Origin of the sequence: Bacillus sp. FSL H8-0545 (assembly GCF_038006105.1) — a bacterium.
In the GTDB taxonomy this organism is placed as follows: domain Bacteria; phylum Bacillota; class Bacilli; order Bacillales; family Bacillaceae_G; genus Bacillus_A; species Bacillus_A cereus_U.
In genome coordinates, this window is the sequence record NZ_JBBOUO010000001.1 from 204,424 (window position 1) to 247,500 (window position 43,077).

Below are 43,077 nucleotides of genomic sequence, written 5' to 3' on the forward strand. Positions count from 1 at the left end.
TTTTGAGGTGGGAGTCTTACTGCCCGTTAATGCGGGATAAAGGGGAAAGGGGACACAAAGTTATATAAGCGTAGCGGCGTAAGTGAAAGCAGTAAGAAGAATCGAGCCGCTAGCTAGGCCTAAAAAATCTAATTTGTTAAAAGTTATGTTATTCATTATAAATTCTCCTTACTTGTTTAATGTAGAAGCAACAGCTTTTGCATCGATAAGAGCGGAAAATACCATGCCCATTGTATTTAAGAAATTGTTCGTTTTCATTTTGTTCATCATATAGATCCGCTCCTTTTCAAATGGTTGTTGTTACTTTCTGACTTAATTGTATAAGATAGTGGAGGGAGTCACTATCGAATTAGCTTACAAGAAAATTACACTTTTGTAAGAATTGAAATTTAACTATAAATACTTATTTTTATTACCAACTCCTAAAACTTAGTGTTATAATCGTTATAAGAAAATGATTATACTTCGGATATTCAGAAAGGAACGAAACAAATGTATAAACTAATTACATTTTCGTTGAAATATATATTTAAAACAGCTGGGAAAGTAGAAGTACAAGGGAGAGAGAAATTACCGGAAGGTGGCCCTTACGTTGTTGCATGCACACATACAAGTTTTATGGATGTTTTAATGTTAGCTGCAGGAATGTATCCAACTCAAATTCATTACATGGCAAAAAAAGAATTGTTTGAAGGTAAATTTAAAAATTGGTTTTTTAAAAATGTAAATGCGTTCCCTGTAGACCGTGCGAATCCAGGGCCAAGCACATTGAAAATTCCATCGCGTTTATTAAAAGAGGGAAAAGTAGTAGGGATTTTCCCAAGTGGGACGAGATCATCAGAAGACGTTTCATTAAAAGCTGGGGCTGTTACGATTGCAATGCGTTCTAACGTTCCGTTAGTACCGGCAGCTTATATTGGCCCATCAAGTATAAAAGAATTGATAAAAGGAAAAAAAGCGCAATTAGTTTTTGGAGATCCAATTCAAATTGATGCTGAAGAACAAATAAATCGAAAAACGGCTATGAAAATGATGACAGATGAATTAAATGCAAAGTTTGAAGAACTAAAGGAAGTTTTACAGCCAAATTAAAAGTAAGAAAAGACGACCGGGCATAGACGGTCGTCTTTTCTATTATTATTTATATAAAGGGGAAAGGGGACACAAAGTTATATAAGCGTAGCGGTGTAAATGAAAGCAGTAAGAAGAATCGAGCCGCTAGCTAGGCCTAAAAAATCTAATTTGTTAAAAGTCATGTTATTCATTATAAATTCTCCTTACTTGTTTAATGTAGAAGCAACAGCTTTTGCATCGATAAGAGCGGAAAATACCATGCCCATTGTATTTAAGAAATTGTTCGTTTTCATTTTGTTCATCATATAGATCCGCTCCTTTTCGAATAGTTGTTGCCTTGTTTCTGACTTAATTGTATGAAATATTACGGAGAGTCACTATCGAATTAGCTTACAGGAAAATTACACTTTTGTAAGAAAAACGAATGAAAGTGTAATGATGAGAAGATTTGACATATGTTCATGTGATTTATTAAATTAAAAGTAGAGGTGAGTGTATGGCTAATATTAAAGATATTGCAAAGATGGCTGGGGTTTCAGTTACGACTGTTTCGAGGGTATTAAATGATCATCCATATGTAAGTGAAGAAAAAAGGAAAGTTGTTTTAGAAATAGTTGAGAAATTGAATTACTCACAAAATGCAAATGCTGTTCATTTATCAAAAGGGAAGACGAATATTGTTGGCGTGATTTTACCTTATATTAATCATCCGTCTTTTGATGCGATGGTGGGTGGAATGATGGAAGTTGCGTTAGCTCATAATTATCGAGTGCTTCTTTGTCAAACGAACTACAATAAAAAAGAAGAAATGAAAAGTTTACATATGTTGAAAACAAAGCAACTAGACGGTCTTATCATTTGTTCTCGTGCCAATGAGTGGGAAATTATAGAGCCTTATGCAGCGTATGGGGCGGTTATTGCTTGTGAGGATAATGATATTGAAAGCATATCGAGTGTATATACAGATCATTTTAATGCCTTTCAATTAGGGATGAGTTACCTTATTGAAAAAGGTTATAAGAAGATTGGATATTGTACGGGAAGAAAGTTAGGGCCAAGTAGTAAGAAACGTTTTGATGCTTATAAACAACAGCTGCAATTAATAGATGAAGAAGTGATGGAAGATCGGATTTTCACAGAATGCTTTACATTAGAAGATGGTGTAAGAGTTGCACATCAATTCAAGGAGATGGAGAATCCTCCTGAAGCATTAATAGTGGCAGGGGATGAAGTTGCTATTGGGATCATGACAGAAGTTGAAAAATTAGGTATTAAAGTTCCTGAAGATTTAGCGATTATTGGTTTTGATAATCAACCGATTTCTCAAGTTTTACAACTGACAACCATTGACCAAAATTTAAAGGGAATAGGTAAGACGGCTTTTGAAATGTTTTACAGGCAAGTAAGTGATGAGAGTTCTAAACAAGAAAAGATGGAAATTCCGTATAAACTTGTGGAACGCTCCACGGTTTAGTATTTATCCGTTATGTGTATAATCACATAACGGATTATTTTTTGAAATGTCTTTGACAAGAAACCCGTTTCATACTTTATAAAAGAGTTACACCGGTCTGTAATAATCCATGGATTCTTTTCAAGTGTTAAAACAATGAATAGAATTTGGAGGAATATGCATGAATGAGCTTTTATTAAGTATGAAAAAATATGTAGAGGATGACGAACAAATTTTAGCATTTGTGATAGGAATATTTGAGAAAGATGATTTTACCTTATCATATCGGCATGGGATTTTCGTTGCTACGACTAGACGTCTCTTTTTTTACGGGAAATTTCCGTACTATCCCGCAATATTTAAAGATTACTCATATTTGCATATAGATGACATAGATTTCCGTCCATGTTTCGAGTTTACTTGTAATCATGAAACCGTTAGAGCTAAGTATATTCAGAAGTGAATGTGGAGCAATTTGTTCGTGCAGTTAGAGCAAATATGAATAATTAATCACCCCTTTGTTTAAACATAATATCATGGTCATTATGAGAAAGAATGCGTAATAAAAACCACTTCTAAACCTCTAGGAGATAGTGATACAATGTCAAATGGGGGGAGGGATGAACTATGGTTAATCAACGTATAAAGGAAATCGCATTAATTACAATCGGTTCATTACTATTTGCAATTGGTATTAATTACTTCGCAATTCCAAACCGTTTATCAGAGGGCGGAATCATCGGTTTAACGGTTGTTACTTATTATTTATTTGATTGGTCACCAGGAATTGTGAATTTTGGTTTAAATGCAATTTTATTAGCTGTAGGTTATAAATTTTTTGATAAGAAAACGATGGTTTACACAATTATAGGTATTGTGGAAACATCTTTGTTTTTATACGTTACAGAGCACATTCAGTATCAAGTAAATAGTGATACATTATTAGCGGCTTTATTCGCTGGTGTATTTGTAGGTGTCGGATTAGGATGTATGTTCAAAGCTGGAGGTACATCAGGAGGATCGGCAATTTTAGCGCAGTTAGCAAATCAATATTTAGGTTGGAGCGTCGGAAAAGGCGTACTTATTATTGATATCATTGTAATTGCTGGTTCTGTATTTATAATAGGACAAGAAAAGGCGATGTATACACTTGTAGCTGTATTTGTCGGAGCGAAAGTGATTGATTTCATCGTGGAAGGTATGGATACAAAAACAGCTGTTACGATTATTTCGAATCAACCAGACTTAATTCGAGAGACTATTACGAAAAATATGACACGCGGTGTCACTGTATTAGAAGGACGCGGCGGATATACTGGTAAAAATAAAGAAGTATTGTATGTCGTTATTAATAAACAAGAGCTTGTTAAGTTAAAGCAAGTTATTAGTAGAGTTGATGAAGATGCCTTCGTTGTCATTCACGATGTGCGTGATGTACTTGGTGGTGGCTTTAAAGCAAGCTAAAAGATGAACGAGAAAATTCGTTCATCTTTTTTTTATTCTTACAAAAATGTAAGGGTAATGTAATGGGATTGAATGGTAGATTAAATTCCTGCTCTTTAGAATGGATGTATAAGTATCCTGTAGAGGAGGAAAATCAGTATTATGAAGAAAAAAATGATTACTATTGTGATAGCTATGGTGACGATAGTAGTAGTATTGCTACCTACAAAACTGGGACCGGTTATCGATAAATATAATCCGCTTTATACGACGAAAGAATACTATACAATTGTGGATACGATTGGTCAACATGTCGGTGATGAATGGTATGAATATGAATTTATTGCATTTGATGAACGTGGAAGAGAACAAAAAATAAAGAAAACTGTTAAACATATGTTAAAGAGAGACGAAGCGTTAAAGGTGTTCGCAAAAGGGCGTTACGGTGAGTCAATTGAAGAGATTGAGACTACAAGTATTCCTATAAATGCGAAGAGTAAACTTTTGGTGGTGAGATAGCGAAAATATACCCCCATTTATTTTTTGTCGAAAGGAAAAATACTAGGTGGGGGTATATTTTTAGCTCATAAAAAAACCCCCTAGTTCGTATAAACTAGGGGGTTTTTTATATAAAGGGGAAGGGGACACATTGCAGTAATAAAAATGAAAGTATAAGAAGATTGGGCTACCGGCAATGTAATTTGGTTATGTGAGTATGCTTCTTATTTGGCTTACTTTCTAACCTTATTGTACGAGATATAGGTAAGGGAAACTATCGAATTACATTACACATATCTTACAAACATGTAAGTATCCTGTAATGTAATTCGATAGTTAGAAGATAGTGAATATAATATATTATAACTAGAAAGTCTTACTGTATTACTTTCTGATTCGTAATGTTAATGAAGAACGAAAAACCAACTAACTTTGAATAGCCCTCATCTTAGCTTAAGATGAGGGCTTTTTTTAAACCTTACAATATTGTAAGGTTTACGTAAGTTAATTCGATAGTAATTTTGTCATATTTTTTGCATAATAGATACAAATAGATAAAAAATAATTAGGGATATATTAAGAAGGGAGAAAACTGGGATGCGTAAAGAAGAAGTAGTGAAGTTTCCAATTAAAGATTTCTGTAGCTACTTTACTGTTGCCATAGTATGTATTGGATTATTTGATATAATAACAAATTTAATTGTTAACTAATATAGATGATAAAACAAGAAGGGAGACCCTTTCTTGTTTTTTTTATGGGGGCATAAAGATGAAATGGATTGATAGCCATATACATGTTGATCAATATGAGGATGAAGAGAAAAGTAGATTACTTACAGATGTGGAAAACAGTAAAGAGATACAAGGGCTTATTGCAGTATCTATGAATTATCAAGCATGCCTAGAAACTCTATCTTTAGCAAAGCGATATCCTTTTATACATCCAGCAATAGGTTTTCATCCGGAGCAACCGATTCATAAAGAGGAATATGAGCAAATTTATAAATTAATTGAAGATCATGTAGAGGAAATTGTTGCGATTGGTGAAGTGGGACTCCCATATTATTTAAGGAAAGAAGATGAAAATATTGCTGTCGATCCATACATAGCGGTGTTAAAAGAGTTTGTTGAACTAGCTAGTAAATACGATTTACCAATTATACTGCATGCGGTTTATGAAGATGCTGACACTGTATGTGATTTACTTGAAGAATATAAAGTTTCACGTGCACACTTCCATTGGTTTAAAGGAAGTGAAGAGACAATGAAACGGATGATGAGGAACGGTTATTATATTTCTATCACACCGGATGTTTTACATAAGGAGAAAATTAGAAAAATTGTTTCGTATTATCCTTTAAAATATATGATGGTAGAAACAGATGGGCCATGGGAATTTCAAGATGGTGTTATGACGCACCCTAAAATGATTAAAGATGTATTACAAGAAATTAGTGTAATAAAAAGAATGTCTGTAGAGAAAGTTGCAGAGCAAATATATGAGAATACGGTGCGATTTTATCAAGTTATTGAGTGATAGCAAAAAACACCAAGCATCTCGCTTGGTGTTTTTATTATGACTCTAATTTTTTCGCGCGTCTTAATAATAAAAGAAAGACAATTATAATGAACCCAATTATAAGGAAGAACCCATGTTGTTTTATATAATCAATTATGTCCTTCGCACTTGTTGGCTGTTCAGCATGAATGCCGTCTTTATTAGTAGTAATATGAATATCTTTCATTTTTACTTCATTCGTTTCTTTTTGTAAATCAATCCACTCTATGTTTGGAATACTTTCTAGTTCTTTTAATACTTCTTTTAATGGTTTAACGCCCAAGTAAGGATGATAAAATGCACCGATAATTCCATCGGATAATTTTTCGACAGATAAAGCACGTTCTTTCATTTTTGCTATAGCTTGTGGCTTATCTTCTTCAATAAAGCCAACAGTTTCAGGAATTAATTTCATCCCATGTAAAAATGAAGGTGTACTTATATAAGCCGGTGAGTGCATCGGTTTCCAAGTTTTATCGTTTAGTTGTATTTGTCCTACATAAGTTGAAAAATATTGTGATAGTATTTCATATCCTTTTTGAGACATTGTATAGTGCGGAGCTTCAAAAGCAACTGGATACAATTTAGCTTCTACAAGCTCTGTAATCCCTTTTTCAATATGCTCTTTAATATACTTTTCTTCAAAGGCTTTTCCGTTTTTAACGTATTTATTATAGTCCTCTGTAGATTGGAAATCGTCTTTTGTTTTTGGTTTTTCATGGTTCGGTTGACGAATTGGTTGATCAGTTTTTACATCCCAAAATTCAAAACCTTCGCCAGTTTCACTATCATAAAACTGATGTGTGTAACCATGCATAACGATAGAGCCACCATTATCTTGCATAAAGCGTAAAACATCGATTAATTCAGAGTTATCCTTTAAATGTACTGTTTTTCCTGTGTCTGGATCTTTGTAAACAGGGATAACGGTAATCATATAAGGGAGCTTTTTCTCTTTTAGTAATTCAGCGATTTCTTTTAATTGCTTTACATCTACAGCTGGGTGAACGTCTTCAAGACGTAAATAAGCTGTAGTTTTATTTGTCATAGGCTTTTGTTCGAAGTAAGAAAATAGCATTTCACCGACGTAATGGGACATCCAATCAAAAAGGTTCGGAGTTGCAACATAATAGGATGTTCCTTGCTGAACGATTAACGGATGGTTTCCATCGGCACTCAAGGCGTAAGCAAGAGCTGTTCCTTTTGTTTCAACCTTCTTCATTAAGCGTTCTTCATGTAATTCATTTTTTAACTGGTGAATCGGATATTCTATAGTGTGAGTTCGTATATCGGTTTCTTTCGAGGTAATGAAAGAAAAACGATTAGATAATTGTTCAACATTTTGTCCTAAAACTAATACTGGACCCGAGAAGTTTTCTAGAAATTGTTTTGCTTTAGTAGAAAAATCTTCTTTTTTCTCTCCAATATAAACAATATGTGTATAAGAAGATGAGTTAGTAGTTTCATTCATTTCTTTTAAACTTTTTACTGTTATATTATTTGTAAAGTGTCCTAACTGAGTATTAAGGATTTGTACATTGTTTGTAATTTTGTTGTTTTCTGTACTATACAAAATAAGTACTTTTGGCTTGGATGATGTTTGTGCAGAGATATGTATAGGAAAGAGTAGTAAAATGCTAAAAAAGAGTAGTAGGAATTTTTTCATTTATATATGCTCCTAGTCTATATAGAATTCAATTTACAATTATATACAATAAATGAGTTGTAGTCCATGTAAGTTACATTTTTGTACGTATTTACCAACTGTTTTTTCGCAAAATCGGTCTAAAGCATGATGATAATATGTATAGTTATTTGCTATGATTGAAGGGTAAGAGAATGATAGAGTGTAGGTAATTGTAAAGGGAAGGCTGAAGGGGGACAAATTTCAGCGGAGAAAGAGGTAGAGGTAGTGAAGAAATTCTTTGTAGGATTTTTAGTTGTTCTTGGAGTGTATTTATATTTCCAAGGAAAGTCTGAAGGAATGGGTAAGCTAATGAATGAAACAAGCTATGTTGATTCAGAAGAAGTAAAACAGATGAAACAAATCATTATAGAGGAAGCAAAGAAAGTAAACCTTCCGGAATGGATACCTCTTACAATTGCCGAACATGAAAGTAGGTTAAATCCAAGAAGTGTTGGAGATAACGGAACTTCATTCGGATTGTTTCAATTACACCGCGGTGGTGGGCTTGCGCCAGATCATTTAACTGATGAAGAGCTGAAAGATCCACGTATAAATGCACAAATTGCAATGCCGCATTTAATGAAAGGTTATAAGCGCGGGGTGCAAAAAGGTTTGACTGATTTTGCATTACTGAAATATATAGCGAATACATCTGGATGGCCAGGGAATTTAGGACCAGAGTGGACGGATAACAATATGAAGTATAACATCGGATTAGAGGATGTATACTATCGAAATAAAGGTGTAATAAAAGAGTAGGTTTTCTATACCTACTCTGTTTTTTTATGAATAATTTCATCCTTTTCTCTCGTGAAATACTGCACTAGTTGTATTTTCACATCTTCTAGTTTTGTAGAAACTTGCGGTATTTTATATCCTACGTACAATGGTGAAACGACAAACCTGGGAACAACTTTACAAATGATTTTTCCATTTAGGTGATAGAAGAATAAGTTATAACTACTACACCCTTTGTGGAAATCTGTCAGTATGTAACGTACAGTTTGCTGAATATAATTGGCCATTTCATCTATAAATGCAATATCTTCAATGATGATATTAAATTCAGTAAAGCCGATAATAGGACGCTCTGAAATGTTGAGTTCAATGCGTTCATTTTTTTGAACAATTATCCCTTGGAAATTTGCTTCATCAATATTTTCAAGATAGTCTACATGTTTCATTCCGATAATTTGCATGTGTGCATGGTGCAAACTTCCACCTGAAAATGGACCATGATTTTTGTATAAAATTACAGAGGTAAATTCTTCGTTTTCCTGTAAGTTTAACCAATGGTGAATAGAGAAGCGAATTAGTTTTCTCATATGATCTTCTGTATATGTTGCAATATGTTCTTCGCAATTATCTGTTTCGATTAGCACGGTTTGAAAGGTATCCTTTAATGTAGGGAATTTATTTTTTAACCAAATAATAGAGCCCTCAGTTGCTAAAATATCCGTTAAATTTTCTCTGTCACAAAAAGGACATGTAGTGCTTCTGTTCCGAATACTTTCTGGTTTTTGTTTACCGATATCGTTTAAAAAATATAGTTGTTGTGTATCCATTTGTATATATGCCCCTTTAAAATATATGTGAAAATCCCGCTTAATACATTCGGGAAAAGGAGAAGGAAATCCTTTAAAGGGAATAGGGAAAAATAAAAGACAAGATATCCTCATTGCAATAGGGTACCTTGTCTTTTATTTTTTCTTTAATAGTGTGTATGGATAATATAGAGCATTTTCATTTTGTTTCTTTTTTCTATTTTTTATTGTGTATAAGGAAATTGCTGTACTTGCGATTACAATAATGGCTTTCTTCATATTCATATACCCCTTTTTATTTTTGGTTTAATTCTTGGCTAACTGCTTTTGCATCGACTAAAGCGTGTAAAACCATTTTTACCATGTTCATCATATTCCTTCACTCCTTTTTATAATTCGTTTAGTTCTTTTACAACTGCTTGTCCGTTCACTAATACCTCGAAGATTGCTTTTATGATTTCTTTCATCATGATTGTTTCCTCCTTGTTTTTGTCTCTCTTGTTTATATCTTTATTGTATAGGGAGGCATCTTGTCGTACTATCGCTTTCCATTACGTGAACATAACAGTTTTGTAAGATTTGATGTCACTTATTGAAATGTTTAGTCTATCTTCATTATTTTCAGAAAAATGACTATTCAAACATGAAATGGGAAAGTATAATAAAGAAGTAAGTATTAAATTCCGTACGAAAGGGGTGAATGAGATGAAACGTTCTTTAGCTGCGCGTGCCAAATTTTTAGATTATATCTATTTTTGTCGTGCGATTTTTCATGATGTAGTTGTTAACGGGATACGTATGCCCTTTTTTAACAATTGCATAGTAGCTATTGAACGATAGAAGTCTCTTCACCCATTTTTGATAAACGTGTGAAAAGGGAGCTATTTGGCTTCCTTTTTCTATGCCAAAAACCATGGGGAATGTTTCTTTCCCATGGTTTTTTATATTGAAAGGAGTACGGAAAATGACAATTTGTAGTGTAAATAATGTAAAGAAATCTTTTGGTGGAAACATCATATTTGAAAATATATCGCTTGAAATAAAGAATGGAGAACGTATTGGATTAGTTGGTCGTAACGGTAGTGGGAAGACAACTATCTTTCAGCTTCTAACAGGAATGGAGAGTTTGGATGCAGGAGCCATTCATATGAAGAAAGGTACATGCATCGGTCATGTAGCACAAATTCCAAAATTCAATAATGAAATGAATGTATATGATGTATTAAGCTCCGCTTTTAAAAAGGAAAAAGAGTTGGAGATAGAAATGCATGCTTTAGAAAAAAATATGGCGGAAGAACAGGAATCATCTGCTTTACAAAAATTGATGGAGAGGTACGGAGTAATTCAAGAAAGGTACGCGTTTCTCGGTGGTTATGAGATAGAAGCGAATATTATGAAGGTAGCAAATGGTCTACAGGTGACGGAGCTGTTTCCCCGATCATTTATGGAGTTAAGTGGTGGAGAACAAACAAAAGTAAGCCTTGCGTACATGCTATTGCAGAAACCAGATTTACTTTTATTAGATGAACCAACAAATCATCTGGACTTATTTGCAGTCGAGTGGTTAGAGCAATTTCTAAAAGAGTATACAGGAACAGTTATGGTCATTTCGCATGATCGCTATTTCCTTGATGAAGTTGTAACGAAAATTTTTGATTTAGAAGATGGAGAAATTCACGTATATCATACGAACTATTCACAGTTTGTTGAGGAAAAGGAAGAAAGGTTGCTTCAAGAATTTCAAGCGTATCAAGAACAGCAAAAGAAAATAAAGAAAATGAAAGAAGCAATTAAGCGTCTACGTGAATGGGCAAATCAAGCGAATCCGCCGAATGAAGGATTGCATAAGAGAGCCAGAAATATGGAACGTGCATTAGAGCGCATAGAGAAACTAAAGAGACCCATTTTGGATAGAAAACAGATGGGACTTCAGTTTGAAGGGCAAGAGAGAAGCGGAAAAGATGTTGTTGTAATGAAAGAAGTGAGTAAAGGATTTGCTGAACGATCTTTATTCGAGAAAGCAAATTTGCATATTCGTTTTCAGGAGCGCGCAGCTATCGTTGGACGTAATGGTACAGGAAAGACTACGTTATTAAAACTACTACTAGAAGAAATGCAGCAAGATGCTGGTGAAATTCGGATTGGTAGTAGTGTGAAAATCGGTTATTTATCGCAACATGCGTACGGGAATATGAAGAACAATGTATTGGAAGCTTTCAGAGATTGTGTAGCTGTAACAGAGGGAGAAGCAAGACATATATTAGCGCGATTTTTATTTTATGGTCCAGCTGTTTTTAAGAAAGTAACGCAACTTAGCGGTGGAGAAAAAATGAGGTTAAGACTCGCGCAACTTATGTATCAAGATGTTAACTTTCTCATTTTAGATGAACCGACGAATCATCTTGATATTGAATCAAGGGAAGTTTTAGAGGAAGCCCTTGAACAATATAACGGGACGATTTTAGCTGTTTCACATGATCGTTATTTCTTAAATAAATTGTTTGAAAAGACATATTGGATTGATGAGCACAAATTATTTGAGTTTGCAGGGAACTATGCATGGGCTCGTCAAAAGTGGGAAGAAAGAATTGAGAAACAAGTAGCAAAACAGAAGCAGCAACAGCAAGGGAATAGAGCGTTAGAAGTAATGCCTATAAAAAAGAAGAAGGCTAGGAATTTAGAGGAAGTTGAAAGCGAGTTAATGCATATAGAAGAAGATATATATGCACTTGAATGTAAAATGGAACATGTAGTTGATGTTGAAATGCTTGAACAATTGTATGAAGAAAAAACGAAAAAAGAGTTTTTACGAGCGGAGTTATATAATGAGTTAGAGAATATTGTGGAGTAAAGAGTAGAAAGCTAATTCCTTTCAGTTTTGCTGAAGGGATTAGCTTTCTTTTTTATAATAATATTTTACGTAAAGGATAAAGTGAAACTTTAATCAGTGGGGGGTGTTCATCCCCCACTGATTATTAGTTGAACCAATCGGGCGTTTACGGGCAGTTAATCCCCCATCTAACTTCTTTACTCCAGCCGAATTTTGAGGTGGGAGTTTTACTGCCCGTTAATGCGGGATAAATAAAAAATGTGTTTCACGTGAAACAGTAATTTTGATAAATCTTTGTTACGCAATTTTCATAGGTTGAGAAACATATGAAATGGTAAGAAGGAAAATAAACGTTATTAGAAGTGTTTTTGATAAGAGTAATTACAAAAGTATTGGCTAATTATTTCCCAAGACATAAGTGTGTGTAATAGAGACTTGGGGATTGAAGATAAAAAAGAAAGCAGAGTTACAGCTTTACGCGCTGAACTCTGCTTTCTTTTTGTGTGGTATCTTCCCTCGTTGAAATTATAATAGCGATCCCGAGCATAATAAAAAAAGCTAAAAAGAGGACGAACTTTGGGAAGAAAGGGAATAGTAATAACGCCCCGACTATCATGATTGTTAATAATACATAGTGCAGGACATATTGGAATAGGTTGTCCATATTTTCGCCCCCTTCTTGGTAGTTAATTGTTATTATTCTATGCGGGACTATTAGGTAATAGAAGGTGTTTTTTATTTTTTGAAAGAAATCAATTAGCCAGGATTGACATAACTAGTGAAAAGGAATAATCTTGAAATTAATTCATACTATTTTTATATGAAAAATAAGGATAGTTACAGAAAGGAGCTTTATGTTACTACTCAATTAGAAAATAGGAAAGTAAGGGTGAGAATTATGCGAAAGGTCTTTAAAGGGTTATTTGCTACGTTTCTTAGTACATCGGTTTTATTAGCAGGATGCGCTCAAGAAGAGACAAGTACAAATAAAGCAACAAAGATGCCAAAAGTGAAAGATGAATTTATTAAAGCGAGTGACAAAGTAAAAAGTCCAGCAAAGGCAAAGGAAAGAAAAGATACTTTTGTAATTGGAATGCCGAGCCCTGGCGGGATATTCCTTCCGCATTTCATGGAGAATGGATGGGATGGCAATATAACGCAAGCTATCTTTGCTCCTCTTGTTGGGCTGGATAAGGAAGGAAAACCAATCCCGATTCTAGCGAAGAAGTGGGATATTTCGGAGGATCAGCTTACATATACGTTACATTTGAAAGATGATGTAAAGTTTAGTGATGGTTCGCCGTTAACAGCGGACGATGTAGCATTTACATTAACGTTACTACATGACCAGACATATAGCGGAGCAACTGATATAAGTCAAACAGCAATAAAGGGTGGGCAAGCATATAAAGAAGGAAAGGCTACATCTATTGAGGGGATTCAAGTCATCGATCCGAAAACAATTACGATTACAACTGAAAAGGTAAATGCCCAAACATTATCGTTAATTGGTGGAGAAGTTATATCAAAAGCTTATTACGGTAAAGAATATAAGCAAGGGAATTTAGAGTATTTAAAAGAGTTATATGGAAAACCGATGGGAGCAGGAGCTTATAAACTAGATAAATATATTCCAGGTCAAGAAGTTCGTTTTGTAGCAAATGAAAATTATTTTGAAGGTAAACCGAAAATTGAGCACTTTATTTATAAAATTACAAAAGGTGATACGAGTTTGCAACAATTTCAAGCGGGAGAAGTAGATTATGATGGCTTCACGACAAATGCGGAAACGATTGAGCAATTAAAAGAGCTAGGTTTCGCTAATATTAATGTGTATACAGGAAGTTCTTACGGCTACATTAAAATGAATTATAAGAAGCCATACTTTAAAGATAAACGTGTACGCCAAGCGTTTATTTACGGATTAGAGCGCCAAAAAGTAATTGATACGTATTTCCAAGGTTATGCCTCACTCGTTAATGTACCAATTACACCAGTTTCGTGGGCGTATACAGAAGAAGGAATCAATAAATACGAATATAATTTAGAAAAAGCAAAGAAATTACTTGATGAAGCAGGATGGAAGGCTGGGTCAGATGGTATTCGTGAAAAAGATGGTCAGAAATTGAAGGTAAGTTATTTTGCCTCATCAGCAAGTAAAATCAATGATGTGATGATCCCTGTTATGAAAGAGGATTATAAAAAGATTGGGGTAGATTTCAACCCAGAATACATGGACTTTAATACGATGATTTCCAAGGTAATTAAAGGAGATTATGATTTAGCGATGGTCTCCACACCGATGATTGATGATCCGAGCGGAACAATTGAGGAGTTTGTTTCGACAAGTAAGCGTAATTATGATGGATATCATAATCCGAAAGTAGATGAATTAGCTAAGCAGGCATTAGAAACATTGGATATTGAAAAACGAAAAGAAATCTATAAAAAACTATATCAAGAGTTAAGTGAAGATCCACCTGTTATTTTCTTAAACAATAGTAAAGTCGTTTCTGCTCACAACGCACGAATTCAAGGATTACAAGAAGATAACTATAATGGTATATTGTTAAGTTTACCTAAATTGAATATTGCTCAATAATTTTTGGAGAACTCTCAAAATATTTATATAGAAATAATTGACAAAATATACTGAAAGATATAAGCTAATAACCATAAAGTCTACCGGAAAGGTCGGAATAAGATTGTTACCCCTCAAAAACATCTGTTTTTTTTACGTTGAAAACCGACTTTTCCGATTGGCTATAAAATGTTGCTGTGGGAGGCATACATAAGGCAAGCAGTTCATAAGGTGTAATTATTAAAAAAAAGTTAGGGTGGGGACAATGAAGAAAAAGACAAAAAAATGGGCTGGTTTATTTTCAGTATTACTGAGTAGTTCGTTTGTGTTATCTGCTTGCGGGGGACAGGAGGATACGGCTTCTACAGAACCAGTTAAACAGCAAGATTTAAAAAATATAAAAATCGAAAAGATTGCTGCTACAGATAAGACGAAAGTGCCTGACAAAGCAAAAAGTCGAAAAGACACGTTAGTTGTTGGGATTAGTAAACCAGGTGGTGTCTTTTTACCATACTTCCAGCAAAATGGCTGGGATGGAAATGTAACTTCTGTTATTTTTGCATCTCTTGTATCGACAGATAAACAAGGAAAACCAACTCCAGAATTAGCTGAGAAGTGGGATGTTTCCTCTGATCAGTTAACATATACATTCCATTTACGTAAAGATTTAAAATTTAGTGATGGTTCACCGTTAACAGCGGATGATGTAGCGTTCACATTGACGCTTTTACATGATAAGGCATATGAGGGTGAAATGGATATTTCTCAATATGCTGTTAAAGGCGGAAAAGAATATAAAGAAGGTAAAGCAACTTCTATTGAAGGAATTCAAGTTGTTGATCCACAGACAATTAAAGTTACGACTGAAAAAGTTAATTCCCAGACACTAACTGCTTTAGGTGGCCCAGTGTTATCAAAAGCTTATTATGGAAAAGACTATAAACAAAATACAAGTTTAGATTATTTAAAAGAGTTATATGGAAAACCGATAGCTGCGGGCCCATATAAATTTGAAAAGTATATTCCTGGTCAAGAAGTTCGATTTGTAGCAAATGAAAATTATTATGCAGGTAAACCGAAAATTCCAAACTTCATTTATAAAATTACTGCTGGTGATACGAAGCTTCAATTATTCCAAACAGGTGAGGTTGACTACACTGGCCTAGGTACTGGTGATGAAGTTCTTGAACAAGCGAAAGGTTTACAATTCGCGAATATTCAAATCGAAACAGCAGCATCATTTAGTTATATTTATATGAATAATAATAAGCCGTACTTAAAGGATAAAAAGGTTCGCCAAGCACTTATTTATGGGTTAGATCGCCAAAAGTATGTTGATACAGCATTAAAAGGGTACGGTACAGTAGCTAGTGTACCAATCCATCCAACTTCTTGGGCTTATACGGAAGAAGGAGTTAATAAATATGAATACGATAAAGAAAAAGCGAAAAAATTATTAGATGAAGCAGGGTGGAAAGTTGGTTCGGGTGGAATTCGTGAAAAAGATGGTCAAAAATTAAAGCTTTCTTATTTCGGCCCAAGTTCGGCTAAGGATAGTGATTTATTAATTCCAATTGCGAAAGAGAATTATAAAGAGATAGGTGTAGAATTTAATCCGGAATTTATGGACTTTAATACTATGCTTTCGAAGGTAAACAAAGGTGACTATGATTTAGCTTCTGTTTCTACACCGATTACAACTGATCCGAGCGAGACTGTAGGTGAATATGTATCTGGTGTCAATGAGGCTAGTCTTGGTTATAAGAATACAAAAGTAGATGAGTTAATTAAAAAAGGTATTGAGACAGTTGATATTGAAAAACGTAAACCTATTTATAAAGAATTGTATAAAGAATTAAGTGATGACCCACCAGTCATTCTATTAAACTACCGTAGAACAATCACGGGTTATAACGGGAATATAAAAGGAATTGACCCTGAAAAATACAATAGTATTAGTGCAAACTTACCAGTATTATCATTTGAAAAATAACGATAAGAATGTATAAGTAGAAGGCATTTTTTCATCCGGCAATTAATAGTGCCGCTTTGAAAAAATGTTCTTCTATTTTAAGCATAAGATTGGAGAGAAAAAGGGTGAAAACATATATCATTCGTAGGTTGTTACAAATGATTCCTACATTGTTGGGTGCGTCAGTTATTATCTTTTTTTTGTTCGCGCTTCTTCCAGGTGACTATATTGATTCAAATCCAAAGATTACACCACAAAGAGCTGCGGAGCTTAGAGAGCTATATGGTTTAAATAAACCAATTGTTGAGCGATATTTCCACTGGCTAGGTAATGCATTGCAGGGGGATTTTGGTTTTTCTCTTCAATATCAAGAACCTGTAACATCATTGTTAAATAAATTCATATGGAATTCATTTATTGTTGCGGTTATTGCATTGTTCTTTATTTGGCTAATTGCACTTATTATCGGTGTATTTTCAGCAACAAAGCAACATTCCTTATTCGATAAGCTTGTAACAATTGGTGTTTTTGCAGCGATGTCATTTCCTTCATTCTTTATCGGTTTGTTTTTAATTAAAGTGTTCGCGGTTGATTTAAAGTTATTACCGATAGGCGGGATGATTGATGTTGGCAGTAATTCGACTGGACTTGCTTACGTAATAGAGGTTTCAAAGCATATGGTTTTACCGGTGTTTATTTTAACTCTCCTTGGAGTAGGCTCATTAACTCGCTATTTTAGAACGAGTATGTTAGAAGTTGTACGGCAAGATTATATTCGAACGGCTAGAGCAAAAGGTTTAAAGGAGAAGACTGTTATTTATAAACATGCATTAAAAAATGCAATTTTACCGGCTATTACATTGCTTGCATTTGAGTTACCAGGATTGTTTTCAGGGGCAATTATTATTGAACAAATTTTCAACTGGCCAGGTATCGGCAATATTCAATTAGAAGCGCTTAATTTCCGTGATTATACAGTATTAATGGCATTTACGATGTTTCTTTCTTGTTTAACAATTGTTTCAAACTTTTTAGCGGATGTTGTATATGCAGTTGTTGATCCACGTATTCGGTTGAAGTAAGGGGGGAAAGAGATGGAAACTGTTACAGCAATTACAGAGAAAAAAGCAAAAAAGAAAAGACGGAATGAATCATCACCGTGGAGGCAAGCTTTTAAAAGGATAAAGAAAAATAAGATGGCACTTATAGGGTTTTATGCATTAGTTTTTATGTTTTTATTTTGTTTTATCGGTCCATTCTTTTCACCGTATGCATCCGGAAAAATACAAGTTGCGCTAATTAACAAACCACCTAGTTTTTCTCATTGGCTTGGTACAGATCAATTAGGAAGGGATATTTTAACAAGGCTTATGCAAGCGGGGCGGATTTCATTAACAATTGGCTTAGCTTCAATGGTTTTATCAGTTATACTAGGAGCTTTATTAGGAGCTATTGCAGGTTTTTATCGTGGCATCGTCGACAATATTATAATGCGTCTTGCAGATATTTTAATGTCGATGCCAGGATTACCCTTACTTATTATAATGGGAGCTATTTTATCAGAATGGAAAGTACCATCTGACTATCGTCTTTATGTCATTATGATTATTTTAAGTTTAGTAGGTTGGCCAGGGCTTGCACGTCTCGTACGAGGTCAAATTTTATCGCTTCGAGAACAATCGTTCATGCAGGCTGCTGATGTGTTAGGAATAAAAGATTACCGCAAAATTGTATATCATTTAATCCCAAATGTTTTACCAATATTAATTGTTGTATCAACATTAGGTGTTGCGGGTTCTATATTAGGAGAGTCTGCACTAAGCTATTTAGGTCTTGGTGTCGTTCCACCTACACCATCGTGGGGGAATATGATTAGCGCAGCAAACTCATTAATTGATTTCCAAAAGCGTCCTTGGTTATGGATTCCACCCGGTTTTGCAATTTTTATAACAGTTGTATCAATTAATTTACTGGGCGATGCACTTCGTGATGCATTAGATCCAAAGATGAAGCGGTAGGTGAGGAAGCATGAGTAAAGCAGTAGTAGAGATAAAGGATTTACAAACACACTTTCAGACGGAAGAAGGGACAGTAAAGGCTGTTAATCATGTTAGCTTTTCAGTTCGGGAAGGTGAAACAGTTTGTGTAGTAGGCGAATCAGGTTGCGGGAAAAGTGTAACGGCCTTATCTATTATGGGACTTATTGCTGAATCTGGCGGCATCGTTGGTGGCGATATTCTTTATGAAGGAAAAAGCCTTTTAGGAATGAAAGAGAAAGAACTTCGTAGTTTAAGAGGAAATGATATTGCGATGATTTTCCAGGAACCGATGACATCGCTTAATCCAGTCTTCACTGTTGGAGAGCAAATTGTTGAGACGTTAAGAGAGCATGAACTACTTAGCAAAAACGAAGCATACAAAAAAGCAATTGAATTAATTCGTAAAGTTGGTATTGCTCGTGCTGATGAAATTGTCCATTCTTATCCGCACGAACTGAGCGGTGGAATGTTACAACGTATTATGATTGCTGTTGCACTTAGTTGTAATCCAAAGTTATTAATTGCAGATGAACCGACAACAGCTCTGGACGTTACGATTCAAGCGCAAATATTAGACTTACTAAGACAAGTAAAAGAGGAATTTAAAACGTCCATTTTATTAATTACACATGATCTAGGTGTTGTAGCGGAAATGGCCGATTACGTTGTTGTTATGTATGGTGGTAAAGTCATTGAAGAAGCTCCAGTAGTAGAGCTATTTCAAAATCCTAAACACCCATATACGAAAGGGTTGCTAAAATCAAAACCAGTAATGGGGAAACGAACAGATAAACTTTATTCTATCCCAGGGCAAGTTCCAAATTTAGTTGGCTTAGATGAGTTTTGCTACTTTAGTGGCCGCTGTGAACATTGCATGGAAATATGCAAAAATGAAGCGCCAAATCTTAATGTGCATAACGAGGATCATAAAGTAGCTTGTTGGTTATATGAGGAGCGTGCTGGGCAATGAGTGAACCGTTATTAGAAGTGAAGAACTTAAAAACGTATTTTCCGATTAAGGGCGGCGTATTTAGTAGAACGATTGGACATGTGAAAGCGGTAGATGGGGTAAGCTTTACAATTGATAAAGGAGAAGTGTTTGGCCTTGTAGGAGAGTCTGGAAGTGGGAAAACGACGATAGGGAAAACAATTCTCCGTCTCGTTCAAAAAACAGAAGGTGAAGTGAAATTTAAAGGTCAAGATGTTCATGCTTTCTCAAAAGAGGAGCTGAGAAAGCATCGTCCTAATATGCAGCTCGTCTTTCAAGATCCATTTAGCTCATTAAATCCAAGAATGAGAATTGGAGAAGCGCTTGGTGAGCCAATGTTGGCTCACGGGCTAGCGACGAAAGAAAATGTCCGTGAAAAGGTGATAGAAGTATTGGAGTTATGTGGTTTAGCGCCGTATCATATTGACCGGTACCCTCATGAGTTTTCCGGTGGGCAACGTCAGCGTATCGTTATTGCAAGGGCAATGGTATTAGATCCAGAATTTATTGTGGCTGATGAGCCTGTTGCGGCATTAGATGTATCTATTCAAGCGCAAATCATTAATTTGTTTAGTGAATTACAGGAGAAAAAGGGATTGTCCTATTTATTCATTTCACATGATTTAAGTGTTGTGGAGCACTTATGTACGAAAATTGGAATTATGTACTTAGGAACTATTGTGGAAACAGCACCACGTGATGAGTTATTTGCGAATCCACTTCATCCATATACAAAAGCATTATTATCAGCAGTACCAATACCTGATCCAACGGTTAAACGAGAACGGATTATTTTAGAAGGGGATATTCCAAGTCCGGCAAATCCGCCGTCAGGTTGCCGTTTTCATACACGCTGCCCCTTTGCTACAGATGTTTGTAAAAAGAATGTACCAGAATTCCGTAATGTGGGTGAAAATCATTTTGTTGCTTGTCACCATGTGTGAAAAAAAGGACTCTTTCAAAAAGTGAAAGAGTCCCTTTTTTTATTTACTAGATGAAGTTTGTTTCAATACAAATTGCTCGATTGCATGAGCAACACCATGTTCATTGTTTGTTAATGTTACAACGTCACATAGTTTTTTTACATCTTCTTCGGCATTTCCCATTGCAACTGATAAGCCTGCAACTTGTAACATTGGCACGTCATTAAAGTTATCGCCGATTGCAACAGTATCTTCAATTGGTATATTGAAATAAGCTGCCATTTCTTGCAAACCATTGCCTTTATGGCCATGCTTATCCATAATTTCTACATTAGTAGGAGCTGATGCCGTAACTGAAATGTCCGTATCTCCTTGTAAAGTTTGTAATAGCTGTGAACGATGAGCAGCATTAAATGTTAAAATGAAGAATTTAGATATTTCTAATTCTGGATTATTTACGACATCTTCTATTTTTTGGAAATCAGTAATTAAGTTAGATTTCTTTTGTTTTTCTGTAATTCTTTCAAGTTCTTCAAGTGTAACATCTAGTGTATGTTTGTTTTCTTCGAATGTCTGCATGACTTGACCTTGCCATGTATAAGGAGAATAAACCCCTTTATTTGTGTACAACTTATATGGGAAACCTTCAGATTCTAGTAATTTTGCAAGCTTGTATACTTTATCATTTTGTAAACAACGCGAGTTAATTACTTTTCCGTCCACATAAACAATTGCCCCATTGCTTGCTCCAACTGGAAGAGATAGTTTATATTCTTCCAATAATTTCAAAGCATCCTCCTTCGCGCGGCCAGAACAAATCATTACAATATGACCAGCTTCTTTTGCGGTTTGGATAGCTTGTAAGTTCTCTTTGGAGATTTCAAGATTAGATGATAGTAGTGTACCATCCATATCTAGTGCGATTAATTTCAAAATGACCACCTCTTTGTTTCCATTATACATAGTTATATAGAGGAAACATATAAACTTATCTTGGAAAGATAGTATTTAATCCCGCATTAATTTTCCAGTAAAAGCTCGATTGGTGAGGGGGAATAATCAGTAGGGAATGGAACCCTTGCTGATTAAAGTTTCACTTTGTTTTGTAACAAAATAGAGATGAATAATATTATATTTCGCTTTATGACCGTAATGTTACACTAGTGTTACGAACATAATTGTAGTAGAAAACGCATTAAAACAAGGTTTTTGAGTGTTTATTTAAAAAAACGTAAAAAAAGTGTAATAAAATTTACGTAATTATATTGCAACGTAATAACACTTATGTTACATTAATGTTACAAACGTTACGTAATTAATTTCAATGTAACGTTAATATGAAAACTATGAACTAATCATTTCTTAGAAATTACATATAGATAACTTATAAAAAGGAGAATGAATGATATGAACAACGAGCAAGTATTAAACGTAACAAAAGGTGACTTCTTAGGATCAGCAAGCGGAGCAGTAGTATTAACAGCATTAATCGTATTTCTTTCAAGCGTATTAGTATAATAGAAGCTTTGTAACAAAAATAAGAGAAGGGAGAATGAAAATTATGAACAACGAGCAAGTATTAAACGTAACAAAAGGTGACTTCTTAGGATCAGCAAGCGGAGCGGTAGTATTAACTGCATTAATCGTATTTCTTTCAAGCGTATTAGTATAATAGAAGTTTTGTAACAAAAATAAGAGAAGGGAGAATGAAAATTATGAACAACGAGCAAGTATTAAACGTAACAAAAGGCGACTTCTTAGGATCAGCAAGCGGAGCAGTAGTATTAACAGCATTAATCGTATTTCTTTCAAGCGTATTAGTATAATAGAAGCTTTGTAACAAAAATAAGAGAAGGGAGAATGAAAATTATGAACAACGAGCAAGTATTGAACGTAACAAAAGGTGACTTCTTAGGATCAGCAAGCGGAGCGGTAGTATTAACAGCATTAATCGTATTTCTTTCAAGCGTATTAGTATAATAGAAATTTTGTAACAAAAACAAAAGAAGGGAGAATGAGGAATATGAACAAGGAACAAGTATTACAAGTAACAAAAATGGATATTTTAGTATCAGCAGGTGGAGCGGCTGTATTGACAGCGTTTATTATATTCCTTACAAATGTATTAGTATGATGAATATGGATAACAATAAGTTTTTATATACCGTACGTACCATTATTCTAAAAAAATAAAGACTCTAGCATATTAGTAAATAGTTAATATGTTGGGGTCTTTTTTGTTTTCCTCTCATATATCCCCTCAAGTATTAATGTTATCCCCTTATCCTGTAAAAACCAGCTGATTAAAGTTTCACTGTATTTTAAAGAGAAAAAGGTCGAATTTTATATGTAAGAAAAAAAGAGGAATTTGACAGAAAAGATAGAAAATTTTAAAGGTCATAATTTGTTAGCTTGCTAACTAATTTCTATTAACGAACATTGGAAGCGTTTTCGGTTAGGTTTAATTATGAACCATTTAATCTATTTACAGGGGGATGAGGAATTTATGAAACAAAAATCTATGGATACGCTAGCTGCACAAATGGAGGATTTTTTCCCGGTACGTGATGTAGATCATATAGAATTTTACGTAGGAAATGCAAAGCAATCAAGTTATTATCTTGCGAGAGCGTTTGGATTCAAAATTGTAGCTTATTCTGGATTAGAAACAGGAAACCGTGAAAAGGTATCTTATGTTCTTGTGCAAAAGAATATGCGTTTTGTTGTGTCTGGAGCTTTAAGTAGCGATGGCCGTATTGCAGAGTTTGTAAAGACTCATGGTGATGGAGTGAAAGATGTGGCTTTACTTGTTGATGACGTTGATAAAGCTTACTCTGAAGCGGTGAAGCGTGGCGCTGTTGCGATTGCTCCTCCTGAAGAGTTAACAGATGAGGAAGGTACCTTGAAGAAAGCGGTTATTGGTACGTATGGTGATACAATTCATACGCTTGTAGAGCGTAAAAATTATAAAGGAACATTCATGCCAGGATTTCAAAAGGTAGAGTTCAATATTCCATTTGAAGAATCCGGTTTAATTGCTGTAGACCATGTCGTTGGTAACGTTGAGAAAATGGAAGAATGGGTTAGTTATTATGAGAACGTCATGGGATTTAAACAAATGATTCACTTTGATGATGACGATATTAGCACAGAGTATTCGGCATTAATGTCAAAAGTTATGACGAATGGAAGCCGTATTAAGTTTCCAATTAATGAACCAGCAGACGGAAAAAGAAAGTCACAAATTCAAGAATATCTAGAGTTCTATAACGGAGCGGGTGTACAGCATCTTGCTTTATTAACAAGTGACATTGTAAAAACAATTGAAGTGCTTCGTGCGAATGGTGTTGAGTTTTTAGATACGCCAGATACGTATTACGATGAGTTAACTGCACGAGTGGGGAAAATTGATGAAGAAATTGATAAATTAAAAGAATTGAAGATTCTAGTAGACCGTGACGAAGAAGGTTATTTATTACAAATCTTTACGAAACCAATTGTAGATCGCCCAACTCTATTTATTGAAATCATCCAACGTAAAGGTTCTCGTGGATTTGGCGAAGGGAACTTTAAAGCGTTATTCGAATCAATTGAAAGAGAACAAGAGCGTCGCGGAAATTTATAAAATTTGTATCCACCAGCAAGAGTTCCTTTGTTGGTGGAAATTTCATTTTCATAGGGAGGAATCATGATGAAATTTGTTACATTTCGTCTCCCATCGAAAGAAATGCGAGCTGGATGGCTTGAAGGTGACAAAGTAATCGATATGAATCTTGCGAGTGATGGACAATTACCTTCTTCTATGTTCGCCTTTTTAGAGAAAGCAGATGAGTATGTAGAAGTATTGCGTAATATTAAGCATCCTGAAGAGGGTATATATTCCTTAGAGGAAGTTCAATTAGCAGCGGCAATTCCTAATCCGAGTAGCATTCGAGATTTTTATGCATTTGAACAGCATGTAAAAACAGCCCGCGGAAGAAGAGGGCTAGATGTTGTACCTGAATGGTATGATATCCCGGTTTTTTATTTTACTAACCACCGTGCTGTTATTGGACCAGATGATTTTGTTATTGGTCCGAAGAAGTCTAAAAAACTTGATTATGAGTTAGAGATTGCTTGCGTAATTGGGAAGGAAGGACGAAACATTTCTCGTGAGCAAGCAGAGGAATATATTTTTGGGTACTGTATTATGAACGACTGGAGTGCAAGGGACTTACAAGCAACAGAAATGAAAGTAGGGCTTGGCCCAGCGAAAGGGAAAGACTTTGCAACTTCATTAGGAGCGTATCTCGTTACGAAAGAGGAATTAGACGTTTATCGTAACGGTGATCGTTATGATTTAGAGATGACTGCTCATGTAAATGGGCAACTGTTATCAAAAGGGAATTTCCAAGATATTTATTATACATTCTCTGAAATGATTGAACGTGCTTCGGAAGATGTTACGTTATATCCAGGGGATGTTATCGGGTCTGGAACAGTAGGAACAGGCTGTATTTTGGAGCTTGGTACGGAAGAGTGGCTGCAAGATGGAGATGTTGTAGAACTTACGATTACTGGTTTAGGTACATTACGTAATACGGTCAAAAAAGAGATGGAAGCAGGTGATGGGCATGTATTATCGTCACATGGGGGAGCTACCTCATAAACGACATGTACAATTCCGTAAAAAGGATGGATCGCTTTATCGTGAACAGGTAATGGGAACAAAAGGTTTTTCTGGTACGCAGTCTATTTTGTATCATCATTATATGCCAACGGAAGTAGGTCATGCGGCATTATCGCATTCTTGCCAGTTACAGTATGAAGAGGATGCCCTTCTTGCTCATCGTCACTTTCGCACGAAAGAAAATAAGAAAAATGGTGATGCAGTAAGTGGAAGAACCTTCATACTTGGAAATGAAGATTTGTTAATTGGAGTAGTAAGCCCCACTGAAAAAATGGATTATTTCTATCGTAATGGTGATGGCGATGAAATGTTATTCGTTCATTATGGAACAGGAAAAATTGAGACGATGTTTGGAACGATTCACTATAGCAAAGGTGATTATGTAACGATTCCAATTGGAACGATTTATCGTGTTATTCCAGATGAGGGAGAGACTAAGTTTCTTGTTGTAGAGGCAAATAGCCAAATTACAACACCAAGTCGCTATCGCAATGAGTATGGGCAACTGTTAGAGCATAGTCCGTTTTGTGAAAGAGATATTCGTGGTCCGGAGAAATTGGAGACATATGATGAAAAAGGTGAGTTTGTCGTAATGACAAAGTCGAGGGGTTATATGCATAAGCATGTTTTAGGGCACCATCCGTTAGATGTTGTTGGCTGGGATGGCTATTTATATCCATGGGTATTTAATGTTGAGGATTTTGAACCAATTACAGGTCGTATTCATCAGCCACCACCAGTACATCAAACATTCGAAGGTCATAATTTTGTTATTTGCTCTTTCGTACCACGCTTATATGATTATCATCCAGAATCAATTCCGGCACCATATTATCATAGTAATGTGAATAGTGATGAGGTACTTTACTATGTAGAAGGTAACTTTATGAGCCGAAAAGGTGTGGAAGAAGGTTCTATTACGCTTCATCCGAGCGGGATTCCACATGGGCCGCATCCTGGAAAAACAGAAGCGAGTATAGGGAAGAAAGAAACACTTGAATTGGCTGTTATGATAGATACATTCCGTCCGCTTCGTATTGTAAAACAAGCACATGAGACGGAAGATGAAAAGTATATGTATAGCTGGATTGAAGAGGGTTCATATACTGTGAAATAAGTAAAAAGAGGCATGATCAATAAAGGAGCATGCCTCTTTTGTGGAATCGACATGTATAATAATACCAAAAACAGTTATGAAAAGATATATAGATATGATTGTGTGAATCTTTTTATAGAAAGAATGATAAGGGTATAGCGCGTATCTCGATAATTTTCTGTTTATTCCGACAAAAGTATTGACTAAAGAACATGCTGTGGGTAAAATGAAAAAAGTAAATTAAATTTTCAGACAACTAAAATCATGGAGGAGCACAGTATGAAGCAAATTTTTCAAAAGAAGCCGATTTCGACGTTACTGCAAGAAAGTAAACAAAAGACATTATCGAGAACGTTAGGGGCACTTGATTTAACAATGCTTGGAATCGGAGCAATTGTTGGAACTGGTATTTTTGTTCTTACTGGCGTTGTAGCAGCGAAACATTCTGGACCAGCTATTATATTATCATTTGCTATAGCTGCATTAGCTTGTGCCTTTGCTGCATTTTGTTACGCTGAATTTGCTTCTTCAGTTCCTGTCTCAGGGAGTGTGTACACGTACACGTATGCGACGATGGGAGAAGTATTTGCATTCTTAATTGGATGGGATTTAATGCTCGAGTATTTATTAGCTACATCTGCTGTAGCCAATGGATGGTCAGCGTATTTTCAATCGTTATTAAAGGGATTTGGGATTCATATTCCGACCATTCTCTCCTCGGCTCCTGGTACAGGAAAGGGTGGAATAATTGATCTACCTGCAGTTCTAATTATTCTAGTTATGACAGCTCTTTTATCTAGAGGTGTTCGTGAAAGTGCACGAATAAATAATATCATGGTATTTATTAAAATAGCGGTTGTTCTTATCTTTATCTTTGCTGGTTTTAATTATGTGAAACCTGAAAATTGGACGCCTTTTATGCCATTTGGTTTAGATGGTGTAATGGCTGGAGCTGCTACAGTATTCTTCGCATTCATAGGATTTGATGCAGTTTCAACAGCTGCAGAAGAAGTGAAACGTCCGCAACGTGATTTACCAATCGGCATTATCGCATCGTTATTAATTTGTACTGTTCTTTATATCGTTGTTTCACTTATTTTGACAGGAATTGTTCCATACGGACAGCTAAATATATCAGATCCAGTTGCCTTTGCACTTCAATTTATTGGACAAGATAGTTTAGCGGGAGTAATTTCGGTAGGAGCAATTACAGGGATTACAACTGTAATGCTAGTTATGATGTATGGGCAAGTTCGTGTTTCGTATGCGATGAGCCGAGATGGGCTTTTGCCGAAGCGTCTTGCTAAAGTTCATCCGAAATTTAAAACACCATTTTTAAATACATGGACAACTGGGATTATTGCAGCACTTATTTCAGGGCTAATTGATTTAAATGTTTTAGCACACCTTGTAAATATGGGGACATTGTCAGCCTTTGCACTTGTAGCAGTTGCGGTTATTGTCCTGAGAAGAACTCATCCTGACTTACCAAGGGCATTTAAGGCGCCTCTTGTACCATTTTTACCAGCGTTAACGGTAATTTTTTGTTTATACTTAATGCTTCAGTTATCCGGAACAGCGTGGATTAGTTTTGGGGTATGGATGGTTATTGGTATAGCAGTTTACTTTTTATATAGCCGAAAACATAGTGCTTTAAGTAATAGTAAAAAAGAAGAAGATGTAGCAAATTTATAAGTGGAAAAATCCATTCTAATTCTGTTAGAATGGATTTTTGTTTTGAAAATTTACATTTTTCTGAATTTGTTATAAGATAATTGTTGGTTAATTAAGGGGGGAAAGTATGAAAAATACATGGCGTGAGCTAAGGGCGATGGATCGTAACGTATGGATTCGATTTATCGGTGAGACATTGAACGGAATTGCGATGATGATGTTAATGCCTTTTTTTGCACTATATTTAAAAGATAAGGTAGATTCTTTATTACAAGTTGGAATTATTATGGCGCTTTCTCCAATTGCTGCAAGCTTTGGCTCACTTATAGGCGGAAGAATAGCTGATATATATGGAAGAAAGCCAATTATGATATTTTCGATGGCGAGTAATGCATTACTAATGCTCGGTTTTTTATTTATAGAAGGGTTTATCCCATATGCTATTTTATCTATTTTTTTAGGGTTAAGTAATTCTCTATTTCATCCAGCGGCATCAGCGATGGTTGCAGATGTGACGGCGCCAGAAAAAAGAACAGAGGCATATGGTTTATTGCGAATGGGACACAATATTGGTGCTGCAATTGGGCCGATAATGGGAGTATCAGTAGTTGTTTTATCGAAGAACCTTGTTTTTATTATCGCTTCGTCGACAATGCTATTTTATGCATTACTTGTATTAATTTTTATTCAGGAGACAATGCCAAAAGCCGCAGATAAAAAAGAAGAGAATGAAGAGAGGGAATCAGGTGCGGTTTGGAAAATTTTAATGAGAGATAAGGCGTTAATGATTTATTTGCTAGCGGGAATCATTATTTCTATGGGGTTTTCTCAAACAGAAGGCATGTTGCCGCTGCACTTTGATAACGAAATGAAGGGCATTAATAATCCATATCCATATTTAATGGCGCTAAATGGACTATTAGTTGTTTTATTTCAATTTCAAATTTCAAAATGGGCGGCAGATAAACCTGTCGGAAAGACGATGTTATACGGTGCGTGTTTGTTCGGAATTGGTTTGTTTTTTATAGGGTGGTTACCGAAGTGGTTTGGAGGATTAGATACAAATGCTACAATTATTTTAATAACGTTACTGTTCGTTTATGCAATATACACGTTAGGTGAGATGATTATGTCACCTGTACAGATGACGTTTGTAGCGAATTTGGCCCCTGAGCATTTGAGAGGAACATATATGGGAGCGGCCAGTTTGCAGTGGATCACAGGGGGGGCATTTGGTCCACTTCTTGGTGGTTTTCTATTGGATCGTTTGCTTGGTCACTTCTTATTTACAATTTTAGGTGTTGGATGTGTAGTTGCAGGCTTTGTATATGTTTCTTTAGATCGTCTTGTTGAGCAGAGGCAAAAAGATACGCTTACAAAACAGTCTTCTTAATAAAATGAAACTTTAATCAGTGTTTTTTCATTCTCCATAAATGGTAGGATAATATAGATGACATACACAAAAAGTGGATTTCTACATATTTTAGGTACATAACCAGATTAGATAGCAATCTTACTTTAAAGTTTAATTATGTTTAGGTGTGTAGAAAATTAAAGAGGAAAAGTGTAGAAAACCAATAAGTGGTGTCTTTTAATTATTTATGGAAGTTACATTTTATTTCAAATAGGAACTACCTATTTTTATAAAAAGTGCTAAAATAGAAAAATGAAAACAATTGGTTAGGGTGATTTCAGTGACAAAAATTAAATTAGGTTTATTATACGGTGGAAAATCAGCTGAGCATCAAGTTTCGTTACAAACGGCTCTTGCTGCTATTAAAGCATTAAATCAAGATAAATTCGAGATTCATCCAATTTATATTACAGAACAAGGTCAATGGGTACGCGGTGAGCGTATTGAAGGTGAAGTAACAGATGTTGAAACTTTAAAAATGAGCGGTGCAGAAAATGCGATTTCCCCGTTATCATTAAGCACAGAAATTATTCCGTCTGCAACTTCTCAAGAAGATGCGATTGACGTTATTTTTCCATTACTACATGGGCCAAACGGTGAAGATGGAACGGTTCAAGGATTATTAGAATTAATGAACATTCCTTATGTAGGTAACGGTGTATTAGCATCAGCTGCTGGTATGGATAAAGTCGTTATGAAAAATATCTTTGCAGAAGCTGGATTGAAACAAGCGAAATATGCATCTTTCATTCGTAGCGCATGGGAAAAAGATAGTGAAATAGCGTATGAAAAAGTAGAAGAAGTATTAGGATATCCTTGCTTCGTAAAACCAGCAAACCTTGGTTCAAGTGTTGGTATTAATAAGTGTAACGATCGTGAAGAGCTTGAGAATGCATTCGAAGAGGCATTCCAATTTGACCGTAAAATTATTGTAGAAGAAAATATTGTAGGTCGTGAAGTAGAAGTTGGTGTATTAGGTAATGATGAGCCGAAATGTTCTGTTGTAGGTGAAATTGTACCGAAAAAAGATTTTTATGATTACAAATCGAAATACATCGATGGTGATACAGCGTTAATTATTCCAGCTGAAATGACAGAAGAAGAGTCTAATGTAATTAAGCGAGATGCAATTATTGCATTCCAATCATTAGATGGTTCTGGCTTAACACGAGCTGATTTCTTCTTAACGAAAGATGGAGAACTATATATTAACGAAGTAAACACAATGCCAGGATTCACGCCGTTTAGTATGTTCCCGCTATTATGGCAACATACAGGGTTACCGTATCCGGAATTAATTGAAGAGTTGATTCGTTTAGCGATTGAACGTCACGAAGAAAAACAAAAAATTAAATATACAATCTAACAAAAAAGGAGGAAGCACTATTCGAAGGAATAGTGCTTCCTCTATGTAAGGAGTGTTTTTTTATGATTAAGCGAACGTTAAAACAAGTAGAGAAAATGGTAGATGGTACTGGATTAGCAGAGAAATATGAGGGAATTACTATACAAGGAGCATCTATTGATACGAGAAAGATTGAAAAAGGAAACTTATATGTTCCGATTCAAGGTGAACGTTTCGATGGACATGCTTTTGTAGATAAAGCTGTTGAAAACGGGGCGATTGCTACATTGTGGATGAAAGATGTAGAAAACCCACCTGAAAATCTTCCAGTTATTTTTGTAGAAGATACACTAGCAGCATTGCAAATGTTAGCGAAAAACTATCGTGATCAATTGGATGTAAAAGTTGTTGGTGTAACGGGTAGTAATGGTAAAACATCTACGAAAGATATTGTAACAAGTATTCTTGCGACTAAATTTAAAGTTCAAAAAACAGAAGGTAATTTCAACAACCATATCGGTTTACCTCTTACTATTTTAAATTTAGAGGAAAATACAGAAGTAGCTGTATTAGAAATGGGCATGTCAAGCCGAGGTGAAATTGAATTTCTATCTAAGTTAGCTCGTCCTAATGCAGCTATTATCACGAACATTGGTGAGGCACACTTAATGGATTTAGGCTCTCGTGAGGCAATTGCTGAAGCGAAGTTAGAAATTGTTACAGGTTTACAAGAAGGTGGAGTTTTTGTATATAATGGGGATGAGCCGCTATTAACAAATCGTGTTCCGGAAATGAATTTAGCAGCTGAAACAGTTACATTTGGTGATGCGAGAGCAAATGATTATTATCCAACTACTGTAACATTACAGGCGACTGGGACACACTTTAAGATGAATAGAGATGAAACTTTGTCATTCTATCTGCCAGTACTAGGAAAGCATAATGTATATAATACGCTTGCTTCAATGGCAATTGCAAAAAATTTTGGTGTAACGTGGGAAGAAATGAAAAAAGGTTTAGTAACACTTCAAATGACAGGTATGCGTATGGAAATTGTAAAAAAAGATAGTGGTTTAACAATTATCAATGATGCTTATAATGCTAGTCCAACAGCTATGGAAGCTGCGTTCCACCTAATGAATGGTTTAGATGGATTTGCTAAAAAAATTGTTGTACTTGGTGATATGTTAGAACTTGGAAATCAAGAAGTGCAATTTCATTATGAAGTAGGTAAATTAATTGATCCAGCAAAGATCTCATATGTATTCACATATGGTAGATTAGGGGCTCAAATTGCTGAAGGTGCAAAAATTAATTTCCCTAAAGACCGTGTAAAAGCGTATGATAGTAAAGAAGAGTTAATAAAAGAGTTGCAAGCAGTAGTTGATGCAAAAGATGTTGTGCTAGTAAAAGCGTCTCGCGGTATGAAATTAGAAGAAGTAATTACGATGTTGAAATAATTGGTGTATATAAATAGGGATGATAGCCACGAAAATAGTGGAAACTTATAATAAGCGCTTACAGTAAATGATAAAAAAATAAAAGTAAAGAAAAAAGCTCTGAATATGAAATAAGGTAACAGTTGGGGTTTGCTTTTTACACCTACAAAACTTATAATTGATAAAGTGTAATAACGTTTAGAAGTATTTTCGTGAAGAATATACGCCCGGTTATACGTCAGTATTCAGGAAAAGGGCTTTTCCGCAAGTTCGGAAAACGCCTTTTTTTAAATGATAAGTATAGGATAGAAAAGGAGAAGTAACATTGACAACATTTCGAGAATTAGGATTAAGTGAGTCTTTACTACAATCTGTTGAAAGTATGGGCTTTGAAGAGGCTACGCCGATTCAAGCTGAAACAATTCCATATGCATTGCAAGGTAAGGATATTATTGGGCAAGCGCAAACAGGTACAGGGAAAACAGCAGCATTCGGATTACCACTATTAGATAAAGTGAATACAAATAAAGAAGCAGTTCAAGGTATTGTTATCGCGCCAACGCGCGAATTAGCAATTCAAGTTGGAGAAGAGCTATACAAACTTGGTAAACATAAACGTGTTCGTATTCTACCAATTTATGGTGGTCAAGATATTAACCGCCAAATTCGTGCTCTAAAAAAACACCCACACATTATTGTTGGTACGCCGGGTCGTATTTTAGATCATATTAACCGTAAAACACTTCGCTTACAAAACGTAGAGACTGTTGTTCTTGACGAAGCGGATGAAATGTTAAACATGGGCTTCATTGAAGATATTGAAGCGATTTTAACAGATGTGCCAGAAACACATCAAACATTATTATTCTCAGCGACAATGCCAGATCCAATCCGTCGTATTGCTGAGCGTTTCATGACTGAGCCTCAACACATTAAAGTAAAAGCAAAAGAAGTAACAATGCCAAACATTCAGCAGTTCTATTTAGAAGTGCAAGAAAAGAATAAGTTTGACGTGTTAACACGCTTACTAGATATTCAATCTCCAGAGCTTGCAATCATATTCGGTCGTACAAAGCGTCGTGTTGATGAATTATCAGAAGCATTAAACTTACGTGGTTATGCAGCAGAAGGTATTCATGGTGACTTAACACAAGCGAAACGTATGTCTGTATTACGTAAATTTAAAGAAGGTGCTATTGAAGTTCTTGTTGCAACAGACGTTGCTGCACGTGGTCTTGATATTTCAGGCGTAACACACGTATACAACTTCGATATCCCACAAGATCCAGAATCATACGTTCACCGTATCGGTCGTACTGGCCGCGCAGGTAAAAAAGGTATTGCAATGTTATTTGTAACACCACGTGAATCAGGACAATTAAAAAATATCGAGCGTACAACAAAACGTAAGGTTGATCGTATGGAAGCACCGACACTTGACGAGGCATTAGAAGGTCAACAACGTTTAATCGCTGAAAAACTTCAAAGCACAATCCAAAATGAAAACTTATCATACTACAAGCGTATTGCAGAAGAAATGTTAGAAGAGAATGATTCTGTAACAGTAGTAGCTGCTGCTTTAAAAATGATGACAAAAGAGCCGGATACAACTCCAATCGCTTTAACATCAGAACCACCAGTTGTTTCAAGAGGTGGCGGTTCTAAAAAACGCGGTGGTAACGGAAGTGGATACCGTGATGGTAACCGTAATCGTAGTCGTGATGGACGTGGAAGCGGAAGTGGCGATGGTCGTAACCGTGATCGTAATCGTGATGGACGTGGAAGCGGAAGTGGCGATGGTCGTAACCGTGATCGCAATCGTGATGGTGGTAGTGGTAGCCGTGATGGTAACCGTGGTCGTAAAGGTGAAGGTCGCCCTGGATCTTCAAATGGACGCGGCGAAAGAAAACATCATAGCCGTCCACAAGCTTAATAAAAAAGAGAATGCCCTTTGCTGGCATTCTCTTTTTTTATTTCTGTAATTGTGCATACTACATAATAACTCGTATAGAAATGAGGTGCTATATGCTTGTAAGACTTGGGTATGTTGCGATGAGTGTGCATTTGAAGAATGCATCTCCATCTCAAACGATGACATATGCACAGTTTCAGCGGATTGATGATCGAGAGGCTGCGATTCGTAAACTCGAAAGAATCGCTAATTCGAATTTGGAAAATTGCTTACGATTATTAAAGCATAATAAAGGACATGATATATCTTTCTTTCGACTTAGTTCCAAGCTCATTCCTTTAGCGAATCATGAGGAGTTGTTAGATTGGAACTATATTCGTCCTTTAAAAGAAAATCTGAAAGAATTAGGTGAATATGCAATTCGTATGAATATGCGAATTGACTTCCATCCAGATCATTTTGTTGTACTAAATTCACCTGAGGAGAGTATTTTTAAACAATCTGTAAAGACATTGCAGATGCACAAAAAATTGTTAAAGGGTATGGGAATGGAACATAAGCAACGATGTGTATTACATGTGGGAGGAGGTTATAAAGATAAGGAGCTCGCATTAGAACGATTTATAGAAAATTGGTCAACTGTTCCAAGAGGTATTCAAGAGATGATTATATTAGAAAATGATGACACGACCTTTTCTTTAGAAGAAACATTGTATTTAGGTGAGAAATTAGACATTCCAGTCGTGTTTGACTTGCACCATCATATGATGAATAATGACCAGGAAGATTGGCATGAAGATTGGGCACGTGTTGTACATACGTGGGAATCGTCTTTATTACCAGTTAAAATGCACATCTCTAGTCCTAGAGATGGAAAAGATCCAAGAGCACATGCGGATTTTATTGATGTAGATACCTTCTTATCTTTTTTGAAAAAGATAAAGGGGAGTGTTCCGCAAATTGATTGTATGATTGAGGCGAAGAAAAAGGATGAGTCTTTATTTCAACTAATGAGAGAGTTAAGTAAACAAACAGATGTGGAAATTGTCGATGGTGCGAGCTTTTATATTAAATAAGCTCTGCGCCATCGGTTTTTTTTGCCCGATTGGTGCGGGCTAATAATCAGTGGGGGATGGACAAAACCCCCACTGATTAAAGTTTCACTTTATTAAAAAAGGGGTGCACATGCCGCCGATAATCAGTCCTGTTAAATGGCTTATAGGATTGGCAGAGGGATTAAAGAAAGTAAATAGTAGTAATATAAGTATCATTATTGAAAAAATAGCGATGTCTCTTGGTTTTGAAGAACGATATCGACTATACAATAAAAATAATTGGGCGCCTAGTAATCCGAAAATACCACCAGATGCTCCGGCGTGAATATATTCAAAAGGCATAATAATATAAGAAGAAATATTCCCGAGAATGCCAGAAAGGAAAAAAATAATGATGAAAGAAAAGTGTCCTAGTTGTTTTTCAATAGAAGAACCAAGTACAAATAAACAAATACTATTAGAAAGAAAATGTTGTAAGTCTACGTGTACAAGTAAGGAAGTTATGACACGCCACCATTCTCCTTTAGCGATATATTCATTGTAGGCTGCCAGGTGAAAGAGGGAAAAGTCGCTCAATATAATCATGACTAATTGTATAAGAAGTAAAGAGATGATAATCGGTTGTAAGGAAATGCGAGTGGATGGTATTAGCATGTTGTTAGTATCACTCCTTTTGCATCAGAAAGATTCTCTGTTATTCTTACAATATGAATGAAGAAAGCTAAATAGAAGAAGGGGATTTTGAAATGATTGTAGGGATTGGAATCGATATTATTGAGTTAAATCGAATTGAAAAAATGCTAGATGGAAAGCTTAAATTTATGGAACGTATTTTAACTGAAAGAGAACGTGGTGTTGCCGAGGGGCTGAAAGGAAGTCGCCTTACAGAATTCGTAGCTGGAAGATTTGCAGCAAAAGAGGCGTATTCTAAAGCGGTAGGGACCGGTATCGGGAAAGAAGTGAGTTTTTTAGATATTGAAGTAAGGAATGATGATAGAGGTAAGCCGATTATCATTACAAATACAGAGCATATTGTTCATTTATCAATTAGTCATAGTAAAGAATTTGCCGTTGCTCAAGTTGTTTTGGAAAGCTCGTCACGCTAGTCTGCATATTTTATATCTTTGTCTCATATATTTGAGGTAGCGATAAGGAAGGCATACCTTCCATTCATTTATAGGGGCAAAGGGGCTGAAGTGATGAAAAGGCGTCTGTTTTTAGTTCTTGTCGGTTTGTTGACCGTTTTTGTGTTGGCGGGTTGTATGGAAAAGAAACAGGAAGATGTTGTGAGAGATTTAGAAGCGAAAGTTAAAAGTATGAAGAGTTATCAAGCTGAAGCGAAATTATCTATTAAAACAGGAAATGAGCCTCAGGAGTACAATGTAGAAATTTGGCATAAAGAACCTTCGTATTATCGTGTGAATTTGCAGAATGCGAAAAAGGATCAGAGTCAAATTATTTTAAGAAATGATGAAGGTGTATTTGTATTAACACCGGCGCTTAATAAGAGTTTCCGTTTTCAAAGTGATTGGCCGCAAAATAGTAGCCAGGCTTATTTATATGAATCACTTGTAAGAGATATTTTGCAAGATAAGAAAAATCTCTCTTTCGAGAAAACAGATAAGTATTATGTATTTAAAACAAAAACAAATTATCAACATCAAAATATGTTGCCGAAACAAGAAATTAAGCTGAATAAAAGTGATTTAACACCAGTTTCTGTGAAGCTGATGGATAATGACCAAAATGTCCTTGTAAAAGTAGATTTCACTAAAGTAAAGTTTGATGCAAAGTTTGATAAAGGTGCATTTGATACGAAACAAAATATGTCTAGAGCACAAGTGGATGTTCAGACGGTAGCGAAAGAAGACAAACCGTTTGCTATTTTGTATCCGCGTGATACGCCGCAAGGCATGACTTTGAAAGAGGAAGAAGAGTTGAAGACAGACAGTGGCAAGCGTGCAATACTCACATACACTGGAAGTAAGAAATCCTTTACTTTGATACAAGAAAAGGCAAAAGTTGCAGAGGCCTCATCGGCGGTAAGTGTAAGTGGAGAGCCGGTTGATCTTGGTTTCACGATTGGTGCATTGACGAAAGACTCTGTAACGTGGTCGCATAACGGAGTAGAATATATGCTCGTGTCTAAAGGTTTAGAGCCGAATGAGTTGTTGATGGTTGCTCGTTCGGTTACAGCGAAGCAGGTGAAGTAAACATCTTAGACGTGGTGATATATGTGCACCGCGTCTTTTCTTAGTTTGAAGGTGGATTTCATAAAAGAAGCATATAAAAGAATAAGCTTCGCATATCGTGTATAAGGAAGTGTATTTATGGAAGACGCACCGTTTTACCGTGACACCTGGGTGGAAGTGGATTTAGATGCGATTTACAACAATGTTACGCATATTAAAGAGTTCATTCCAAGTGATGTAGAGATTTTTGCTGTAGTTAAAGCGAATGCATATGGGCACGATTATGTACCGGTGGCTAAAACTGCATTAGAAGCAGGAGCGACAAGATTAGCAGTTGCTTTTTTAGATGAAGCTTTAGTGCTTCGGAGGGCTGGTATTACTGCACCGATTTTAGTATTAGGTCCTTCCCCGCCCCGTGATGTAAATGTAGCTGCTGAAAATGATGTAGCATTAACTGTTTTTCAAAAAGAATGGGTGGAAGAAGCGATAAAGCTCTGGGATGGTTCATCAATAATGAAATTCCATATTAATTTTGATAGTGGTATGGGGAGAATCGGAATACGTGAACGCAAAGAATTAAAAGGGTTCTTAAAGAGTTTAGAAGGTGCGCCATTTTTAGAGTTAGAAGGAGTATATACGCATTTTGCAACAGCGGATGAGGTTGAGACTTCTTACTTTGATAAGCAATATAATACATTCTTGCAGCAGTTAAGTTGGTTGAAAGAATTTGGAGTAAATCCTAAATTTGTCCATACAGCCAATAGCGCTGCAACGTTAAGGTTTCAAGGGATTACATTTAATGCGGTGCGAGTTGGTATTGCGATGTATGGATTATCCCCATCTGTAGAAATACGTCCTTTTTTACCATTTAAATTGGAACCGGCGTTGTCACTTCATACGAAAGTTGCTCATATTAAGCAAGTGATTAAAGGGGATGGAATTAGTTATAATGTCACATACCGAACGAGAACTGAAGAATGGATTGCGACAGTTGCAATTGGATATGCAGATGGCTGGCTTAGAAGATTGCAAGGGTTTAAAGTACTTGTAAATGGTGAAAGAGTACCGATTGTGGGTCGAGTAACAATGGATCAATTCATGATACATCTTCCTTGTGAAGTGCCACTTGGTACGAAAGTTACACTCATTGGGAGACAAGGTGATGAGTATATTAGTGCTACTGAGGTCGCTGAATATTCCGGGACTATTAATTATGAAATTATCGCAACGATAAGCTTCCGTGTACCGAGAATATTTATACGAAACGGTAAAGTTGTAGAAGTAATCAATTATTTGAACGATATATAGAAGAAGGTATTATCGCTCAGTATCTCGTCATTTAGGTAGGGGATTTTCGCTAATGGAAAATAGGCTCTTTTTTGCTAGGGAGCTTCTTTTTATAATTGTTATTAATATAAGTTACAATGAAATGTTGCGGAAAGAATTGCTTTATTTCTTGTTTGAAAGAGATGAAAAGTAAAAGAAGATGAATGTTTTGTTTATGAATTGGAAAACATAAGCAGGGAATAAGGAAGTCTTTGCAACAGGCTCCATACAATGGTATTATTACAATAGGTGTCATATATATATTTGGGTGTGTAGTTGACGGTGGAGGTGTATTTTTGTGTCCGAATCAAGTGTAACTACTGAAATCGTGGTTCGGTTGCCAAAGCAAATGGTAACGGAATTGGACGGAATTGGAAAACAAGAGAATAAGAATCGCCATGAACTAATTTGCCAGGCAACACAACTGTTATTGCGTCAACATAAGACGAAGAAACGCTACCAACATGAATCAATGCGACGTGGGTACATTGAAATGGGAAAAATTAATCTTGGTATTGCATCTGAAGCTTTCTTAGCAGAGTATGAAGCAGCTCATACAGTAGAACGCTTAGTTAGCGGGGGGTAATATTTTGATTGTAAAACGCGGCGACGTGTATTTTGCAGACCTTTCCCCAGTTGTTGGTTCTGAGCAAGGAGGCGTTCGTCCGGTTCTTGTCATTCAAAATGACATCGGAAATCGGTTTAGTCCGACTGTGATTGTAGCGGCTATTACTGCACAGATTCAAAAAGCGAAATTACCCACTCATGTGGAAATTGATGCGAAAAAGTATGGTTTTGAGAGAGATTCTGTTATTTTACTTGAGCAGATTCGAACAATCGATAAGCAACGCTTAACGGACAAAATCACTCATTTGGATGAAGTGATGATGAGTCGTGTAGATGAAGCGTTACAAATTAGTTTAGGACTAATAGATTTTTAAATCGGCAGTTTAAGTTGCTCTCTTTACAGGGCAACTTTTTTTTATTATAGAGGAGGTTACGGTTGGATATGGAAATGGTAGATAATCGACAAGGGTTAATGAAAATGTTAGTGAAAGAATTAGGCTTTACAGAAAAGCAAGTTCGTCATGTTATTCAATTAACAGAAGAAGGTAACACAGTTCCATTTATCGCTCGTTACCGAAAAGAATGGACAGGATCTCTAGATGAGGTGCAAATTCGTGCAATCTTAGAAAGATGGCAATATATGATGCAACTAGAAGATAGGAAAGAAGAGGTCCTTCGTCTTATTGGTGAAAAGGGTAAACTAACCGAAGAGTTGCGTCGTCATATTGTTGCTGCAAAAAAACTTCAGGAAGTAGAAGATTTATATCGTCCATATAAAGAAAAAAGAAGAACGAAAGCTACAATTGCTAAAGAAAAGGGATTAGAACCGTTAGCTGAGTGGCTATTGTTATATAAAAAAGAAAATCCAGCAGAGAAGGCTATGGAATTTGTTAATGCAGAAAAAGAAGTGGCGTCTGCAGAAGATGCGTTGCAAGGTGCGCAAGATATTATTGCGGAACTTGTTTCGGATAATGCGGCATATCGTAGTTGGATTCGCAATACTACTTTCCGACAAGGGATTATGTCTTCATCTGTAAAAGATAAAGAAAAAGATGAAAAGAATATATATGAAATGTATTATGGCTATGAAGAACCGTTGCAAAAAGTAGTGCCACACCGTGTACTAGCTATGAATCGTGGTGAAAAGGAAGACGTATTAAGAGTTTCTGTTATCACGCCAATTGAAGAAATTCTTCAGTTTTTACATAAAAAAATGATTCTTGATGAAGCTTCTAAAAGTGCGCATTATGTACAATTAGCGATGGAAGATGGATATAAGCGATTAATTCAACCTTCAATAGAAAGAGAAATTCGTAAAGAATTAATGGAAACGGCCGAAGAACAAGCGATTCATATTTTCTCTGAGAATTTACGTAATTTATTATTACAACCTCCGATGAAAGGGAAAGTTGTGTTAGCGGTAGATCCAGCGTATAGAACCGGTTGTAAATTAGCTGTAGTAGATGATACAGGAAAAGTTCTTCACATAGATGTTATTTATCCGCATCCGCCTGTTCGTAAATATGAGGATGCAAAAACGAAAATCCTTTCAATTATAGATAAATATGAAGTTGAAATGATAGCGATTGGAAATGGTACAGCTTCGAGGGAAACGGAAGAATTTATAGTAGATGTATTACAAAATGTAGAACGAGATGTATTTTACATTATTGTAAATGAAGCGGGTGCTAGTGTGTACTCAGCATCTGATGTAGCTCGCGAGGAGTTTCCGAATTTACAGGTTGAAGAAAGAAGTGCTGTTTCAATTGGGAGACGTCTGCAAGATCCACTTGCAGAGCTTGTGAAAATTGACCCTAAATCTGTTGGGGTGGGACAATATCAACATGATGTATCTCAAAAGAGATTAAATGAATCATTAACATTTGTAGTAGAGACAGCAGTTAACCGAGTTGGTGTTAATGTAAATACAGCTTCAGTTGCATTGTTGCAATATGTTTCGGGGTTATCAAAAACAGTTGCGAAAAATATTGTAGCTAAGCGTGAGGAAGATGGAAAATTCACGAAGCGTACTGAATTAAAGAAAATCCCGCGTTTAGGTGCAAAAACATATGAACAATGTATCGGGTTTTTACGTATATTAGAAGGAGCGAATCCGTTAGATCGCACAGGGATTCATCCAGAGCAATATAAAAATGTTGAATTGCTATTAAAGAGCTTAGGGTTATCGAAGAGTGATGTGGGGAAACCAAACTTGCAAAAGAGTTTAGAAGGAGTAGATATTTCTAAATTATCTCAAGAGACGGAGATTGGTGAGCCAACACTAGTTGATATTATGGATGCTTTAATTAGCCCGGAACGAGATATGAGGGATGAGTTGCCAAAGCCACTTTTGAAAAAGGGGATTTTAAAATTAGAAGATTTAAAGCGTGGTATGGAATTAGAGGGAACGATCCGCAATGTTGTTGATTTCGGTGCCTTTGTTGATATTGGTGTGAAGCAAGATGGTTTAGTACATATTTCTAAACTAAGCAAACAATTTGTAAAGCATCCATTAGATATTGTATCCGTGGGACAAATTGTAAAGGTATGGGTAGATGATATTGATACGAAAAAAGGTCGTGTTGCATTATCAATGTTACCGATTGAATAGTAAGAAAAGAGAGCAGATGAAACTGCTCTTTTTTTATGAACTGGAAAGTTTAATTGATTATGAGCTTTGATGTATTTTACTATAATAAAACCAGCATTCATTTAGTAACTTGATTTGATACCGGTTTTTCTCAAAATATGCACGTTGCATTTGTTTCTTTAGCCACGTGGGCATAGGAATCCCTCCTTGTTTAATCCTGCTCTCAAAAAAGTAGCTCCTTTTAGTTAAGGTAACTTTGATGAGAGGTTGGTGAGTGGATTTCTAGCAATGCTGCATTTTTAGAAATCACGCTTCTTGAATGAGGATGGGTATATGTACTATTTACTATATGTATAAGAAGAGAGAAAAGTGTAAAAATATTTTTTAGTTTAGGAGGAATGAGAATGGATGAGCAAGAAATTCAGCGGTTAGTGGAAGAGGTATCGTTACAATGCTTTGGAATGCCGTTTTTACATAAAGCAATGTTTAATAGTAGGTTACGTACAACTGGTGGGCGCTATCTATTGAAGAATCATAATATAGAATTGAATTATCGATATTACGAAATATATGGTAAAGAAGAGTTAGTCGGGATTGTTAAACATGAACTTTGTCATTATCACTTACATATCACAGGAAAAGGGTATAAGCACCGAGATAGAGATTTTCGTGAGTTATTAAAGAAAGTAGCTGCACCACGTTTTTGCAAACGAATGATTAGTGAGGAGGAAACGAAAGTTTCTATGTATGAATGTATGGGGTGTTCATTTCAATATGTAAGAAGACGTCAAATAAATACACAAAGATATGTATGTGGAAAGTGTAAAGGACAACTAAAACTGGTAGTGAAAACATCTTGACAGTGAAAACGCAATCCAGTATATTATAAACATGTCCCGTTTGCGCAAGACGTTGTGAAAAAACTTCTTGACTTACGATGAGAAATTTTATAAGATACAAATTGTCTTTATTATTCCGCAGTAGCTCAGTGGTAGAGCTATCGGCTGTTAACCGATCGGTCGTAGGTTCGAGTCCTACCTGCGGAGCCATATACAGAGAAGTACCCAAGTGGCTCAAGGGGCTCCCCTGCTAAGGGAGTAGATCGCTAACGCGGTGCGAGGGTTCGAATCCCTTCTTCTCTGCCATATATATTGGCCCGTTGGTCAAGTGGTTAAGACACCGCCCTTTCACGGCGGTAACACGGGTTC

At 35.8% G+C, this 43,077-nt stretch carries 44 protein-coding genes, 3 tRNA genes and 1 pseudogene (1 of these 48 only partly in view); 39 read left to right on the forward strand and 9 right to left on the reverse strand.

All coding sequences use genetic code 11. The features are described 5' to 3' along the window. Window positions 1-60: 60 nt before the first annotated feature. On the reverse strand, window positions 61-156 hold the full coding sequence (locus MHI07_RS01175) for a DUF3948 family protein (protein ID WP_340821513.1): 96 nt from the start codon (window positions 154-156) through the stop codon (window positions 61-63). A gap of 336 nt (window positions 157-492) precedes the next feature. Here MHI07_RS01175 and MHI07_RS01180 point away from each other — a divergent pair, with 336 nt between their 5' ends. After that, the gene (locus MHI07_RS01180) at window positions 493-1,092 is read left to right on the forward strand and encodes a lysophospholipid acyltransferase family protein (protein WP_340821515.1); all 600 of its coding nucleotides are present in this window, start codon (window positions 493-495) and stop codon (window positions 1,090-1,092) included. 77 nt (window positions 1,093-1,169) lie between these two features. On the opposite strand, the gene MHI07_RS01185 is transcribed toward MHI07_RS01180, so the two are convergent. Beyond that, a complete protein-coding gene (locus MHI07_RS01185) occupies window positions 1,170-1,265 on the reverse strand; it encodes a DUF3948 family protein (RefSeq protein WP_340821517.1) in 96 nt (31 codons plus the stop codon). Window positions 1,266-1,570: 305 nt separating this feature from the next. Here MHI07_RS01185 and MHI07_RS01190 point away from each other — a divergent pair, with 305 nt between their 5' ends. The 5 genes and pseudogenes from MHI07_RS01190 to MHI07_RS01210 all read left to right on the forward strand — a co-directional run bounded on the left by MHI07_RS01190 (window position 1,571) and on the right by MHI07_RS01210 (window position 6,005). Then, window positions 1,571-2,548, forward strand: coding sequence for a LacI family DNA-binding transcriptional regulator (locus MHI07_RS01190; protein ID WP_002159560.1), 978 nt, complete (start codon window positions 1,571-1,573; stop codon window positions 2,546-2,548). A 160-nt stretch (window positions 2,549-2,708) separates the two neighbouring features. Further along, window positions 2,709-3,037: pseudogene (locus tag MHI07_RS01195) on the forward strand (PH domain-containing protein). A 117-nt stretch (window positions 3,038-3,154) separates the two neighbouring features. Next, entirely contained in the window at window positions 3,155-3,991 is an 837-nt protein-coding gene (locus tag MHI07_RS01200; protein ID WP_002159558.1) for a YitT family protein, read from the forward strand. Window positions 3,992-4,132: 141 nt separating this feature from the next. After that, on the forward strand, window positions 4,133-4,489 hold the full coding sequence (locus MHI07_RS01205; RefSeq protein ID WP_340821521.1) for a YxeA family protein: 357 nt from the start codon (window positions 4,133-4,135) through the stop codon (window positions 4,487-4,489). A gap of 748 nt (window positions 4,490-5,237) precedes the next feature. Beyond that, a complete protein-coding gene (locus tag MHI07_RS01210) occupies window positions 5,238-6,005 on the forward strand; it encodes a TatD family hydrolase (RefSeq protein ID WP_340821523.1) in 768 nt (255 codons plus the stop codon). A gap of 37 nt (window positions 6,006-6,042) precedes the next feature. Here MHI07_RS01210 and MHI07_RS01215 read toward each other — a convergent pair whose 3' ends face one another. Further along, a complete protein-coding gene (locus MHI07_RS01215; RefSeq protein ID WP_340821524.1) occupies window positions 6,043-7,692 on the reverse strand; it encodes a polysaccharide deacetylase family protein in 1,650 nt (549 codons plus the stop codon). A 246-nt stretch (window positions 7,693-7,938) separates the two neighbouring features. Here MHI07_RS01215 and MHI07_RS01220 point away from each other — a divergent pair, with 246 nt between their 5' ends. Beyond that, on the forward strand, window positions 7,939-8,472 hold the full coding sequence (locus tag MHI07_RS01220; RefSeq protein WP_002159554.1) for a transglycosylase SLT domain-containing protein: 534 nt from the start codon (window positions 7,939-7,941) through the stop codon (window positions 8,470-8,472). Window positions 8,473-8,483: 11 nt separating this feature from the next. Here MHI07_RS01220 and MHI07_RS01225 read toward each other — a convergent pair whose 3' ends face one another. Both MHI07_RS01225 and MHI07_RS01230 read right to left on the reverse strand, forming a co-directional pair. Continuing rightward, window positions 8,484-9,278 (reverse strand): DUF4931 domain-containing protein, encoded by a 795-nt coding sequence (locus MHI07_RS01225; RefSeq protein ID WP_033710530.1) that lies wholly within the window; start codon window positions 9,276-9,278, stop codon window positions 8,484-8,486. A gap of 135 nt (window positions 9,279-9,413) precedes the next feature. Next, entirely contained in the window at window positions 9,414-9,542 is a 129-nt protein-coding gene (locus tag MHI07_RS01230) for a hypothetical protein (RefSeq protein ID WP_002159552.1), read from the reverse strand. A gap of 420 nt (window positions 9,543-9,962) precedes the next feature. On the opposite strand from MHI07_RS01230, the gene MHI07_RS01235 reads away from it, so the two are divergent. Both MHI07_RS01235 and abc-f read left to right on the forward strand, forming a co-directional pair. Then, window positions 9,963-10,097, forward strand: coding sequence for an RAxF-45 family protein (locus MHI07_RS01235; protein ID WP_079999070.1), 135 nt, complete (start codon window positions 9,963-9,965; stop codon window positions 10,095-10,097). 124 nt (window positions 10,098-10,221) lie between these two features. Continuing rightward, window positions 10,222-12,108, forward strand: a complete 1,887-nt coding sequence (gene abc-f, locus MHI07_RS01240) for a ribosomal protection-like ABC-F family protein (RefSeq protein WP_340821528.1) — start codon at window positions 10,222-10,224, stop codon at window positions 12,106-12,108. A gap of 445 nt (window positions 12,109-12,553) precedes the next feature. Here abc-f and MHI07_RS01245 read toward each other — a convergent pair whose 3' ends face one another. Beyond that, on the reverse strand, window positions 12,554-12,751 hold the full coding sequence (locus tag MHI07_RS01245; protein WP_000369259.1) for a hypothetical protein: 198 nt from the start codon (window positions 12,749-12,751) through the stop codon (window positions 12,554-12,556). A 234-nt stretch (window positions 12,752-12,985) separates the two neighbouring features. Between MHI07_RS01245 and MHI07_RS01250 the strand changes: the two genes are divergently transcribed. The 6 genes from MHI07_RS01250 to MHI07_RS01275 all read left to right on the forward strand — a co-directional run bounded on the left by MHI07_RS01250 (window position 12,986) and on the right by MHI07_RS01275 (window position 20,611). Next, complete coding sequence (locus MHI07_RS01250) at window positions 12,986-14,689, forward strand: ABC transporter substrate-binding protein (protein ID WP_340821529.1); 1,704 nt, start codon at window positions 12,986-12,988, stop codon at window positions 14,687-14,689. 244 nt (window positions 14,690-14,933) lie between these two features. After that, complete coding sequence (locus tag MHI07_RS01255; protein WP_340821532.1) at window positions 14,934-16,661, forward strand: ABC transporter substrate-binding protein; 1,728 nt, start codon at window positions 14,934-14,936, stop codon at window positions 16,659-16,661. A gap of 104 nt (window positions 16,662-16,765) precedes the next feature. Beyond that, window positions 16,766-17,722, forward strand: a complete 957-nt coding sequence (locus tag MHI07_RS01260; RefSeq protein ID WP_016103351.1) for an ABC transporter permease — start codon at window positions 16,766-16,768, stop codon at window positions 17,720-17,722. Window positions 17,723-17,734: 12 nt separating this feature from the next. Beyond that, complete coding sequence (gene opp4C, locus MHI07_RS01265) at window positions 17,735-18,658, forward strand: oligopeptide ABC transporter permease (RefSeq protein ID WP_002063509.1); 924 nt, start codon at window positions 17,735-17,737, stop codon at window positions 18,656-18,658. Window positions 18,659-18,668: 10 nt separating this feature from the next. Next, window positions 18,669-19,649: an ABC transporter ATP-binding protein gene (locus MHI07_RS01270; RefSeq protein ID WP_088098637.1), complete on the forward strand. Its 981-nt coding sequence runs from the start codon at window positions 18,669-18,671 to the stop codon at window positions 19,647-19,649. Then, window positions 19,646-20,611 (forward strand): ABC transporter ATP-binding protein, encoded by a 966-nt coding sequence (locus MHI07_RS01275; protein ID WP_340821538.1) that lies wholly within the window; start codon window positions 19,646-19,648, stop codon window positions 20,609-20,611. The genes MHI07_RS01270 and MHI07_RS01275 overlap by 4 nt, the downstream gene beginning before the upstream one ends. A 39-nt stretch (window positions 20,612-20,650) precedes the next feature. On the opposite strand, the gene MHI07_RS01280 is transcribed toward MHI07_RS01275, so the two are convergent. Beyond that, the gene (locus MHI07_RS01280; RefSeq protein ID WP_133059582.1) at window positions 20,651-21,523 is read right to left on the reverse strand and encodes a Cof-type HAD-IIB family hydrolase; all 873 of its coding nucleotides are present in this window, start codon (window positions 21,521-21,523) and stop codon (window positions 20,651-20,653) included. A 465-nt stretch (window positions 21,524-21,988) separates the two neighbouring features. Here MHI07_RS01280 and MHI07_RS01285 point away from each other — a divergent pair, with 465 nt between their 5' ends. The 14 genes from MHI07_RS01285 to uvsE all read left to right on the forward strand — a co-directional run bounded on the left by MHI07_RS01285 (window position 21,989) and on the right by uvsE (window position 35,215). After that, the gene (locus MHI07_RS01285) at window positions 21,989-22,108 is read left to right on the forward strand and encodes a DUF3948 family protein (RefSeq protein ID WP_002009865.1); all 120 of its coding nucleotides are present in this window, start codon (window positions 21,989-21,991) and stop codon (window positions 22,106-22,108) included. Window positions 22,109-22,142: 34 nt separating this feature from the next. After that, entirely contained in the window at window positions 22,143-22,262 is a 120-nt protein-coding gene (locus tag MHI07_RS01290) for a DUF3948 family protein (RefSeq protein ID WP_002074222.1), read from the forward strand. Between the two features lie 34 nt (window positions 22,263-22,296). Then, window positions 22,297-22,416, forward strand: a complete 120-nt coding sequence (locus MHI07_RS01295; protein WP_002074222.1) for a DUF3948 family protein — start codon at window positions 22,297-22,299, stop codon at window positions 22,414-22,416. 43 nt (window positions 22,417-22,459) lie between these two features. Beyond that, window positions 22,460-22,570, forward strand: a complete 111-nt coding sequence (locus MHI07_RS01300; RefSeq protein WP_001058532.1) for a DUF3948 family protein — start codon at window positions 22,460-22,462, stop codon at window positions 22,568-22,570. A 43-nt stretch (window positions 22,571-22,613) separates the two neighbouring features. Continuing rightward, a complete protein-coding gene (locus MHI07_RS01305) occupies window positions 22,614-22,724 on the forward strand; it encodes a DUF3948 family protein (protein ID WP_002113412.1) in 111 nt (36 codons plus the stop codon). 372 nt (window positions 22,725-23,096) lie between these two features. Beyond that, entirely contained in the window at window positions 23,097-24,215 is a 1,119-nt protein-coding gene (gene hppD / locus MHI07_RS01310) for a 4-hydroxyphenylpyruvate dioxygenase (RefSeq protein WP_002113414.1), read from the forward strand. A 66-nt stretch (window positions 24,216-24,281) separates the two neighbouring features. After that, a complete protein-coding gene (locus MHI07_RS01315) occupies window positions 24,282-25,238 on the forward strand; it encodes a fumarylacetoacetate hydrolase family protein (protein WP_340821541.1) in 957 nt (318 codons plus the stop codon). Continuing rightward, window positions 25,204-26,376 (forward strand): homogentisate 1,2-dioxygenase, encoded by a 1,173-nt coding sequence (locus tag MHI07_RS01320; protein ID WP_340821542.1) that lies wholly within the window; start codon window positions 25,204-25,206, stop codon window positions 26,374-26,376. Before MHI07_RS01315 ends, MHI07_RS01320 begins: the two co-directional genes overlap by 35 nt. A 258-nt stretch (window positions 26,377-26,634) precedes the next feature. Next, the gene (locus MHI07_RS01325; RefSeq protein ID WP_002159541.1) at window positions 26,635-28,050 is read left to right on the forward strand and encodes an amino acid permease; all 1,416 of its coding nucleotides are present in this window, start codon (window positions 26,635-26,637) and stop codon (window positions 28,048-28,050) included. Window positions 28,051-28,156: 106 nt separating this feature from the next. Beyond that, complete coding sequence (locus MHI07_RS01330; protein ID WP_199709970.1) at window positions 28,157-29,422, forward strand: MDR family MFS transporter; 1,266 nt, start codon at window positions 28,157-28,159, stop codon at window positions 29,420-29,422. A gap of 301 nt (window positions 29,423-29,723) precedes the next feature. Beyond that, a complete protein-coding gene (locus MHI07_RS01335; RefSeq protein ID WP_002159539.1) occupies window positions 29,724-30,809 on the forward strand; it encodes a D-alanine--D-alanine ligase in 1,086 nt (361 codons plus the stop codon). A 62-nt stretch (window positions 30,810-30,871) separates the two neighbouring features. Then, on the forward strand, window positions 30,872-32,248 hold the full coding sequence (murF, locus tag MHI07_RS01340) for a UDP-N-acetylmuramoyl-tripeptide--D-alanyl-D-alanine ligase (RefSeq protein ID WP_016103361.1): 1,377 nt from the start codon (window positions 30,872-30,874) through the stop codon (window positions 32,246-32,248). 304 nt (window positions 32,249-32,552) lie between these two features. Then, entirely contained in the window at window positions 32,553-34,160 is a 1,608-nt protein-coding gene (locus MHI07_RS01345) for a DEAD/DEAH box helicase (protein ID WP_002159537.1), read from the forward strand. 92 nt (window positions 34,161-34,252) lie between these two features. Beyond that, entirely contained in the window at window positions 34,253-35,215 is a 963-nt protein-coding gene (uvsE, locus tag MHI07_RS01350) for a UV DNA damage repair endonuclease UvsE (RefSeq protein WP_002159536.1), read from the forward strand. A gap of 84 nt (window positions 35,216-35,299) precedes the next feature. On the opposite strand, the gene MHI07_RS01355 is transcribed toward uvsE, so the two are convergent. Beyond that, window positions 35,300-35,848, reverse strand: a complete 549-nt coding sequence (locus MHI07_RS01355; protein WP_002159535.1) for a rhomboid family intramembrane serine protease — start codon at window positions 35,846-35,848, stop codon at window positions 35,300-35,302. Window positions 35,849-35,940: 92 nt separating this feature from the next. On the opposite strand from MHI07_RS01355, the gene acpS reads away from it, so the two are divergent. From acpS to MHI07_RS01385, 6 genes are all read left to right on the forward strand, one after another. Next, window positions 35,941-36,300, forward strand: a complete 360-nt coding sequence (acpS, locus tag MHI07_RS01360) for a holo-ACP synthase (protein WP_002009969.1) — start codon at window positions 35,941-35,943, stop codon at window positions 36,298-36,300. Window positions 36,301-36,456: 156 nt separating this feature from the next. After that, entirely contained in the window at window positions 36,457-37,407 is a 951-nt protein-coding gene (locus MHI07_RS01365; protein ID WP_078180266.1) for a LolA family protein, read from the forward strand. Between the two features lie 117 nt (window positions 37,408-37,524). Beyond that, window positions 37,525-38,694 carry an alanine racemase gene (gene alr / locus MHI07_RS01370; protein WP_002159533.1) on the forward strand — a complete coding sequence of 390 codons (1,170 nt, stop codon included), beginning with the start codon at window positions 37,525-37,527 and terminating at the stop codon, window positions 38,692-38,694. Between the two features lie 316 nt (window positions 38,695-39,010). Continuing rightward, window positions 39,011-39,298: an antitoxin EndoAI gene (locus MHI07_RS01375; protein ID WP_000004570.1), complete on the forward strand. Its 288-nt coding sequence runs from the start codon at window positions 39,011-39,013 to the stop codon at window positions 39,296-39,298. A 4-nt stretch (window positions 39,299-39,302) separates the two neighbouring features. Beyond that, a complete protein-coding gene (gene ndoA / locus MHI07_RS01380) occupies window positions 39,303-39,653 on the forward strand; it encodes a type II toxin-antitoxin system endoribonuclease NdoA (RefSeq protein ID WP_000635965.1) in 351 nt (116 codons plus the stop codon). A 68-nt stretch (window positions 39,654-39,721) separates the two neighbouring features. Further along, on the forward strand, window positions 39,722-41,890 hold the full coding sequence (locus tag MHI07_RS01385; RefSeq protein ID WP_016103364.1) for a Tex family protein: 2,169 nt from the start codon (window positions 39,722-39,724) through the stop codon (window positions 41,888-41,890). Window positions 41,891-41,947: 57 nt separating this feature from the next. On the opposite strand, the gene cmpA is transcribed toward MHI07_RS01385, so the two are convergent. Beyond that, window positions 41,948-42,064 (reverse strand): cortex morphogenetic protein CmpA, encoded by a 117-nt coding sequence (cmpA, locus tag MHI07_RS01390; RefSeq protein ID WP_001143642.1) that lies wholly within the window; start codon window positions 42,062-42,064, stop codon window positions 41,948-41,950. A gap of 209 nt (window positions 42,065-42,273) precedes the next feature. On the opposite strand from cmpA, the gene MHI07_RS01395 reads away from it, so the two are divergent. The 4 genes from MHI07_RS01395 to MHI07_RS01410 form a co-directional block, all read left to right on the forward strand. Beyond that, window positions 42,274-42,729 carry a SprT family protein gene (locus MHI07_RS01395; protein ID WP_002159531.1) on the forward strand — a complete coding sequence of 152 codons (456 nt, stop codon included), beginning with the start codon at window positions 42,274-42,276 and terminating at the stop codon, window positions 42,727-42,729. 114 nt (window positions 42,730-42,843) lie between these two features. Next, window positions 42,844-42,918 (forward strand) — tRNA-Asn (locus MHI07_RS01400). Window positions 42,919-42,923: 5 nt separating this feature from the next. Continuing rightward, window positions 42,924-43,014 (forward strand) — tRNA-Ser (locus MHI07_RS01405). Window positions 43,015-43,022: 8 nt separating this feature from the next. Beyond that, window positions 43,023-43,077: transfer RNA gene (locus MHI07_RS01410), tRNA-Glu, on the forward strand (it continues 20 nt past the right edge of the window).

What these genes read in the sequence shown, in the direction of transcription:
- MHI07_RS01175 (WP_340821513.1), bottom strand. Translation starts at nt 156, where the DNA reads ATGAATAACATAACTTTTAACAAATTAGATTTTTTAGGCCTAGCTAGC.
- MHI07_RS01180 (WP_340821515.1), top strand. Translation starts at nt 493, where the DNA reads ATGTATAAACTAATTACATTTTCGTTGAAATATATATTTAAAACAGCT.
- MHI07_RS01185 (WP_340821517.1), bottom strand. Translation starts at nt 1,265, where the DNA reads ATGAATAACATGACTTTTAACAAATTAGATTTTTTAGGCCTAGCTAGC.
- MHI07_RS01190 (WP_002159560.1), top strand. Translation starts at nt 1,571, where the DNA reads ATGGCTAATATTAAAGATATTGCAAAGATGGCTGGGGTTTCAGTTACG.
- MHI07_RS01200 (WP_002159558.1), top strand. Translation starts at nt 3,155, where the DNA reads ATGGTTAATCAACGTATAAAGGAAATCGCATTAATTACAATCGGTTCA.
- MHI07_RS01205 (WP_340821521.1), top strand. Translation starts at nt 4,133, where the DNA reads ATGAAGAAAAAAATGATTACTATTGTGATAGCTATGGTGACGATAGTA.
- MHI07_RS01210 (WP_340821523.1), top strand. Translation starts at nt 5,238, where the DNA reads ATGAAATGGATTGATAGCCATATACATGTTGATCAATATGAGGATGAA.
- MHI07_RS01215 (WP_340821524.1), bottom strand. Translation starts at nt 7,692, where the DNA reads ATGAAAAAATTCCTACTACTCTTTTTTAGCATTTTACTACTCTTTCCT.
- MHI07_RS01225 (WP_033710530.1), bottom strand. Translation starts at nt 9,278, where the DNA reads ATGGATACACAACAACTATATTTTTTAAACGATATCGGTAAACAAAAA.
- MHI07_RS01230 (WP_002159552.1), bottom strand. Translation starts at nt 9,542, where the DNA reads ATGAATATGAAGAAAGCCATTATTGTAATCGCAAGTACAGCAATTTCC.
- MHI07_RS01235 (WP_079999070.1), top strand. Translation starts at nt 9,963, where the DNA reads ATGAAACGTTCTTTAGCTGCGCGTGCCAAATTTTTAGATTATATCTAT.
- abc-f (WP_340821528.1), top strand. Translation starts at nt 10,222, where the DNA reads ATGACAATTTGTAGTGTAAATAATGTAAAGAAATCTTTTGGTGGAAAC.
- MHI07_RS01245 (WP_000369259.1), bottom strand. Translation starts at nt 12,751, where the DNA reads ATGGACAACCTATTCCAATATGTCCTGCACTATGTATTATTAACAATC.
- MHI07_RS01250 (WP_340821529.1), top strand. Translation starts at nt 12,986, where the DNA reads ATGCGAAAGGTCTTTAAAGGGTTATTTGCTACGTTTCTTAGTACATCG.
- MHI07_RS01255 (WP_340821532.1), top strand. Translation starts at nt 14,934, where the DNA reads ATGAAGAAAAAGACAAAAAAATGGGCTGGTTTATTTTCAGTATTACTG.
- opp4C (WP_002063509.1), top strand. Translation starts at nt 17,735, where the DNA reads ATGGAAACTGTTACAGCAATTACAGAGAAAAAAGCAAAAAAGAAAAGA.
- MHI07_RS01270 (WP_088098637.1), top strand. Translation starts at nt 18,669, where the DNA reads ATGAGTAAAGCAGTAGTAGAGATAAAGGATTTACAAACACACTTTCAG.
- MHI07_RS01275 (WP_340821538.1), top strand. Translation starts at nt 19,646, where the DNA reads ATGAGTGAACCGTTATTAGAAGTGAAGAACTTAAAAACGTATTTTCCG.
- MHI07_RS01285 (WP_002009865.1), top strand. Translation starts at nt 21,989, where the DNA reads ATGAATGATATGAACAACGAGCAAGTATTAAACGTAACAAAAGGTGAC.
- MHI07_RS01290 (WP_002074222.1), top strand. Translation starts at nt 22,143, where the DNA reads ATGAAAATTATGAACAACGAGCAAGTATTAAACGTAACAAAAGGTGAC.
- MHI07_RS01295 (WP_002074222.1), top strand. Translation starts at nt 22,297, where the DNA reads ATGAAAATTATGAACAACGAGCAAGTATTAAACGTAACAAAAGGCGAC.
- MHI07_RS01300 (WP_001058532.1), top strand. Translation starts at nt 22,460, where the DNA reads ATGAACAACGAGCAAGTATTGAACGTAACAAAAGGTGACTTCTTAGGA.
- MHI07_RS01305 (WP_002113412.1), top strand. Translation starts at nt 22,614, where the DNA reads ATGAACAAGGAACAAGTATTACAAGTAACAAAAATGGATATTTTAGTA.
- hppD (WP_002113414.1), top strand. Translation starts at nt 23,097, where the DNA reads ATGAAACAAAAATCTATGGATACGCTAGCTGCACAAATGGAGGATTTT.
- MHI07_RS01315 (WP_340821541.1), top strand. Translation starts at nt 24,282, where the DNA reads ATGAAATTTGTTACATTTCGTCTCCCATCGAAAGAAATGCGAGCTGGA.
- MHI07_RS01320 (WP_340821542.1), top strand. Translation starts at nt 25,204, where the DNA reads ATGTATTATCGTCACATGGGGGAGCTACCTCATAAACGACATGTACAA.
- MHI07_RS01325 (WP_002159541.1), top strand. Translation starts at nt 26,635, where the DNA reads ATGAAGCAAATTTTTCAAAAGAAGCCGATTTCGACGTTACTGCAAGAA.
- MHI07_RS01330 (WP_199709970.1), top strand. Translation starts at nt 28,157, where the DNA reads ATGAAAAATACATGGCGTGAGCTAAGGGCGATGGATCGTAACGTATGG.
- murF (WP_016103361.1), top strand. Translation starts at nt 30,872, where the DNA reads ATGATTAAGCGAACGTTAAAACAAGTAGAGAAAATGGTAGATGGTACT.
- uvsE (WP_002159536.1), top strand. Translation starts at nt 34,253, where the DNA reads ATGCTTGTAAGACTTGGGTATGTTGCGATGAGTGTGCATTTGAAGAAT.
- MHI07_RS01355 (WP_002159535.1), bottom strand. Translation starts at nt 35,848, where the DNA reads ATGCTAATACCATCCACTCGCATTTCCTTACAACCGATTATCATCTCT.
- acpS (WP_002009969.1), top strand. Translation starts at nt 35,941, where the DNA reads ATGATTGTAGGGATTGGAATCGATATTATTGAGTTAAATCGAATTGAA.
- MHI07_RS01365 (WP_078180266.1), top strand. Translation starts at nt 36,457, where the DNA reads ATGGAAAAGAAACAGGAAGATGTTGTGAGAGATTTAGAAGCGAAAGTT.
- alr (WP_002159533.1), top strand. Translation starts at nt 37,525, where the DNA reads ATGGAAGACGCACCGTTTTACCGTGACACCTGGGTGGAAGTGGATTTA.
- MHI07_RS01385 (WP_016103364.1), top strand. Translation starts at nt 39,722, where the DNA reads ATGGAAATGGTAGATAATCGACAAGGGTTAATGAAAATGTTAGTGAAA.
- cmpA (WP_001143642.1), bottom strand. Translation starts at nt 42,064, where the DNA reads ATGCCCACGTGGCTAAAGAAACAAATGCAACGTGCATATTTTGAGAAA.
- MHI07_RS01395 (WP_002159531.1), top strand. Translation starts at nt 42,274, where the DNA reads ATGGATGAGCAAGAAATTCAGCGGTTAGTGGAAGAGGTATCGTTACAA.